Origin of the sequence: Sphingobacterium micropteri, assembly GCF_014692515.1 — a bacterium.
GTDB lineage: Bacteria > Bacteroidota > Bacteroidia > Sphingobacteriales > Sphingobacteriaceae > Sphingobacterium > Sphingobacterium micropteri.
In genome coordinates this window covers 230,686-288,356 of sequence record NZ_JACOIK010000005.1, presented here as the reverse complement: position 1 = coordinate 288,356, position 57,671 = coordinate 230,686, and the positions used below count along the sequence as shown (strand labels likewise).

Annotated in this window: 51 protein-coding genes (1 of these 51 running past the window's edge); 16 read left to right on the top strand and 35 right to left on the bottom strand. The window is 41.6% G+C overall.

Annotated elements, in window-relative coordinates:
• Positions 1 to 66: 66 nt before the first annotated feature.
• Positions 67 to 2,865, top strand: coding sequence for a TonB-dependent receptor (locus tag H8B06_RS08950; RefSeq protein ID WP_190993931.1), 2,799 nt, complete (start codon positions 67 to 69; stop codon positions 2,863 to 2,865).
• 31 nt (positions 2,866 to 2,896) lie between these two features.
• Positions 2,897 to 3,967, top strand: coding sequence for a phytase (locus H8B06_RS08945; protein WP_190993930.1), 1,071 nt, complete (start codon positions 2,897 to 2,899; stop codon positions 3,965 to 3,967).
• A gap of 72 nt (positions 3,968 to 4,039) precedes the next feature.
• Here H8B06_RS08945 and H8B06_RS08940 read toward each other — a convergent pair whose 3' ends face one another.
• Together H8B06_RS08940 and H8B06_RS08935 are read right to left on the bottom strand one after the other, a co-directional pair.
• Positions 4,040 to 5,491, bottom strand: coding sequence for a glycoside hydrolase family 28 protein (locus H8B06_RS08940; protein WP_190993929.1), 1,452 nt, complete (start codon positions 5,489 to 5,491; stop codon positions 4,040 to 4,042).
• 95 nt (positions 5,492 to 5,586) lie between these two features.
• Positions 5,587 to 6,360, bottom strand: a complete 774-nt coding sequence (locus H8B06_RS08935; protein ID WP_190993928.1) for an alpha/beta fold hydrolase — start codon at positions 6,358 to 6,360, stop codon at positions 5,587 to 5,589.
• Between the two features lie 383 nt (positions 6,361 to 6,743).
• Between H8B06_RS08935 and H8B06_RS08930 the strand changes: the two genes are divergently transcribed.
• The 5 genes from H8B06_RS08930 to H8B06_RS08910 all read left to right on the top strand — a co-directional run bounded on the left by H8B06_RS08930 (position 6,744) and on the right by H8B06_RS08910 (position 12,868).
• Positions 6,744 to 7,304, top strand: coding sequence for a helix-turn-helix domain-containing protein (locus tag H8B06_RS08930; RefSeq protein WP_223857560.1), 561 nt, complete (start codon positions 6,744 to 6,746; stop codon positions 7,302 to 7,304).
• A 93-nt stretch (positions 7,305 to 7,397) separates the two neighbouring features.
• Positions 7,398 to 9,812 carry a heavy metal translocating P-type ATPase gene (locus H8B06_RS08925; RefSeq protein ID WP_190993927.1) on the top strand — a complete coding sequence of 805 codons (2,415 nt, stop codon included), beginning with the start codon at positions 7,398 to 7,400 and terminating at the stop codon, positions 9,810 to 9,812.
• Positions 9,813 to 9,868: 56 nt separating this feature from the next.
• Positions 9,869 to 10,090, top strand: coding sequence for a heavy-metal-associated domain-containing protein (locus H8B06_RS08920; protein WP_190993926.1), 222 nt, complete (start codon positions 9,869 to 9,871; stop codon positions 10,088 to 10,090).
• Between the two features lie 21 nt (positions 10,091 to 10,111).
• A complete protein-coding gene (locus tag H8B06_RS08915) occupies positions 10,112 to 10,537 on the top strand; it encodes a heavy-metal-associated domain-containing protein (protein WP_190993925.1) in 426 nt (141 codons plus the stop codon).
• Positions 10,538 to 10,594: 57 nt separating this feature from the next.
• Positions 10,595 to 12,868 (top strand): multicopper oxidase domain-containing protein, encoded by a 2,274-nt coding sequence (locus H8B06_RS08910; protein ID WP_223857559.1) that lies wholly within the window; start codon positions 10,595 to 10,597, stop codon positions 12,866 to 12,868.
• Here the strand turns inward: H8B06_RS08910 and H8B06_RS08905 are convergent.
• The gene (locus H8B06_RS08905; RefSeq protein WP_190993923.1) at positions 12,862 to 13,305 is read right to left on the bottom strand and encodes a hypothetical protein; all 444 of its coding nucleotides are present in this window, start codon (positions 13,303 to 13,305) and stop codon (positions 12,862 to 12,864) included. The genes H8B06_RS08910 and H8B06_RS08905 overlap by 7 nt on opposite strands.
• Before the next feature lie 321 nt (positions 13,306 to 13,626).
• Here H8B06_RS08905 and H8B06_RS08900 point away from each other — a divergent pair, with 321 nt between their 5' ends.
• Positions 13,627 to 14,118 (top strand): MauE/DoxX family redox-associated membrane protein, encoded by a 492-nt coding sequence (locus tag H8B06_RS08900; RefSeq protein ID WP_190993922.1) that lies wholly within the window; start codon positions 13,627 to 13,629, stop codon positions 14,116 to 14,118.
• Positions 14,119 to 14,318: 200 nt separating this feature from the next.
• Complete coding sequence (locus H8B06_RS08895) at positions 14,319 to 14,675, top strand: hypothetical protein (RefSeq protein ID WP_190993921.1); 357 nt, start codon at positions 14,319 to 14,321, stop codon at positions 14,673 to 14,675.
• A 57-nt stretch (positions 14,676 to 14,732) separates the two neighbouring features.
• Here H8B06_RS08895 and H8B06_RS08890 read toward each other — a convergent pair whose 3' ends face one another.
• Genes H8B06_RS08890 through H8B06_RS20810 form a run of 5 tightly spaced genes read right to left on the bottom strand, consistent with a single transcriptional unit; the run spans position 14,733 to position 21,888 of the window.
• Entirely contained in the window at positions 14,733 to 16,094 is a 1,362-nt protein-coding gene (locus H8B06_RS08890) for a RagB/SusD family nutrient uptake outer membrane protein (RefSeq protein WP_190993920.1), read from the bottom strand.
• Between the two features lie 11 nt (positions 16,095 to 16,105).
• Positions 16,106 to 19,312: a SusC/RagA family TonB-linked outer membrane protein gene (locus H8B06_RS08885; RefSeq protein WP_190993919.1), complete on the bottom strand. Its 3,207-nt coding sequence runs from the start codon at positions 19,310 to 19,312 to the stop codon at positions 16,106 to 16,108.
• A 1-nt stretch (position 19,313) separates the two neighbouring features.
• The gene (locus tag H8B06_RS08880) at positions 19,314 to 21,389 is read right to left on the bottom strand and encodes a TlpA family protein disulfide reductase (protein ID WP_190993918.1); all 2,076 of its coding nucleotides are present in this window, start codon (positions 21,387 to 21,389) and stop codon (positions 19,314 to 19,316) included.
• Between the two features lie 3 nt (positions 21,390 to 21,392).
• Complete coding sequence (locus tag H8B06_RS08875; protein ID WP_223857558.1) at positions 21,393 to 21,776, bottom strand: hypothetical protein; 384 nt, start codon at positions 21,774 to 21,776, stop codon at positions 21,393 to 21,395.
• Positions 21,766 to 21,888: a hypothetical protein gene (locus H8B06_RS20810; protein WP_262891597.1), complete on the bottom strand. Its 123-nt coding sequence runs from the start codon at positions 21,886 to 21,888 to the stop codon at positions 21,766 to 21,768. The genes H8B06_RS08875 and H8B06_RS20810 overlap by 11 nt, the downstream gene beginning before the upstream one ends.
• A 592-nt stretch (positions 21,889 to 22,480) precedes the next feature.
• Between H8B06_RS20810 and H8B06_RS08870 the strand changes: the two genes are divergently transcribed.
• Positions 22,481 to 22,711, top strand: coding sequence for a helix-turn-helix domain-containing protein (locus tag H8B06_RS08870; protein ID WP_190993916.1), 231 nt, complete (start codon positions 22,481 to 22,483; stop codon positions 22,709 to 22,711).
• Positions 22,712 to 22,847: 136 nt separating this feature from the next.
• Here the strand turns inward: H8B06_RS08870 and H8B06_RS08865 are convergent, their stop codons facing one another.
• Positions 22,848 to 23,780, bottom strand: coding sequence for an RpnC/YadD family protein (locus tag H8B06_RS08865; protein ID WP_190993915.1), 933 nt, complete (start codon positions 23,778 to 23,780; stop codon positions 22,848 to 22,850).
• A 278-nt stretch (positions 23,781 to 24,058) separates the two neighbouring features.
• Between H8B06_RS08865 and H8B06_RS08860 the strand changes: the two genes are divergently transcribed.
• Entirely contained in the window at positions 24,059 to 25,441 is a 1,383-nt protein-coding gene (locus H8B06_RS08860; RefSeq protein WP_190993914.1) for a Fic family protein, read from the top strand.
• 94 nt (positions 25,442 to 25,535) lie between these two features.
• Here H8B06_RS08860 and H8B06_RS08855 read toward each other — a convergent pair whose 3' ends face one another.
• From H8B06_RS08855 to H8B06_RS08835, 4 genes are all read right to left on the bottom strand, one after another.
• Positions 25,536 to 25,844, bottom strand: a complete 309-nt coding sequence (locus tag H8B06_RS08855; protein WP_190993913.1) for a hypothetical protein — start codon at positions 25,842 to 25,844, stop codon at positions 25,536 to 25,538.
• A 259-nt stretch (positions 25,845 to 26,103) separates the two neighbouring features.
• Positions 26,104 to 26,814 (bottom strand): DUF4468 domain-containing protein, encoded by a 711-nt coding sequence (locus H8B06_RS08850; RefSeq protein WP_190993912.1) that lies wholly within the window; start codon positions 26,812 to 26,814, stop codon positions 26,104 to 26,106.
• Positions 26,815 to 27,055: 241 nt separating this feature from the next.
• On the bottom strand, positions 27,056 to 28,249 hold the full coding sequence (locus H8B06_RS20750) for a hypothetical protein (protein WP_237225554.1): 1,194 nt from the start codon (positions 28,247 to 28,249) through the stop codon (positions 27,056 to 27,058).
• Between the two features lie 122 nt (positions 28,250 to 28,371).
• Complete coding sequence (locus H8B06_RS08835) at positions 28,372 to 31,113, bottom strand: TonB-dependent receptor (protein WP_190993909.1); 2,742 nt, start codon at positions 31,111 to 31,113, stop codon at positions 28,372 to 28,374.
• Positions 31,114 to 31,321: 208 nt separating this feature from the next.
• Here H8B06_RS08835 and H8B06_RS08830 point away from each other — a divergent pair, with 208 nt between their 5' ends.
• From H8B06_RS08830 to H8B06_RS08820, 3 genes are read left to right on the top strand one after another with little or no spacing between them, the layout of a single operon-like run.
• On the top strand, positions 31,322 to 31,960 hold the full coding sequence (locus tag H8B06_RS08830; RefSeq protein WP_190993908.1) for an ABC transporter ATP-binding protein: 639 nt from the start codon (positions 31,322 to 31,324) through the stop codon (positions 31,958 to 31,960).
• 2 nt (positions 31,961 to 31,962) lie between these two features.
• A complete protein-coding gene (locus tag H8B06_RS08825; RefSeq protein WP_190993907.1) occupies positions 31,963 to 33,384 on the top strand; it encodes an ABC transporter permease in 1,422 nt (473 codons plus the stop codon).
• A 36-nt stretch (positions 33,385 to 33,420) separates the two neighbouring features.
• Positions 33,421 to 33,906 carry a hypothetical protein gene (locus tag H8B06_RS08820; RefSeq protein ID WP_190993906.1) on the top strand — a complete coding sequence of 162 codons (486 nt, stop codon included), beginning with the start codon at positions 33,421 to 33,423 and terminating at the stop codon, positions 33,904 to 33,906.
• 490 nt (positions 33,907 to 34,396) lie between these two features.
• Here H8B06_RS08820 and H8B06_RS08815 read toward each other — a convergent pair whose 3' ends face one another.
• From H8B06_RS08815 to H8B06_RS08775, 9 genes are all read right to left on the bottom strand, one after another.
• Complete coding sequence (locus H8B06_RS08815) at positions 34,397 to 35,113, bottom strand: 16S rRNA (uracil(1498)-N(3))-methyltransferase (protein WP_190993905.1); 717 nt, start codon at positions 35,111 to 35,113, stop codon at positions 34,397 to 34,399.
• 7 nt (positions 35,114 to 35,120) lie between these two features.
• Positions 35,121 to 36,437, bottom strand: coding sequence for a hemolysin family protein (locus H8B06_RS08810; protein WP_130141254.1), 1,317 nt, complete (start codon positions 36,435 to 36,437; stop codon positions 35,121 to 35,123).
• Positions 36,438 to 36,445: 8 nt separating this feature from the next.
• Positions 36,446 to 36,988: an inorganic diphosphatase gene (locus H8B06_RS08805; protein WP_130141255.1), complete on the bottom strand. Its 543-nt coding sequence runs from the start codon at positions 36,986 to 36,988 to the stop codon at positions 36,446 to 36,448.
• Between the two features lie 3 nt (positions 36,989 to 36,991).
• Entirely contained in the window at positions 36,992 to 37,666 is a 675-nt protein-coding gene (locus H8B06_RS08800) for a DedA family protein (RefSeq protein WP_130141256.1), read from the bottom strand.
• Positions 37,667 to 37,733: 67 nt separating this feature from the next.
• Complete coding sequence (locus H8B06_RS08795) at positions 37,734 to 38,144, bottom strand: HIT family protein (RefSeq protein WP_130141257.1); 411 nt, start codon at positions 38,142 to 38,144, stop codon at positions 37,734 to 37,736.
• A gap of 228 nt (positions 38,145 to 38,372) precedes the next feature.
• The gene (gene greA / locus H8B06_RS08790; protein WP_190993904.1) at positions 38,373 to 38,846 is read right to left on the bottom strand and encodes a transcription elongation factor GreA; all 474 of its coding nucleotides are present in this window, start codon (positions 38,844 to 38,846) and stop codon (positions 38,373 to 38,375) included.
• A gap of 132 nt (positions 38,847 to 38,978) precedes the next feature.
• A complete protein-coding gene (locus tag H8B06_RS08785; RefSeq protein WP_190993903.1) occupies positions 38,979 to 39,677 on the bottom strand; it encodes a response regulator transcription factor in 699 nt (232 codons plus the stop codon).
• 4 nt (positions 39,678 to 39,681) lie between these two features.
• Positions 39,682 to 41,358: a sensor histidine kinase gene (locus H8B06_RS08780; protein ID WP_190993902.1), complete on the bottom strand. Its 1,677-nt coding sequence runs from the start codon at positions 41,356 to 41,358 to the stop codon at positions 39,682 to 39,684.
• 5 nt (positions 41,359 to 41,363) lie between these two features.
• Complete coding sequence (locus H8B06_RS08775; RefSeq protein ID WP_223857557.1) at positions 41,364 to 43,001, bottom strand: alpha/beta hydrolase family protein; 1,638 nt, start codon at positions 42,999 to 43,001, stop codon at positions 41,364 to 41,366.
• Positions 43,002 to 43,440: 439 nt separating this feature from the next.
• Between H8B06_RS08775 and H8B06_RS08770 the strand changes: the two genes are divergently transcribed.
• Positions 43,441 to 43,731 carry a DUF4286 family protein gene (locus tag H8B06_RS08770; protein ID WP_190993900.1) on the top strand — a complete coding sequence of 97 codons (291 nt, stop codon included), beginning with the start codon at positions 43,441 to 43,443 and terminating at the stop codon, positions 43,729 to 43,731.
• Between the two features lie 16 nt (positions 43,732 to 43,747).
• On the opposite strand, the gene H8B06_RS08765 is transcribed toward H8B06_RS08770, so the two are convergent.
• On the bottom strand, positions 43,748 to 44,149 hold the full coding sequence (locus tag H8B06_RS08765; protein ID WP_190993899.1) for a DUF983 domain-containing protein: 402 nt from the start codon (positions 44,147 to 44,149) through the stop codon (positions 43,748 to 43,750).
• A gap of 4 nt (positions 44,150 to 44,153) precedes the next feature.
• Positions 44,154 to 44,429 carry a hypothetical protein gene (locus H8B06_RS08760; RefSeq protein ID WP_190993999.1) on the bottom strand — a complete coding sequence of 92 codons (276 nt, stop codon included), beginning with the start codon at positions 44,427 to 44,429 and terminating at the stop codon, positions 44,154 to 44,156.
• A 212-nt stretch (positions 44,430 to 44,641) separates the two neighbouring features.
• Between H8B06_RS08760 and H8B06_RS08755 the strand changes: the two genes are divergently transcribed.
• Positions 44,642 to 45,523, top strand: a complete 882-nt coding sequence (locus H8B06_RS08755) for an AraC family transcriptional regulator (RefSeq protein ID WP_190993898.1) — start codon at positions 44,642 to 44,644, stop codon at positions 45,521 to 45,523.
• Here the strand turns inward: H8B06_RS08755 and H8B06_RS08750 are convergent.
• From H8B06_RS08750 to H8B06_RS08700, 11 genes are all read right to left on the bottom strand, one after another.
• A complete protein-coding gene (locus H8B06_RS08750) occupies positions 45,520 to 46,299 on the bottom strand; it encodes an SDR family oxidoreductase (protein ID WP_190993897.1) in 780 nt (259 codons plus the stop codon). The two genes, H8B06_RS08755 and H8B06_RS08750, sit on opposite strands and share 4 nt — an antisense overlap.
• 56 nt (positions 46,300 to 46,355) lie before the next feature.
• Positions 46,356 to 47,273: a Gfo/Idh/MocA family oxidoreductase gene (locus tag H8B06_RS08745; RefSeq protein WP_190993896.1), complete on the bottom strand. Its 918-nt coding sequence runs from the start codon at positions 47,271 to 47,273 to the stop codon at positions 46,356 to 46,358.
• Positions 47,270 to 48,217, bottom strand: a complete 948-nt coding sequence (locus H8B06_RS08740; protein WP_223857556.1) for an aldo/keto reductase — start codon at positions 48,215 to 48,217, stop codon at positions 47,270 to 47,272. Before H8B06_RS08740 ends, H8B06_RS08745 begins: the two co-directional genes overlap by 4 nt.
• A complete protein-coding gene (locus H8B06_RS08735; protein ID WP_190993895.1) occupies positions 48,218 to 49,015 on the bottom strand; it encodes an HpcH/HpaI aldolase family protein in 798 nt (265 codons plus the stop codon). It abuts the gene before it with no gap.
• On the bottom strand, positions 49,015 to 50,259 hold the full coding sequence (locus H8B06_RS08730; RefSeq protein WP_190993894.1) for an MFS transporter: 1,245 nt from the start codon (positions 50,257 to 50,259) through the stop codon (positions 49,015 to 49,017). The genes H8B06_RS08735 and H8B06_RS08730 overlap by 1 nt, the downstream gene beginning before the upstream one ends.
• An 84-nt stretch (positions 50,260 to 50,343) precedes the next feature.
• Positions 50,344 to 51,237: a hypothetical protein gene (locus H8B06_RS08725; RefSeq protein ID WP_223857555.1), complete on the bottom strand. Its 894-nt coding sequence runs from the start codon at positions 51,235 to 51,237 to the stop codon at positions 50,344 to 50,346.
• Between the two features lie 37 nt (positions 51,238 to 51,274).
• Complete coding sequence (locus H8B06_RS08720) at positions 51,275 to 53,098, bottom strand: beta-N-acetylhexosaminidase (protein WP_190993892.1); 1,824 nt, start codon at positions 53,096 to 53,098, stop codon at positions 51,275 to 51,277.
• Positions 53,099 to 53,140: 42 nt separating this feature from the next.
• A complete protein-coding gene (locus H8B06_RS08715; RefSeq protein ID WP_190993891.1) occupies positions 53,141 to 54,262 on the bottom strand; it encodes a family 43 glycosylhydrolase in 1,122 nt (373 codons plus the stop codon).
• Positions 54,263 to 54,301: 39 nt separating this feature from the next.
• Complete coding sequence (locus H8B06_RS08710; protein WP_190993890.1) at positions 54,302 to 55,471, bottom strand: sialidase family protein; 1,170 nt, start codon at positions 55,469 to 55,471, stop codon at positions 54,302 to 54,304.
• 28 nt (positions 55,472 to 55,499) lie between these two features.
• Positions 55,500 to 56,957, bottom strand: a complete 1,458-nt coding sequence (locus H8B06_RS08705) for a RagB/SusD family nutrient uptake outer membrane protein (RefSeq protein ID WP_190993889.1) — start codon at positions 56,955 to 56,957, stop codon at positions 55,500 to 55,502.
• 26 nt (positions 56,958 to 56,983) lie between these two features.
• Positions 56,984 to 57,671 carry the end of a SusC/RagA family TonB-linked outer membrane protein gene (locus tag H8B06_RS08700; RefSeq protein ID WP_223857554.1) on the bottom strand. Its footprint extends 2,567 nt past the window's final position, so the window shows 688 of its 3,255 coding nt (coding positions 2,568-3,255); its start codon lies beyond the right edge, outside the window — the gene reads right to left on this strand; it ends in the stop codon at positions 56,984 to 56,986.

Below are 57,671 nucleotides of genomic sequence, written 5' to 3'. Positions count from 1 at the left end.
GAAAATTGTAAATCCCGGCCGGGTCTATAACCTTTGTCCAAGTATTAATTAACGAAACAATTTTTTATGAGACTTATTTACACGATGCTGCTTTTATTATGCTGTTCAGCATCTTATGCACAAACTAGCATCTTGAAAGGAAAGGTATTGGACGGCAACGATATTTTTTCGTTGCCTGGCGCGACTTTAAAACTCGAACCGAGCAACCGATATACCATATCGGATGTATCGGGGAATTTTGAGTTTCTAAACGTTCCTGCAGGTAACTATACCCTTAGCGTAAACTATATGGGATACGAGGCCTACACACAACAAATTAAGGTGAATGGCAAAAATGAACAAATGGAGGTATTGTTATTCCCGCTCGCCCGGACAATAGGCGAAGTGAGTGTGATGGGCGATATCGCCAGAGGTCAAGCCAGAGCCTTAAATCAACAAAAGAACAACAACAACATTACCAATATTATCTCCAGTGATCAAGTCGGCCGTTTTCCAGATCAGAATATCGGTGACGCGTTGAAACGTGTACCCGGTATCACGATGCAAAACGACCAAGGTGAAGCACGTAATATCATTATACGCGGCTTATCCCCCGAATTGAATTCGGTTACACTGAATGGTGACCGCATCCCCTCTGCCGAAGGCGACAACCGGAATATCCAGATGGACTTGATACCAGCAGATATGATCTCGACTATCGAAGTAAACAAAACATTGACACCCGATATGGATGCCGATGCTATCGGCGGATCCGTTAACTTGATTACCCGTGCGGTGCCTAATAAACAGCGTATTTCGGCGACGTTAGGAGGTGGATATATGCCAATCCGCGAAAAAGGCATCTACAATGGTTCTCTGGTGTATGGTAACCGTTTTGCCGACAACAAATTGGGAATCGTACTAAGCGGTACCATTCAAAGCCAGACCTTCGGTTCCGATAACATCGAGGCTGCCTGGGAACAAGAAGACGATCAACTCTTTGTAGAAGAGATGGAAATCCGTAAGTACGACGTGCAACGTATCCGTCGTAGCTTCTCGTTAACCACCGATTATGAAATCAACACAAGAAATCGTCTGGAATTAAACGCTATTTATAACTGGCGCGATGACCGAGAGAATCGTTATGCCGCAACATATACCGACTTGGAGTGGGATGCCGATCAAAATTCTTACGTAGGCGGTATCCGCAGACAAACAAAGGGGGGAATCGATGACAACACCAACAGAAATGCACGTCTGGAAAGACAAACCGTCATGAATTTCTCTTTAAGAGGAGAACACCTGCTTAGTTCCAAACTAGATTTTGACTGGGCGGCGTCTTACTCCAAAGCATCAGAAGACCGTCCGAACGAGCGCTATATCGAATTTGAGCAGGAAGATGTGGTATTAAATAACGACTTTTCAAATCCGCGAAAACCTTTCATCGGGGGCGATAACCGAGATTATACACCGTTTAGCCTTAGCGAACTAACGGACAACCAAGATTATACTTCCGAAGACGAATTCGGTGCAAAAATCAATTTCCGCTTTCCATTAAGCGTTATCGCCGATCAAAAAGGAAGATTCCGCGTGGGTACCAGATTGCGTATCAAGAACAAGAAAAGAGATAATATTTTTTACGAGTATTCCCCTATCGAAGATTTAGGGGCTATGAGCACGCTACCTATCGAAAATTGGGCCAATAGCAACTTTGCTCCGGGCAGCCAATATGTTCCCGGCGGTTTTGTAGATAAACGCTATTTAGGTGGATTAGACCTGCACAATGGGTCGCTATTCGAGCAAGAGGTCAATGCTTCGGAATACTTGGCCGAAAACTATCATGCGAAAGAACTCATCGGTGCAGGATATATACGTTGGGATCAAAACTTCACCGAAAGAACATCGATGATCGTTGGCGCTAGAGTAGAATACACCAAAATCGATTATACTGGAAATTATGTACAAGACGAGGAGGAGCTGATAGGTGAGGTAAACAACAAAAACGATTACGTCAATATCTTGCCTAGCATTACGTTCCGGCACGATGTTACCAAAGATTTCATCTTGCGCGCTGCTGTGACAACGAGCTTAGCGCGTCCGAATTACTACGCATTGGCCCCTTATGTCAGCGCTCTTCCGGGAGACTACGAGGTTTTTGCCGGCAACCCTGACCTAAAAGCTACTTATGCCACGAATTTCGACTTGATGGCGGAAAACTATTTTGAAAACATCGGCATACTATCAGGCGGTATCTTTTATAAAAACCTGAAAAACTTTATCTATTCGTATCGCGATGCCAACTATTCTCGCGAAAAGTTTGCGGCAGATTTCCCGGATATCACCAATCCTATCCCGGCAGATGCGGATAGACAATGGACATTTGTGCAGTCTCGTAATGGCGATAATGTCGATGTTTATGGTGCAGAAGTTGCCTTTCAACGTCAGTTAGACTTCCTTCCCGGCAAGTTTCTAAAAGGCTTCGGCATTTATGCCAACTACACGTACACGCACTCCGTCGCAAAAGGAATTACCAGTGAGGATGGTGAAGAGCGCACCGGACTGGGTCTTCCCCGTACGGCACCACACATGTTGAACGGATCTCTATCCTGGGAAAACAACAAGTTCTCGGCCCGTGTGTCGGCAAACTATACCGCCGCTTATCTGGATGAAATCGATGAGGCAGACTTCTACGATGCCTACTATGACAAACAGTTTTTCCTAGACGCTAACGCTGCCTATAAAATTACGCCGCAACTACGGATCTTTGGCGAAGCAAATAACCTGACTAATCAGCCGCTACGCTATTACCAAGGCAGCAAAGAACGTACGATGCAATTGGAATACTATCGGCCGCGCTTTAACTTAGGATTGAAATTTGATTTATAACAACAGATTATTATACCATAAACACATAACGATGAACAAATTTTTTATTTCACCTCTATTAGCCCTCTTGGCTATATCTTGTCAAGATCGCATGGCACCCGTTGCCGAAAATGCCATCAAGCCAACCATCATTACCGAACCTACTCCGCATGACACGGACGACCCGGCTATTTGGGTAAACCCCGAAGACCCGACACAAAGCCTGATCATTGGAACGGACAAGGAAGTGGGCGGCGGATTGTATGTCTACGACCTGCAGGGCAAGATCGTAAACAAATACATCGATATGGAACGGCCGAACAATGTGGATGTTGCTTATGGACTTCTGATTAATGGAAAAAAGACCGATATAGCGGTGACTACCGAACGTAAAGCGCATCGTCTCCGCATTTTTTCGCTACCGGATTTAACGCCTATCGATAATGGCGGTATCCCGATTTTTGAAGGGGAAACGGGTGAGGAGGAACGAGACGGCATGGGAATAGCGCTCTATGCGAAACAGATCGACTCCGCCCAAGTAGAAATCCAGGCGATTGTGGGGCGTAAGACCGGGCCTTCGGGCAGCTATCTATGGCAGTATAAGCTGTCTGGAAACGAGGATGGTACGGTATCTGGAGAAGTTATTCGTAAATTCGGCACATATAGCGGGAAGAAAGAAATCGAAGCTATCGCCGTTGACAATGAATTAGGTTACGTCTATTATTCGGATGAAACGACAGGTGTTCGAAAATACTATGCTGATCCCGAAAAAGGGAACGAAGAGCTGGCTTTTTTTGCAAATGAAGATGCACAGCGGGATCATGAAGGTATCGCGATCTATAAGAAAGATGACAAAACAGGATATATCTTAGTTTCCAACCAACAAAACAATACGTTTTTAGTCTATAAAAGAGAAGGTGAAACAGCTAATCCACATCAACATACGTTAATCTCGGAAATTCCCGTATCTACTGTGGAATGTGACGGCGCCGATGCGTTGAATATAAATTTTGGTAGTACATTTCCCAATGGTATATTCGTCGCGATGAGTAACGGCAAAGTATTTCATATATATGATTGGAACATCTTACAAAATTGGATAGATCAACATCCCATTAAGTAAAAAAATAAATGGCGGAACATACGAAATGTCCGCCATTTATTTTTCTGATAACGACTATTAGCTATTCTATTGTTAAAAGGTCTCAAACTCGGCCTCAGAAGACGATTGTACATCTTCTTCACTTACCAATTTTCCATTGATCGTTACATTATCAAATTTCATTCCTCTGGTATAGTTCGCCTGAATAGGTACGTCTACACCTTCGATAGTGGAATTGATAATCCGAAGGTTTTCTGCAGGCGACTCTTCATAAGCATTGATCAAAACGCCGAACTTCCCTCCTTCTTTCACGTTTAAGTTCTCTACGGTAATATTACGTACGGTAGGCATAAAATCGCCCGGGTTTTCATAATACATATCCACCAGGACCGCCGCCTCTTTGTAGGTTCCTACTTCAATATTACGCACATAAATATCTTCTATAACACCTCCTCGTAAAGAGCTTGTCTTAATCCGCAATATGCGGTCTAGTTCGGGGCTGTCCATCTTCAGGTTCTGGGCAAAGATATTCTTGGCTCCGCCAGATATCTCGCTACCCAGCACGATACCACCGTGACCATCTTTCATCTCGCAATTTTCGATGATGTGGTTTTCCGCCGGACGCCCAATCTCCCGACCATCTTCGTTACGGCCGGATTTAATAGCAATGCAATCGTCTCCTGTATCAAAATAACAATCCGCTATCAATACATTTTTGCTGGATTCGGGATTACAGCCGTCGTTGTTTGGCCCATGGGTAACCACACTGACGTTCCGCACCGTGACATTTTCACACAGCACCGGGTTAATATTCCAGAACGGTGCATTGATGATTTTTACATCCGCAATCAAGATATTGGAAGAATTATAGGGCTGGATAAATGGTGGACGCAAGAAATGTCCATCGCCATATACGCGCTCTTCTACAGGCACCCGATCTTTCACATCCTGCGTCAGCTTTTTAACGGCCGCCAACTGATTATCCATCCCTTCAACCCAGCCGTGTTCTTTCTTCGCTTTCCACGGCCACCAGTGCTCATTGTTGGCATTACCATCTAAGATACCGTTTCCGGTGATAGCAATATTTTCTTCGCCATAGGCGTAAATCAAGGGCGAATAGTTCATACATTCCATTCCTTCCCAGCGTGTTTTAACCAAAGGCTTGTAGTCTTCTACATCCCGGCTGAACAACAATTTTGCGCCATCTTCCAGATGTAGGTTGACGTTGCTCTTCAGATGGATTGCACCGGTTAAAAACGTGCCTTTAGGGACGACAACCCGTCCGCCGCCATCTGCATGGCATGCTTCGATTGCGCCGTTGATCGCTTTGGTGCTAAGCACGGTGCTGTCTAAGCCAGCACCATATTCCGTGATGACAAAATCTTTCTTCGCGAAAGTGGGTTCCACAATCAGCGCGCGTATACTATCGGCAGTTTCCCATGCCTTGTCACTTTCATTTGTTTGCTTGTTTTGGGTCTCTCCACAGCTCACCAATACGCTTATAGGTAAAACTGCAGCTAGGATTAAATTACGTACTTGCTTCATATTATAGTTCACTTGGGTAAAGGCCAGAAAGATAGGAATAAATATCTATACGCCATTTTCTATATGGATTTTGTTACATATAAAACGGTGATGTGCTAACCTAAAAATTGAGCAACCAGCTCGTTGAATGCTTTTGGATTCTCGGCTTGTACCCAATGCCCTGCTTTAGGAACGGTTTTAATCTCCGAATTCGGAAACATCTCCTTGATCATCGGATAATCCTCTTCCAGGATATAGTTTGATTTCTCGCCAGACAGGAATAGCGTCTCCCCATCATACACGCCCGGCTCCACACCCACTGTAATAAATTCCGTATATTTTTCGGTTAAGGCTTTTCGATTGAAACGCCAATCTAACGTTCTGTCTTCTTTTATATAAACATTCTTAAGCAAAAACTGGATAACGCCTGCCTCATCCAAATAACGGCGCAGTTGCTCTTCCACTTCTTTACGATTGCTCAATCCGCCGATCTTAACAGCGGCCAATGCGTCCAATATCTTTTGATGGTGAGGTGGATATGCTTTTGGCGCTATATCAACGATCATAAGTTTTCGAATGTTTGTCGATTTCGAAGTAGCATATTGCATTGCGACTTTACCACCAAGCGAATGCCCAAGGATATCGACTTCTTGAAGCTCATGATGTTGTATATACGCTTCCAAGTCCTCTACCATGGCCGACAACGACATATCATCATCATGAAAACTATGTCCGTGGTTTCGCAAATCAATTAAATGTATCGGTATTTTTTCTCCGAACTCCCGGCCGAAACTTCCCCAATTATCGGACATGCCAAATAAGCCATGCATAACTAATAGTGGTGTACCAGGTTTATCTTCTCCGTATATTCGTGAATGTAAAATGTTCATAATGGGTAAAGATAAGATTTTTCATTGTCCTTTTTTTTAGAAAAAAATGGACCAAAAAAATCGCCACTTAAAAATTTTGATACAAAGGGCAGTACAAAAATGGTATTTCTACAGACATCAAAATTTTGTTATGTGGCATTAAAAGATTAAGGACGGGATAGTACAAATCCGTGAACCCATCCTTAACTTCAATTCTCGCATCCGGATTTTTGACAACTGCAGAAACTCATCCTTAGTAGAATCCCTTATCTCAAACATCCGGAGGCGACCTTTTTGTGTTAAGAGGGGATCGTGCAATGGTAAAAAAAGCGATATTACTTTTGAATTACTTTATTATTTGTTCTTTTGCATTATAGCTATAAGTTCGTATAATGTATAAAATCATGACTATTTACATTAAAAATATGGTATGCAACCGCTGCATCCTAGTCGTCCGGCAGGAGATAGAAAAGCTTGACTTTGCTATACAGACGATAAAATTGGGGGAAGTGACGCTGCTCGACGAATTAGATAGCGAAAAGCTCGGGAAAATTGCGGACGTATTAGAGCCACTTGGTTTTGAGCTGATTGACGATAAGAAAAGCCAGCTTATTGAGCGGATAAAAACCATCGTTATAAAATGGGTACGCGAACAAGATGGCGAGCATACGGTTAACCTCTCCGATGTTTTAGCCGGTGAGCTCCATCATGATTACAACTATCTATCCAATCTCTTCTCCGAAGTGGAAGGTGTCACCATTGAGAAATACCATATTGCACAGAAAATTGAGCTTGTTAAGGAATTATTGGTGTATGACGAGTTGTCGCTAAGCGAAATTGCCGATCAGCTCGGCTATTCCAGCGTCGCGTATCTGAGCAATCAGTTTAAGAAAGTCACGGGATTAACACCTAGTCATTTCAAGCAAATAAAAGAAGATAAACGGAAGCCTTTGGACGAAGTTTAAAAAAGTAAATCTTACAACTCTTTCCTGAAATAGTGTAACAGATAACCAACCGTTTATGCCGAATTTTGTTCTTGTAATAACGAGGATAAAGATATGGCAACGAATAGCAAACAAACGATAACTCTTCCATTGGAAGATGTACATAGCGAGCATTGCGCTATGATTGTCGATAAAGGTTTGGCGCAAGTGGAAGGTGTTGAAAGTCACCGTGTGGAATTGAACAACGAACAAGCTAAAATCGTAGTAAACGACATATCTGCTGTGGACAAAGCGATCAAAACCATTAAAGATCTCGGTTATGGCGTGACCACGATGAAGCAATCATTTCCCGTACTCTATATGACCTGCGCCGGATGTGCTGTCAGCTCAGAAAGCACCGTAAAAGCCTTGCCAGGCGTGTTAAATGCTTCCGTAAACTTTGCTAACGCCACGTTAACGGTAGAGTATCTTCCTAATATGATCAATGCCTCGGCAATGCAAAAGGCATTACAAGATGTTGGCTATGATCTCTTCCTGGAAAACGAAAACACCCAACAAGAAACCCTCGAAGCGATCCACGAGAAAAAATATAAAAAGCTAAAAAACAAAACGATCTGGGCGATTATCTTAGCACTGCCTGTGGTTGTTATCGGTATGTTTTTTATGCATATGCCTTATGGCAACGAAATCATGTGGCTTTTTTCAACTCCAGTTGTCTTATGGCTAGGTAAGGACTTTTTTGTCAACGCTTGGAAGCAAGCAAAACACCGTTCTGCGAATATGGATACCCTCGTTGCTTTGAGCACCGGGATAGCTTATATATTCAGTGTATTCAACATGTTGTTTCCCGAATTCTGGCATGCCAGAGAACTGGAGGCACACGTTTATTTCGAAGCGGCATCTGTTATCATCGCTTTTATTTTGTTAGGTAAATTACTAGAAGAAAAAGCGAAAGGCAATACTTCTTCCGCCATTAAAAAGCTGATGGGTTTACAGCCGAAGACAGTCATTCTGGTACAGTCTGATGGCACAGAAAAGCAAGTTGCCATTGAAGATGTAGATGTCGACGACGTCATAGTGGTAAAACCAGGCGATAAGATTGCCGTTGACGGGATAGTCAAATCGGGCAACTCTTATGTAGATGAAAGCATGCTCAGTGGCGAGCCCTTACCGGTACAGAAAAAAGAAAACGAAAAAGTCTTTGCGGGCACCATCAACCAAAGAGGAAGCTTCCAATTTAAAGCGACAAAAGTCGGTAAAGAAACAATGCTCGCCCAGATTATCAAAATGGTACAGGATGCACAAGGTAGCAAAGCTCCGGTGCAAAAACTGGTTGATAAAATCGCCGGTATATTCGTCCCCATTGTGATAGGTATCGCGTTAATCACTTTTATCTTATGGCTCGTATTAGACACAAATGAAGGCCTTATACATGGTCTTTTAGCTGCCGTCACCGTCTTGGTCATTGCCTGTCCTTGTGCATTGGGTCTTGCAACGCCGACCGCCATTATGGTAGGTGTTGGAAGAGGGGCTGAACGGGGTATTTTGATTAAGGACGCAGAGAGCCTAGAACTGGCTAAAAAGATGGATGCGATTATTTTAGATAAAACGGGTACCATCACCGAAGGCAAACCAGAAGTAACTGATGTACGCTGGCTACGCGATAACGATACCGACAAAAATGTGCTGTTCAGTTTAGAAAAACAGTCTGAACATCCTTTGGCCGATGCCGTAGTGAAACACCTAGAAAACGGCTCTATACTTTCGCTATCTTCGTTTGAAAGCATTACCGGCAAAGGTGCAAAAGCAGTTTACGAAGGCAAAGACTACTATGCTGGCAACAAAAAGTTATTAGCAGAAAACAATATCCCAATTGCATCCGAACTTCAACAATATGCTGATACTTGGAGCGCACAATCCAAAACGGTAATCTGGTTTGCTAATAAGACAGAGGCTCTGGCCGTATTGGCGATCTCCGATAAAATAAAAGATACATCGATCGAAGCTATCAGACAGCTACAAGATATGGGTATCGAATTGTATATGCTTACAGGCGATAACGAGACTACGGCCAAGGCAATTGCAGAACAGACAGGAATTGCCCATTATAAAGCTGAAGTATTACCGGAGGATAAGGCGGATTTCGTTAAGAAGTTACATCAGCAAGGTAAAGTCGTTGCCATGGTTGGAGACGGAATCAACGATAGTACCGCCCTAGCAACCGCCGATGTCAGTATTGCGATGGGTAAGGGAAGTGATATTGCCATGGATGTAGCGAAAATGACCATCATTTCCTCCGATTTAAAAAAGATTCCAGAAGCGATCAAATTATCTAAGCAAACCGTGGCTACCATCAAACAAAATCTGTTTTGGGCGTTTATCTACAACTTGATTGGCATCCCAATTGCAGCAGGTATATTATATCCGCTAAATGGATTCCTACTCAATCCGATGATTGCTGGTGCAGCGATGGCGCTCAGTAGTGTTAGCGTGGTAAGCAACAGTTTGCGGCTGAAATGGAAGAAATGATATCGGATAAATCACAAAGAAAAAATAGTATAATTCATTAAATAGAAATCATAAGCATGGAAAATAAAACATTCAAATTCAAAACAAACATCAATTGTGGCGGCTGTGTATCGACCGTAACCCCTTTCTTAAACGGAGTGGACGGGATAACCGGATGGGAAGTCGATACAAACAATAAGGATAAAATACTGACCGTTGTTACGAACACCGCAACGGAACAAGATGTGATGGATTCCGTACAAAAAGCAGGATACACCATAGAACCTATACAAAATTAATAAACGATAAAACAACAGAAAATGAAGAGATTATCTTATATTATCACCACCTGTTTATTGCTGTTATCTACGCTATCCATCGCGCAGATTAAAAATGCAAAAACAGAAACAGCGAAAGTTAACGGCAATTGCGGAATGTGCAAACGGACGATTGAAAAAGCCGGCAATATGAAAAATGAGGCACAGGTTATTTGGGATGCCGATAACCAAAGAGCTTCTATCACATACGATACAGAAAAAACCACGATCGATACCGTCCTCAAACGTATTGCACAAGTGGGTTATGATAACGAAAAGTATCTCGCTCCCGATGATGTTTACGCCAATTTACATGATTGTTGTCAATATGACCGTAAATTGAAGCAGTCGAAGACCGATAAGAAACCTGATGAACATGCAGATCATAAATCCGGTCAAAGTTCATCACATCAAGGAAAGCATCATTAAAAATAATAACGTTGCAAAAAAAGAAATATGTGTAACCGGTATCTGTCCTTTCTGTTTATGTTACTATTATCCGTTTCTGCTGCTCTTGCGCAAAACGTAGTTCAATATGATCTGTATGTTACGGATACGCTTGTTAACTACAGCGGAAAAGAAAAACACGCTATTGCAGTTAATGGACAGATTCCGATGCCGACATTGACCTTTACGGAAGGTGACACTGCCGAAATCGTATTGCACAATCAACTTAAAGAGAGTACGTCTTTGCATTGGCACGGCGTGCAGTTACCTAATCGGGAAGATGGTGTTCCTTTTCTGACACAAATGCCGATCCCTGCAGGCGAAACATATATCTATCGTTTTCCTATCAAGCAAAACGGCACCTATTGGTATCATAGTCATTCTGGTTTTCAGGAGCAAATAGGCATGTATGGCTCCCTCATCTTCCATAAGCAGAAAGGTGATACAACCTTTCGAAAGGGAATCGATGATATACCGACTGTCCCCATCCTATTAAGTGAATGGACAGATCTCCATCCACATAACGTACAACGCATGCTAAGCAGTGGCAACGACTGGTTTGGTATCAAAAAGAACACAGTACAAAGTTATGCGGAAGCTATCAAGGAGGGGCATTTTAAAACGAAAGTAACCAACGAGTGGAAACGTATGGAGGCTATGGACGTCAGCGATGTATACTACGAAAAGTTTTTGATAAACGGAACAAGCGAGCAGCAACTCTCTTCGTTTAAAGCGGGCGATCGTGTACGTTTACGTCTTATCAACGGGGGCGCTTCCTCTTATTTTTGGATTACCTACGCAGGCGGTAAAATAACGGTTGTCGCCAATGATGGCAACGATGTAGAACCAGTAGAAGTCGATAGACTCATTATTGGTGTCTCGGAAACCTATGATATTATCGTCGATATTCCCGATGCGCATACCGCCTATGAGCTGATGGCAACAGCGGAAGACCGCTCCGGTTCTGCATCCATTTATATCGGTGAAGGTATCCGCCAACTCGTTTCACCGTTGCCAAGACTACGTTATTTTGAGGGTATGAAGATGATGAATGACATGATGAAAATGAATGGGGATATGGACGATATGGGCATGGACATGGGACTTCAAAAAATGGATATGAATGCCGTGATGTACCCCGAGATACCTGCGGAAGATGCGCATCAACACCACGATAACGCCACGCATCAGCAGGAACAGAAAAACGCCCACCATCACGTTGAGGAACACACATCTGATCATAGTCACAACCACCACCTTGATCATAAACAACATAACGGACACGGGCCATCATACCAGAAAATGGTGACGTTAAACTATGCAATGCTGAAATCACCTCATAAAACAACATTGCCTAGCGATGCGCCTGTCAAGGAACTTCGCTTTGAATTGACGGGGAACATGAATCGTTATGTATGGAGCATGGACAATCGCGTTTTATCGGAAACGGACAAAATACCGGTGGATAAAGGTGAGGTCTTGCGTATCATTCTGTACAACAACTCTATGATGCGTCATCCGATGCACCTACATGGTTTTGATTTCCGCGTGCTTAACGGACAAGGTGAATATGCTCCCCTAAAGAATGTATTAGATATCATGCCCATGGAAACGGACACCATCGAGTTTATGGCAAACACGGAAGGAGACTGGTTTTTCCATTGCCATATCTTATACCACATGATGGCAGGTATGAACCGTGTGTTTGCTGTCGGTGATTACCAAAATGATTTACTTACCAACAAGGAAAAGGCTTATAAAGTGCTACAACGAGAAAGCAATATGCTCCATTTTATGGCAGAAAATGATTTTGCGACCAACGGCAATGATGGACAGGCCATGTTGCAGAATACGCGCTGGAGTTTAGGTACAGAATGGCGATTGGGTTATCATGATATGCACGGCTATGAAGTGGAAACCCATTTTGGGCGATATATCGGTAAAATGCAATGGCTTATGCCTTTTGTTGGCTTTGATTGGCGCTATCGAAAAATGGGACACAACGAGCAAGAAAGGAACATATTTGGACAGGTAAATAAAAAAGATAACCGAAGTGCTTTTAGTATAGGAGCGATCTACACCTTACCCATGCTCATCAATTTCCAGGCGGAAGTGTATCACGATGGTATTGTGCGGTTATCCTTAATGCGTGAAGATATTCCTGTTTCCAGAAGAGTACGCGCAGGTTTTATGGTTAACACCGATAAGGAATATATGTTTGATCTACGCTATATCCTGACGCGAAATTTTGGTGTCCGCACGCATTATGACAGCGATATGGGTTTTGGTGTAGGATTGGCCGTGAATTACTGATTCTCAAAATGGGATTCGATTAACTTTAACAGTTCTTCATAATCGTTAAGGTCATTAGAAACACCTTCGTCCCTATAATAGTACTCGCTGCCATTAACCTGACCATTCCATACTTCCTTTTCTACGTTGGCTTGTAGTATAAGCAGGATACCCCCTTCTTTTTCTCGCAATAATATATTATAAACTATTCTATCTCCCGTATTTTTACCAAATATGCCCGTCTTCTTTTTCTGAATACGTTTAATTTGAATAAACCCCACATCTTTCTCCATGTTTTGGATAAAATAATCGCTGTCCCCCAAAAGCTCTATCAGCTCCTCGAACGCCGTTGATTTATTGATATCCTTCACTGTCATAGACGGCAGTTTGGTTTGACTAAAGCTAAATAGAGCGACCATCAACAAGCTTAATACGATTCCAATTTTTTTTATCGTCATGGTTGGGGTTTTAGTTCTTCAAAGTCTCGTGCAAGACATCCTTGGTGTTTAAGCGACCAATTTAACCAATTGTTCATCTAACTCCATATTCGTACGCGTAATACCTCCTTTTATACATATGTGAAGATATGGAATTTTATACACATAAGAAATTTGAAACAAAATTTAATTTTTGACTCACAGACGTGTCGGATACCCAGTAAACTTTCTTCTTATCTGCAATGTCAACTTTTGTATCCTACTAATGTCAACTTTTGCCTAACGATCGCTTTAGTTTCCGCTTTACCTTTGAAATATACAAATAACAAATACGTGCAAACAATGAAAACTATAACACCACATATTACCACACATTTCAAACGGCACAGCACAACCTATCTCGACGCCCTTGCCGTATTTTGTGCTGCTGTACTAATTTTTCTCTTTGCACAAACTGCGTTGAATAAAGTATTATACCATCAGGTATTCAGCATACAGATGGGTAAGCAACCGCTGCCCAGCTGGTCGAAACCGATCTTGGTGTATGCCTTACCGGTTGCCGAATGGACGACAGTTTTTCTGCTCTGCTTCCCGAAAACACGTGTCTGGGGATTGCTGATCGCTACCGTACTGATGTTTTCTTATACCGTGTATGCCTATCTGGCTTATATCGAAATATATGGTAAAGTTGTTTGTGCATGTGGTAAAGTGTTTCAGGATATGGGCTGGCAGGAGCATTTTTACTTCAATGCGAAGCATACCTTCGTGGCGCTAGTTGGATTCTATTTCGCCTATAAAAGCAAAACATTAAAATCAAAACAAAAACGAGAATAAAAAAACTATGCATAGTGGTTTTCGACGGAAAGCCAGCAAACGGTCTGACGATCGGAAAGCAAAGGCAGAACCTTTTGGGATTGCGACAATTCAGATATTAAGATCCAACAGGAAAAAACTTTAGATCAGGCAAGTTGCCGAAACGTTCCGCCCAGCTTTACTATCCTGGATCAACCATTTTAACAATTAAATTTAAAACGATGAAAAAACTCATTAAACTCGTGCCGATGATGGCACTACTATTAGGACTCGGTGTTTACACCGTAAACGCAAAAATGAAAGCGCTTGAAGCGGAGAAGGCGCAAACGGAGCAGCAGTGGATTTACTCCCCACCTGGATCAGCAGATGATCCAACAAATCCAGACTATTATCAACATTATTCTATGGGAGACCTCCAAGAAGAATGTGACGACGGACTAGAAGTCTGTGGAGTTAATGCCCCATCGACCAATCCAACCAATCCGGCAGCGGGAAAACCAAATCTGACGGGTTTGGAAACAGATCTAGAGGAGGGTAATCCTAACGCTAACATTTTTCGCGGTAATTTCTCTAGATAAACGAGATGCTTGTCTGAGAACGAAGGGAGCCTTGATGGCTCTCTTTTCTCTCCCAATTTATCTTTCATTCTGCTGTATTCCGGACATTTGAACCACAGAAACCGGGATTAGGAATGCATAACGTTTGTCATTCGGTCCCAACGTATATCTATCGCCCCCTATCTCTCGAACCAATGTTTGCCGGTATCGCTCTTCCCTATTCAGCCTTCTTAAATCGCGCCAGCTCACACCTCCCCGAAAAGCGAGTTGCTTCTTGCGCTCACTAATCGTTTTATCTAAAATTTCCAGTGCGTCGTTACTATCAAATGCTTCAAAAATAGCACTGTCATATCGCATTAGCATAAATTCATTCAGATACTTCAATGCTACTTCATTTTTCTCCAACCTTGCCGCACATTCTGCTTTGATAAGGTACATCTCGTCCGTGGCAATACCGCAGAACGGTAATCCAGAAGTACTACTTCCCGAATAATCTCCTTTAAACGTGAAAGATCCGTCGGCTTGCTCAGAATAGAAAACCGTGCGCCGTAAATCTGTTTCATCATGAGTATCGAATAATTCTTCCGTTATTTTTGCTCTGTTCCTGTAAAACACCTGTGCTGTACCAAACATCGTTGCATGAAAAATTACTTCTTCATTAAAAATAGGAAACGGATTCACCATACTGCCGTCAACGAAATTGTAATCTATCAAATCACTTTGCAACATCAGACAAGAGTCGGCGTATTTTTCTGCCGTTAGAAAGTCGTCCAGGGAGAGATATACGATGGATAGTGCCGCGTATGCCGCAGCTCTGGATGGGCGATTAGGAACAACGGTCTGCTCCGGAAGAGTTTGCGAAGCGTATGTCAGATCCGATACTATTTGATTGAACGTTTCCGATATCGTGCTTCGTTCCGTTACAATATTAATATCGGCTCCTAATCTTAAGGGTATCCCCCATTGACCATCCCCGTCCTCCATATATGGAGGCGTATAAATTTGGGATAATTGAAAAAAGTTCCAACCCCTAAAAAAGAGAGCACTTCCCTTAATCGCTGTCCGATCCTGTTCACGCTCACCTTTCAGCGCCACATCATCTATTTGATCGAGCACCACATTCGCGTAAAAAATACGAGTATATGCATTATGCCAGTCCTGTGAATTATCTGCTTTCTCATTCCACGAATAGATTTCACGGGTAATCTCCGTTCTGGCAGACCAGTCAGCCTCCGTTAAATAAAAATACGGTGATGCAATATCACCAGCCGCAGGATAGTTCTGGTTCATACCAACCTCGTAATCCAGAATCGCCTGTAGCTCTTTTAAGCCATCCGCTAAAGCCAGTGATTTATCTGGCTTTTCTTCCAAAAATGCTGCACAGCCCCATTGTAAAAATAGGATTGCTGCCATCCCATAGTATCTCATTATATTCTTCATAACCAAGTTCATTAAAATTCTGCTTTCAAACCAAAGGTGTAACTTGTAGGTAACGGCATCTCATTAAAATCCGGATCCATATTAAGTGAATTTTTCGCCCAAATGACGCCGATATTTGATATATATCCCGTTACCGTCAAACGCTTAAATGGCGTTCTTCCAATCACACTATTTCCGATGGTGTAATTTATATTAACATCCTGTATCCGGATATGATCTCCCCTTTCCACCAACACATCAGCATCTCGATAGAACTGATCCCTTCTGCTATCCACTGGATAAGCCGCCGATGGAATATATGTATGCATCTCGTCTCCCGGATTTTGCCATCGCTGATAATAATCTGCATGGCCAACGGCTCCACCGTATAATCCGAGATAGCTTATAGAGCGGCGTCGGAAGTAATAATCATACCTATAGCTCACATTGACAGAAAGCGAAACTCCTTTCCACGAAAATGTATTCCGTATCGCCCCAAATTTCTGAGGTGTCGCCGAACCGTGAAAGACAAGATCGCCTTCCTCAGCGTTATCAATTATATCCCTATAATCAGAAGATATTTCTCCTCCCACATATCCTCGAGGGTTCCCATTTTCCGGATCTAGACCAGCCGTCCGGTAACTAACAATGTTATATGCACCACGGCCTACTATCGGTGATATCGTGTATCCACTACCGACCATACTACTCGGTCGTACTGCCTCTACTAGATATTTCTCTACCTTCGTCTTATTGAGACTGAAAAGTACATTCGTATTCCATGAAAATACCCCATGAAGATTTCTACTTGCTATATTAACATCCATTCCCCTATTGCGTAACTGCGCACTGTTTCTCGTCAATCTATTAAATCCAGTGGTGATATCTGCAGGTTCGGCGCTTATCACATCCGTGGATTTCCGATTATAATATTCAATACTACCGCTAATCCTACGATTCCGAATAGCAAAATCAGCACCTATATTCCAGGTGGCGACCTGTTCCCATCGCAATGAGGGGTTTGGCGGGTTAGCAATAATGGCATACGGCAAACGTGTCTTTGAACTCAAAGACCTAAAATTGAGCGTTGTTAGTGCAGACATGCTGTTATTTACGTTGCCCGTATATCCATGTGTAGCCCTTAATTTTAGGTAAGGCAAAGCATCGAGTTTATAAAAAGATTCATTTGATATCTCCCATGCTATACCCAAAGACCACAACGGCTTCCATTTATTATTCGTATCGGTACCAAATAGGTTACTGGCGTCCCGTCTCGCACTTCCGGTCAGTACATATCTATCTTTATAACTATATGTACCGTTGAAATACATAGAGATAGCGCGGTTTAAAAAACCACTTAACCCCGCATTATACGGAATCAATGAATTGGAGGAAAGCCCGCCATATATAGGATACCTATTTATATAGTCAACGGACTGGTGCGTAAGATAGCGTCCGTCGTAACCGTAAACACGGCTGTTACTATTATCATTTACGTGGTTTCTCACTTCTGCACCTATAAACGCATTTATAGCATGGTCTTTATGGGCATGATGGGTAAAATTCAGTTGGGTACGCAAGGAATGACCGCTACGTGTCCCTGTCGATTCATCTAAAATACCTCCATTGGGAACAATATATATCGTATTTCCACCTGCAATCTGGGTAAATCTGTTTATTAAGTTACGGGCGTACCACGAATCAACGCTGTAATGATGCTGTCCGTTATTCCTGGCGCTGTGATACTGGTATCTCACCGAGGCATCAAAAAATGAAAGAAAGCTGTACTTTAGCCCCGCATTCAATAACATATCGTGTATATGATTGGTATTATCCGACGCAGTAATTTCATCCAACGGGCGGTAATGCCAGTCCAATAATTTTCCACCGCCCACCGTATCAACAAACCCCAAACGATAGTTACGTTCCAGTACAGCAGCATTGCCGGATTCATCTATCAAGCGTGCGTACGGATAAAGTGTCCCTCCTACGTCAGCTGTCCGTATCTCGCCAGGATTGTTATTTACCGTTTTGCTACCCGTATAGGCTAGCCCCAGATCCAAATCCAACCCATCCACCAATTTATAGGTATTCGAGGTACGCAATGATAAACGTTCATAGGCATTCCCGACGTCGCTCTTTAAATTACGGTCGTAACCCACGGAAACATTATAATTACTACGTTGTGTCCCCCCGGACAACTGAAGGTTGTATTGTTGGTTTACCGCATTTCTATAGAGGTATCTGCTTAAATCACTGCGCACATCCCTTTGTCGGAGCATATCGATAGCATTTTTTGCTTCCGCTTCTGAAAGACTTCCTGTTGATTCCTTATGTAGGATCTCCACAACAGGACTCACAACCGGCCAAGAAGTCCGGTCATTTAAGGCCCAGTTATATTCCCCTTTCTCAAAAAGAAATTTCTCGATGTCTATGTAATCAGAAGTGGTCATCTGCGGAACGTAAAAGAGATCTGGGCGGGATGTCACGCCCACATTTCCCGTGAAGGATGCCGTTATATTTTCATTGAAACTTCCTTTCTTACTGGTTAGTACAATCACGCCATTTCCCGCTTTTGCTCCCCAGATTGCTGCCGCGGCAGCATCCTTCAGTATGGTTACACTTTCAATATCATTGGGATTGATGTTCTCGATATCGCCTTCGTAGGGGAAATTATCCAAAATGATAAGCGGTCTCGAAATAGATCCGGTTAGCGTACTTAAACCTCTGATCTGTAACGGTGCAGCAGATGACGAGCGCTTGTCGAACAGCAGGCTGTTCGCTATGCCGTCCAACCTATTGAGCACATCTGTACTTAACTGCCTATTAAAAAGCTCTTCATCAATATGTTCAAACGAGCCGGTCAGGTGTCGCTGTTTAGCGGTGCTGTAACCCGTTGATACGACGACTTCTTCAATATCACTTTTTTTCTCCTCCAGATGAACCGTTATCTCCTGTAATCGGGATACGTCCACTTCTATCTTTTCTTCCAGAAAGCTTATATGCGAAACAATCAATTGCAGTGGTTTCCGGTTTCCTATCGTTAGGCTAAACCTCCCTTGCTTATCAGTTACCGTTTCCAAATTTTCCCCATCAACGCGTATACTTGCTCCTTCCACAGGGAGTTCCGTTTCTGCACTTAGCACCCGACCTTTGATGATGTCTTGCTGACCGGCCGCCATCATTGAAGGAATGTACAGAAATAATATACATCCCAGCAGTTTAATTCTTTTTGTCATATTATTTCCGTTTTTGTTCTTCATTTAAATCAACATAATCTTTCGTGACATAGCCGAGTGGCGTAAAAACCAGTTCGTCCAGATTTGCTTCTATGCCATCTTCCGATAGCACAAACATTTCCTGCTGTACTTCTCCCGCTATCAGATCAAACCCTTCTTTCTGCAGTGCTACACGTATATCAGCCAACGAGTTGATCTCCTTGGCAAAATCTACACTATAAAGTCCATTATATCCTGTTTTATCGACAATGGTCGGTATAGGATCAGACGATAGCTTCCTGATAACCGTTGTCAATTCTTTGAATCCAAGGTTTCGAATATAGGTCTGGGCTCCCGATGACGAATTGCCCACATATTTTTCTTGCTCCTTTAGCCTATTAGGCACCCAGCCGTTTATAACGAATAGTTTTTCGTCATCATGATCTAAATTCCGACGGGTGACATTACCCGCCTGTGTAAGTACTAGACAAGGTACCGTTACTGATTTTAGCTGCGCACTCATCCCAAGAAAGCTATCCATGTCATTCCGAAGTCGTGCTCGCCGGCTTTCCTTTGACATGGTTATTGGTAGCACCGATTCATAACTGTATTTATTGGCCCTGTCCCAAGCAAGCTTCATTTGTATATCCGAAGCATCATCCGTATGGTAAACGATATTATGCGGATCTTTAACCAAAATGATTCGGTGTTCTGGTTTAAATTGGAGTCCTTTCAACGGTTTATTTTTTGTCGCTCCCGCCGCATACAGTTGCAACAAGGTCATATTCCCGAAAAACTCGTGCACAACCCCATTTAGTGAATCTGTCTTCGATTCAAAGGAAGTGGTCAGCCCATCAACATATTTAACAAGACCACTATAAAAAGGCCTTACCAGTAATCTGTTGGAAGCCAAAAGAAGCTTATCCTCTAAAGCAAAAAGCTTACCCGAAGTGCTCGGGGCACTGCTGCTCATGAGCTCTTCCAACATATGCACATCGACGTAAGCCGGTTTGGTTACCGCCCTTACAACATAGTTCTCATCCAGAATAACGGTATGGGGAGACGATGTCTTCGGAAACATTGCTGTTAGGACGGAATCTTCGATGACTGTATGAAACCTTTCCTCAAGAGACTTCATAGCCGGAGCCCGCGTATTCCTCAAAAAAGCATTAATTCTTTCTTCACACTCATGCCCTACGGGCATAACACGCACCTTTCCATCTAGTTCTTCTTCTAAGGAAAAGAGGTGTGGCATAGCCGCTATACACGGCCCGCAGACCGTATTCCAAAACTCTAGGATGATCCACTTTTCACCTCCATAATTATGTAATTTATCTTGGACTAGGTTACGATCGCTATTTAAGATTTTGAGCCCAACGTCGGGCACGGTATCCCCAATCTCTAATGGCTTAATTTCGGTTTGCCCTTCGGCAGTCCGCGTCTCCGCAGACTGCGCCCAGGCTGTTGATAGATTAAACAACATGAAACAAAGTAGTCCACAAGAAAGGACTCCTTTGTTCTTCATTTCCTCTACTACTCTCCCACTTTTACTATACCGCTGATCTACGCCAGAGGTACATGCGTTTAGTGGATCTTTAGTAGCTCTCCAGTACCTTTCTAGTACTTCTTTAGTACCTTTTCGGTACACTCCCCGTACACTAACCGTACACTCGCGGTACATGAACGGTGCCTCAGCTATTTTACGCAAACGTTGCGTTAATAGTACTATATCCTTACTTGATCTATACTTGATCCTCGCTTTAAGTCTACCGAAAAAGCGAGCAAAAAAACTATCTTTTTCTTCGGGTGCTGTTCGGAGAACCTTCGGGAGTGCTTCGACTCCGGTTCGGGACTGGTTCGGAACACCTTCGGTATTCCTTCGGATGTTGCTTGGGTGGCCTTCGGGTACGACCCGAACAACACTCGAACAGCATCCGAACAATTGTCGAATACCATTCGAACAATGCTCGGACAAATCTCGGGGATTTCTCGAAGAAACATCAACAGCCTGCCGAGCGGTTGCCGAAGGTGATTTCCTCTCACGCCCGCCTAAACCGATAGTCTTTGTTATTGTATTTTGGTTATATCTGTGATTCATAAATTATGGTTCTAATTTTTGTTCGAAATGGCGCAAACCGAGCATCGTATAAAGGATGTCGGAGAAAAACTTCTCCTCCGGACTCTTTTTCGGTGCTTCTTCGATAGGAATTTTAATATCTTCAAGATTTAGCTTTTCATGATGAGCTACATGATAAGCCATCAGAAGTGTCATGAGTTCATATGAAAATATCTCCATATCCTCTTTGCTGAGTCCCTCCTGGACATTCTGCTCCCCGCCGTAAATGAGGCACATGTTAAGGACGTGCAGACGACTGTGATTAACACCGTATTTTTCCCAGAAAGCTTGGATTTTCTCTTTGGGATCATAATCGTCATCGGTTATCTCTCGCACGTTTTTAAGTAGCGATATATACCTAATATCCATTGACGTCCTCCTTTACTTTTGTAGCAGCTATTAGGCTGTCATTCCATCTTATACAAGCTTTCTTATAGCTTTGTGTTAGGGCATAGGCATCCCCTTTGCATAATTTCTGCATTCTTTTAAGTGTTTTGCGGAACGCCGAAACTGTAAGAGCAAGATTCTGCAGCTATCTCGTAGACCTAGTTTCTTCCGTATCGCAGGTTAGTAAATAAGATAAAGCTAGAATGCGAGAAGTCCGGCTTTTCATAATTGTCAGTTGTCGGTTTTGTATATCGCATTCATTTAGAAAGCCAAAGAATGGCTAGACACACCGAGCTAGTCGGGCGGAGAAATGAGATTTTTTAGACGTTGTTTTCTTTGGTTTTTCATTTCTTCTTGAGTTTTAGTAAAACAAGAAGGTATATAGAAAGAGTCATATATAGTATGCAGGCTCCCTCCGTGCGCTCAACACCCCCTAGGAAGGGCGGAAGCCGAAACCTCCAAGCACGCGACACGGAGAGAGCCCACACTTTGCAATGTCAAATATACAAATTGCGGGCATTTTCTCACCGCTGCTTCGCGTGCTTTAAGATTTCCTAGGTCTTGTTGAGCAAAGCTTCTTAGTTTAAAAACGCCTCTTTTTATAGAGTCTATACAAAGATAGATAAATTAATTAATAGGACAAATAAGTCCTAACAATTTTTATATTTTATGATGATTTTCGATTCATGGCCGAAAAGCAATATCGAGATCAAGAATATCTAGAAAAATTGGGGAAGCATCTAAAAGATGTTCGTGAGGATCGAGGGATGTCTCAAGAAGAATTTGCTGATTTTTGTGATCTTGATACACGTCAAATTGGTCGAATAGAAAGGGCGGAAACTAATTCTACTATTTCAATATTAAAGAAGATAGCCGACAAACTAAATATGCCTGTTTCCAAGTTATTAGATCTTTAGCCGTGTCCCTATTATAATCAGACGCCCTTTAATCTAACAACCAACGGACTTGCAACGTTAATAATAGCAAGGTTTTTTTAAGCAAAAAAGGTGCTTCCTTTATCGGAAACACCTTCAAGATTATGCCGTTTTAAAGCTATTTCAGCTTTTCTATTTCCTCTATGGAGAGTTTTGTGAATTTGGCAATTTGCTCTATCGGCAGACGGTCCTTTTTCATTTCACGGGCAGTTTCCCTTCTTTCAGCTAATTTTTCAGCTTCAGCTTTGGCACGTTCTTCCTGCTTGCCTTTTTCCAACCCCTGCTTCGTAGCTTTGTCCAATAAATATTCTCTTGTTCCCATAATATTACTCCTACCTAATTTCGTTTCAACCTCTTTCTCAAAGTTATAGAAATTTTCTGAATTTTGAAAACTAACATAATACGCTAAAAAGTCGTATATCCCCTGACGCGTCTTTTTATCCATCTTCCTCTTCATCATCTCGTCATAAAGATCATGCTTCATTTCCTTCAATTCCTCATCTGTGACATTCCTGTGGAGGATGGCCAACAATGCCGTAAGCACGACGACGGCGAACGGATTGGCATTGCTCCGCAACGTCGATTCATCCTGGTCGATGACCTTGTAGCTGTTGAAACTATAACGGAGACTCGTACCCATAAACTCCTGAACATACAGTTTAGGGCGGTAGTTTTTGTTGCTATCTGCAAGAATAGCAATAGCCGTAATAGGTACTTTGTAACGGTCAGAAATTTTGTAAAAATAACGGAACATCCGTTCGGCAAGATCGCCTTTCCCTTTACTGGACTGTACCTCCACATGGCAAAGCACAAACTGCTCCGCTCCGTTTTTGAGAAATACCTTCACCAGCTTATCTACATAGCGTAGCCCCTTACCATTCGGCTTAGGGGGAAAAAGGCTTTCAAATTCCTTGTCGAGATAATCAAACGGCTTACTGAGATCAAAAACATCTTCTGCATCTGGAAAGATGAACTTCAAAAAATGGGAGAAGGTCTGCTCCAAAATAGATTTCCATAACGGATCATCGATACGTCTTGCTGAATTTGCCATAATTCTGTTATCTTCTGATTAGAGAAGCAAAGATAATGAAAAAAGGGATAAGAAAGCTAATATTTTTAGCAAAATAATGTCAATTTTATCAATCCTCTCTAATATAGGACTTACAAAGAGCTCCACAAAATGATCATGACCATAAAAAATAACCCCTGTTATGTTGAAAAGCTGCGAAGAATCTAGTTACTTTGAATGTTCGAAATATGTCCAATAACAGTACGTACGATCCTCCTAGTCGTTGAACATACAATATATCGTCAAGATAACAAACTTATATGCAGCCGATTGGAAAAACCTTAGCATTAAAAGAAGAGTTGGATACTCTTCTTCCCCTCTCAATGGAGATGGAAGACAGTCTTATGCAACAATTTAGGTTTGACTGGAATTACCACTCCAATAGCCTTGAAGGAAACAGCTTAACTTATATCGAAACAAAGGCACTTTTATTACACGGAATCACTACACAGGGAAAGCCATTAAAAGATCATCTTGAGATTACCGGTCACGACGAGGCCATTAAATGGATCGAGGAATTAGTCAAGGGAGATTATCCGCTTACTGAAAACTTTATACGTGAGCTGCATACTTTACTCCTTAAGTCTCCATACGAAGTAAAAGCGATTACACCTGATGGCCAACCAACAACGCGTAGGATTGCAGTAGGGCAATATAAAACTGCTCCCAATCATGTCAAAACTAGAACCGGTGAAATATTTAGATTTGCAGCACCAGAAGAAACGCCTGCTCAAATGCACGATCTTATTTCATGGTATAGATCAGAAAGCGAGGTTCCAGAAGTAAACCCAATTATACTCGCCGCAGAATTTCACTATCGATTCATCAGAATTCACCCGTTTGACGATGGTAACGGACGTACCGCCCGAATAATCATGAATTTTATTTTGATGAAATTTTGTTACCCTCCAGCTATTATCAAAACAGAAGATAAACAGAGTTATTTTTCCACACTAAGACAAGCTGATGGAGGAAAAATCGACCCATTCATTGATTATATTGCACAAAATCTTATCAGATCTTTGAAAATAATGATTTTGGGAGCTAAAGGGCAAGACATCGAAGACGAAGACGATGCTATAAAAGAGCTTACTCTCTTGAAAGCCAGACTTAAGAAAGAAAAAAGAACGAAATCTCCTAAACTGGCACATAATACAGTTAAAAATTTCATGGAGAACATAAAACCCTATTTGGAAGAAACGCTAGCCGAAATTTCTGATCTCTTCGCAGAGTCAAAGTCGACTATTTTTGTAAATGGAAAACAGTTCAATCCAACAGTAGGCGATCTTCTAGCCAATAATTCTGCGCTTATGAACATCGCCCAAACCGATTCATTAAGAAAGCTTGTAGAAAAAAGAAGTTTAAGCATTTTTGGAATAGACCTATATAAAGAAGATCTTAAAGATATTACATGGAGAACTGAGAATCTCGGACTCAAAGGCGGAAATAACAAAACGACGCTTGTAATTGATGTAAATTTGGTGTTGGAAAACACTTATCCCCTAATAAAAATTAATGTAAAGGGTCAAAAACCAATCCAACATATATTTGATTATGAGGATTCGATTGACAGACAGGTAATATCACAATTACAAAAGCAATTGCTAAGAAATATGACAAGTGAAATCAAATTGATGATCTAATAAGAGTGGTTCTGGTTTGATCGCCGAACAACTATTTCAGCTTTTCTATTTCCTCTATGGACAGCCCCAAGATATCAGAAATCATATCTACGCGCTAAAATGTGCCTTTTTCGGGAACACTTTTTGGCTTTTCGCGAACCCTTTTTAAGCATTCTATATCCCTTTTTTGCCAAACGGTGGTACGTTTTGCTGATATGGAAACACAAATCACGAAATAGGGGGCACGTTTTACCAATAGTGGATCCCAGGCAACAAAATATCGTTCACTTGTTCTAAAGGTGTGATTACCTCCTCCTAAATGGGCATCACGTTTTACCAATAAGGGATCACAAGTAGCAAAATACCGTTCACTTGTCACAAAAGCGTAATCACGTTTTCCTAAAAAGGGATCACGTTTTTTCAATAAGGGAATACATTTTCCCAAAATGTAATCACATCTTCCGAAAAAGGCAACACGTTTTACCTATAAGGGATCACGAAAAGATAAAAGGGGAACACCTATTTGTGTGTTGTAACACCTATTTAACAAAAGGGTAACACACCTTCTGAAAAAGGCAACACATCTTTCCATTAAGGGACTACGTTTTTCCAATAAGGGATCACAAGTTCGAAATAGGTGGCGCCCTATATTCAACTTGTGAATCCATTTTCTGGAAAAGGGTTCACAGAACGCTAAAAACCGTTCCCATATTTGGGGCTTTTCGGCGGGAACTGCTATGAGTTTCCGAACCACTTGCCACAGCCTTTCTTGCGGATTCGAATATTCCCCTCACTTCGCTATCAACCGTATAAACGACCCGTCCGTTATATTTCCTGCGCTTACCTTTCAAGTAATCGAAATAAGATTTGGTGAGGTCGACATTGAACATCTCGACAGAATTGTGCTGATCGAAGTTAATATTCTCGTTGAGCATCGCGTTGGTCGCTTCCAAATACATTTGCAGGTTATTTCGGCGTTTGTCGCTGCCGTAGATATTGTAAATCGACATATCTACCGTGTTGGCATTGATATTTACCGAGACCGTAAAATACATAGAGAAGTCAGATTTATTGACCCCCGATTTAAAATTGTATTTCCTAACCGACTTGCCAACCAATGTTCCGGTTTCCCGATCATCGATCTGAATCACATTTTGTATGTCTGGAAAATTGTCTACAAACCACCGTTTTAAAGCAATATAAGCTTTGTCCTTATCTCCTTGATATGTTATAAATTCACGGTATACGACTTTTCCATCTTTTAATGGGATGTAGGAGGCTACACTGTCTATCTGGTGGTAACTTGGCTTATACACTTTATTGAAAATACCCGCGTCCTGAGAAAAAGACCATAAAGGTAAAGACCAAAGTAACAAAGGATATACTAATTTCATTTTTGATATATTTTAGAATAAACTAGGCGATTTTTATCGATCGTAAAATAAGAGAAACGTATTACCTGTAAATCAACAAATCATTAATTTAATAATTCAAAACATTCCGCTGACAGTTTTGATCTTAATCGACACCCTTAAAAAGGTTGCAATAAAAAAAACCGGCTCCTTTATCAGAAGCCGGTCTTTGAGAGGTATTTATTTATTCTTATTGTTCTGAAGCGTATCTACGCTATTTTGCTTAGAAACCAACAGTCCAACCTTGTGCCCATGTTGGTTGATCCACACCATTACCAGCACCAGTAGCGTTATCATTTACTGTGTAAAGAGCTGAAACATCAACAATATCGCCCGGAATATCTTTGTTTTCGCTGTCTTTCCCTGGACTTGTTTTTTGACCTTTTGATCTCGTTACAACATTATCAAATTTTACGTTTGTCGCTTTCAACGTACCTGCCGTAACAAATGCCACGCTCTCATTGTGTTGGATATCAAAACCAGTACCCCAGTTGCTTAATACCACATTATCAAAGCTACCATTCGTACCAACACGCATTTTGATCGCATGGTTTTCACCGCCACCATTATTTCCAACTAACGTCAAGTTTTTAATGGTAGGGTTAGAGATAGGATTAGCATTATGATTATTAGAGTTATTATCTGCCTCGATACCTCTGTTACCATCGTTTGTTCTTTTACCGTACCAGTATTCGCCTGTACCGCTCCAGCCCTCTGTCCAGTCAAAGATATCATCACCAACTGATGAATGCGTATTGATAGACACTAGGTATTTTGCATTTACCGTTCCACCAAACCATTCAAACGCATCATCCGAACCTTGGTAAGATTGCACATACTCGATCGTTGTTCCATTACCTACACCGAATAAAGAAAGTCCGTTAAATTCTTTTTCGCTATTGTATGAATACCCAGAGTACTCAATTCTCAAATATCTAAGGGATCCCGAATTATCGCTAGCATCGGTACCGCCGTACGCCAAATCTGAAACCTCTGCCGATGCAGTCGTTCCTACATTAATTGGAGCACGTCCACAGATTACCAGACCACCCCACGCAGCCGGTTCTTTCGTTGTAGCTGTCATGACAACTGGACTTTGTTGTGTACCTTCCACATTGATTGTTCCACCTTGCGCTACTGCGATGTAGCGAATATCCTTACGATTGCTAGCAGGATCAAGATCAGTTGCCTCGATAGTCACACCTGGTTTAATTGTTAACGTAGCTCCATCCTTCACCACGATTTTTCCTGTCAGCTTATATGTACCTGAAGCTAAAACAACTTCGCCATCCGAAATTTCACCTTGAAAATCATCGCGCACTAACTCAAATGAAGAGTCTCCATCTGGTTCTGGATTATCGTCATCACTACATGAAGTGAATGCTAACGAAGTAGACAAAAGTCCTAAACAGAACATCTTAGCCAATTGAATAGTAGATTTTTTCATCATCTCTCTAATTATTAAAATTTAGTAATACAAATATCTATCGTTTAAATTTCTATTACATTAACGTAATATTACCTTTTTATTAAGTTGTATTATAGTGTGTATTTTACACCTAACGAAAAGCGAACACCTCTCTTGTAAGAAAGTACCGTAAGCGGTCCGTTAGCGCTTTCCTGAAACCTTTCGTAGGTTGGATCCAATAAATTTCTAGCTCCTAGATCGACACCAAGATGTCGGTTGATTCTATACTTCAATATGAAATCCAATGTTCCTACGCCTTTATCAAGCTGGTTACCTCTTCCTTGTGACCCTAAAGAATACAGCCGATCGGAGAAGTGATTATACAAAACCGTCGCCATGATATCCGAATCATTATTCCATTTTTTGATAAAAGAAAGATCGGCGTTCATCAGAAAATCCGAAGCACCTGTAAAACTTGCCTGATCATGTGTTAAACTAATATTATAAGCCGATCCATTCTCTTTTCTTACTTTGTCGGCATCCAATTCCTGATCGGTTTTCATATAAGCCGCGTTCCCTCCTACCGACAGTTTGCTATCGCCATTATCAAAAGAGAACAAGTCTTTCTTCACCTCTACTTCCACACCGTAAACGGTTCCATAATCGCCCGTATTTAGATAAGAAACATCATTGCTTGATGAAGCTAAAGTTACTTGGTTCATCGGATCTTTGATATACTTCCCAAATGCGGTGACTGATAGTAGCTCCGACGAACGTGGGAACATTTCCCACTTAATGTCCAGGTTATAATCTTCCGACGCATATAGATCTGGATTTCCCACGCGAGTTTCCGTTACATCCATATATTCAAAGCGGGCACGTTCTTTAAATTGTGGCATGGTGTAAGTTTTACTGGCACCTAAGCGTAGATTTTGCTTTTCATCCAGCTCATATTTTAAGATTAGATTAGGCAGGATGCTGTTCCGTCTGAATGTATTGGGTGTTCCGATATCCGCTAAAACGGTAGAATATTGAATGGATTGCATGATATTTTCATAGCGTAAGCCCAACAACCCCGTCAGTTTATCCGTCAGTTTGTATTCTCCATTGATAAAAAAGGCATGAATATTTTGCTTCCCTTCGTAAGTTTGTGGAAGGGTACTCCTAAAGCCACGTATTTCAAAAATATCTGGATGAAAATTAGAGGCATTAAAAAAAGCATCGAGGTTATTTGGATCGATTTCCCTCTGCCGTCCCGCTTCTTTAATATTAAAGTTAAACTGAATATCCTCGAAATCCCGCTCTTTTATTTTACCATTATATCCCAACGATATACGACCTTGAGCCTCGTCTCCTAGTTTATAATGTGTCGCAACGTTAAATGCAATTTCATTTTCGGTCAGATCTTGAAAATAATGGTGATTATCCGCTTGCTGATTCTGCACGAGTACCCGATACCCTAGCTGATCATCCATACGCGTAATATTTTGTGTACGATCGGGCATTCTACTGACCACATTATTATAGGATACCCCCCAGTCTACATCTATTTTCTCCGTTAATACATGGTTACCTAAAAGCTGATTAACAAATAATTTCGTTTGTCGAAAGGTGTTACGTTGCACCATTCCACTTCCGTTTTCCGCCATATCCCGGATAAAGCCGTAATAATGATCAGCAGATTGATCGGATGAATTGACAAACAAGAAGTTGTAGGAAAATCGATGACTTGGATTTAGTACATATTCTGCATTGAACATTCCCGTGGAGTTCGTCGTGTATTCATAACGTGTCTGATCAAAATCTTTCAGCTGCTCTCCTCCCGAACTCAATTGTCTATTTACACCCTCTCTATAATTATAATCACCCGTAAAATTTGCTACAGCAAACAGGTTCAGACGACTTCCATCAAAAAAACTAAAGGACTTCCCGCCTCGTAAACCAATATTCCCGAAAATCGGCGTTTGCTTTTTCGGATTCAAACTATTCTGGAAATTATATCCACCCAATGGATCGTTAGGAACACCATAATTCACAAACCCACTGTGTGTCGGTCCTTGCTGCAGATAAAAATTATCCCATTGGTCAAGGACATTCGTATTGATATTACTTCCGAGAGTCACTTCCAACATCCCGTCGCCAGAATATCTTTTTGATGCGATATCTACATTTCCTCCGGCAAAATCACCCGACATATAGTTACTATATACTTTGTCTATCGCTACATACTCTACAATATCTGTTGTAAAGAGATCCAAATCAATATTCTTACGCTCCGGGTCATTCGATGGAATCGGCAGGCCATTAAACGAAGTCGTATTATAGCGGTCACCCAGTCCACGTACATAAACCTGATTCGTTCCTTCTACACGGGAAACCCCGCTCATTTTTGCTAACGCAGATGCAGCATCGCCAACGCCTTTCCTCGACAACTCCTGCGCACCGATCTTCTCCACCATCAAATTCGACAAACGTCGTTCTTCCAATAGTACGATTTCGCTCGCACGTTCCCTTCTTCTGGTAATAACGACTTCATCTAACGTAGAGTTCGCATTTACCAAAGCCACGGGAACAAATTCCCATTCGCTCTGTTCAAGGTTGAACGTTGTTGAATCTGTATTATATCCGACGAACGTACTCACAAGAACATATTCCGTTTGTTTCTCGGGTAAAGTAATCGAAAACTCCCCCGCATTGTCCGTAGATGTCGCATACTGGGTGTTCGCAATTTTGATACTAACTCCGGAAATAGGTTGATAAGTTTCGATATCCAAAACTTTTCCCTTTACTCCAAATTGTTGTGCTTTAATAGTCGAGACTGAAATAATCAGTGCAAAAATGACAAAAGCAACATAATAACTAAACTTAATCATGATGTGTTAATATTATGTTGCAATATTATGAGCATAATATTAGCTAACTGTTAACAACCGATTATTAAAACATCACTTGTTTGTTAATAAATTATTAACTCCTGTTCGAACGGATTGTATTTTTTTCGTTAAATCCTAGCATCACTCATTTGTTTATTCGGAGTTGTGTATAATAGTTAGTAATTTGGTCCCTTAAAAACAGAACACTATGGCAGATACGATACTATCGTCCGTCCGGTTAAGTTACCAATATCCACAGGGTGTTAAATTAGAATTTCCGGATATCCATATAGCAAAAAACCAACATAGCTTGCTCTTAGGCGATTCCGGAACAGGTAAGACTACGCTTTTGCATCTACTAAGTGGTCTATCTAAACCTACTACTGGTGAGGTTCACCTTATGAACGATTCGCTGTATACCATGAGCGGAGCGACACTAGACGCTTTCCGGGCAAAGAACCTCGGCTTTATATTTCAAGAGGCGCATCTTTTGCGAAACCTCACCGTAACAGAAAATATCAAGCTAGCACAACGCTTAGCCAAAAATCCGGTGAACGAGCAGACTATTGCCGAGCTATTGGATTATCTACAATTAAAAGATAAAGCACATGTATTGCCGAACCAACTGAGCCGAGGCCAAAAACAACGTGTTGCTATCGCTAGAGCAATCATTAATCGGCCGGGGCTATTATTGGCCGACGAACCTACAGCATCATTAGATGATAAAAACACAGATTTGGTGTTACAATTGCTGTTCAACATCGCCAGCAACTTCGGCTCGACCCTGCTCATCGCCACCCACGATAAGCGCATAAAAGATCATTTCACGAACTCCTATCAGCTGTAGCCATGAATAATTTACAACTCGTCTGGAAAAATATAACACAGGAACTTGGCTCGACCCTACTCAGCATATTACTCACCGCTTTTGGTGTAGCTATCCTATGCGTTATTTATATCACAAGCGACACCTTTGAAAAGCAATTGACAAACAATACAAAAAATATAGATCTTGTCGTTGGGGCAAAGGGAAGCCCTTTACAGCTCATCCTGAGTTCACTTTATCATGTGGATAACCCTACCGGTAATATTGCGTTGACACAAGCCAGGCAACTTGGCGAAAATCCTTTCATCGAAATGGCAGTTCCCATCTCGTTAGGAGACAACTTCAAAGGACACCGTGTCATTGGTACAGAACCATCTTATCTGGAACTATATGGTTTAACTATACAAAACGGAGCGCTATGGAAAAATTCCTTTGAAGCGGTGATAGGGAGCGAAGTAGCGCGCAAAAGAGGTTTGGGAATAGGTGATGAATTTTTCACCGCGCATGGTCTTTCAGAAGATGGACACGTACACGATGACCATCCTTTTAAAATAGTAGGCATTTTAGAAAAATCGGGATCCATTGTAGACAACCTTATCCTATGTAATTTAGAAAGCGTATGGGATGTGCATGGACTCCACCATGGCGACCACGACCACGCTCATGAACAAGGGGAACCGCATGCCGATGAGCACAGCCATGAAGACGGACACGATCACGGCCACAGTCATCGAGATGAGCACCAACATGACCACGACCACCATACACATGATCACAAAACACACGAACATCTCGATCATGTGCATCATGAAGACGACCTCCACAACCATGAAGAAATGGTTTCCGAAAAACCGAACGATATGTTTGTCAAGAGTATTGGAGCGGATATGCTCGAAGACCGTGGTGAGGAAGTGACCGCATTATTGATTAAATATAGCTCGCCAGCGGCTTTAGGCGTTATCCCAAGATTGGTTAACGAATCTACGGATATGCAGGCTGCATCGCCGGCTATCGAAAGTACCCGCTTGTTTTCTTTATTGGGCGTAGGGCTGGATTCCTTCGCGATATTAGCCTATATTATCATGATCATCGCTGGTCTAAGTGTATTTATTAGCCTTTATAATGCCTTAAAAGAACGAAAATATGACCTTGCCGTCATGCGCTCCTTGGGTGCATCTAAAACTAAACTTTTCGGTCTGGTATTAGTCGAAGGGTTGGTGATTACATTAATGGGCGGAATAGTAGGCTTACTGCTTGGACATGCGGCGTTATATGCTATCGGTCGACATACTACAGAAAGTGCCGATTTTATTGAGGCTTTTAACATTCACGGACAAGAGTTTATTTTAGTACTTGCTGCTTGTCTTCTGGGCATTTTAGCGGCGATCATTCCAGCTATTAAAGCCTACAAAACATCCATTTCAACGATTTTAGCAGATAAATAATAGTACCCTTGTCACCATATAACAACAAATAAAAAAATGAAGCAAACAACAATATTAACATTCATTATTACATTATTCACCTTCGGTATAGCAAAAGCCCAAATTGGGCAGTTTCCGGAGATGAACACGCCCGACCATACGCCGATGATGAACAGCACGTGGGAGGCGATCGACAAGATGATGTATAAAGTGACAACGGAGAACAACAAAAAAGTGTACACGCCCCATTACCCTCCTGCTTTAAAAACATTAGAGAATAAAGTAGTGGAACTTCCGGGTTATCTGGTACCCTTAAACAGCGGCCGTAATCACAAAACATTTATGCTTTCTGTACTTCCTGTTATGCAATGTGCTTTCTGCGGAAGCAATGGTATCCCACCCATGGTCGAAATCTTCATGAAAAGCGAATCGGTAAGATTTACCGAGGAACCTATTAAGATAAAAGGAAAAATGGTATTCAATCCGGAGCCTTTAAAAGGGAATGCAGAGATTCAGATTGTTGATGCTGTTATTGTGAAATAAAACAAAGGTTTTCTTTATATAAACTCTTTCATCTTCTTTTTCCCCGTGAAAAAGAAGCAAACCGACCAACGGGAGCTCATGAACACCAAAATAAACATTTGTTCATAAAACCTCGTCTCTTCGGATGTTTGACAGGACGGGAAAGTGCAAGGAGAGGATTTCTACAGTTGTCAAAAATCCGGATGCGACAATTAAGGTTAAGGAAGGGATAGTACATTACGTATATGAACGCGATCGATAATTGATGGTCGTGTCGCGAATTAACACGACCTAGCATTGTTCCACGGCCAGCTTTACGAAGGCTATTCCGTTAAAAACAGAATGCTGTTTGACCGAACGGAGTTCCATTCTGTTTAGGAATAGACCAGTAAAGGTAGTGGAACCTTGCAAGTCTTGACCTTTTTATGGATTCGTGTTTATTTTGGTATCCATGAGCTCTCTTCGATCGGTTTTGCTTCGTTTTTTTGTGTCAAGACAAAAAAATGAAGAATTAGCGGTTTAAAACCGCAATCTCTAAACAACTTGCTACCGCAGCTGTTTCGGTACGGAGACGACTGTTTCCTAATGAAACAGGTTGATATCCTAAAGATAGCGCTTGCGCAATTTCATTCTCGGAAAAATCACCTTCTGGACCAATCAAGATCAAGTATTTCTCCCCCGGGGAGCAAATATTAGCTAGATATTGTCTTTCTCCATCGGCACAGTGCGCAATCGCCTTAGTCTTATATTCTTCTGATTTTATCTGATCGAAAAACTGCTGAAGGGAAACAGCAGGATTGACTTTGGGGAGATAGGCTTTGAGAGATTGTTTCATAGCAGGAATCACCACTTTATGCAAACGTTCGTTTTTCACTTCCTTCCGCTCTGAATGGGACGAGACAATAGGTGTAATTTCCTGTATCCCAACTTCTGTAGCTTTTTCCAAAAACCATTCCATCCTATCCATATTTTTTGTAGGCGCGACGGCCACATGCAAATAATAAGCTGGCTTTTCATAATCCTGCTCTACGTGCAATATAGACAATGTAGTCCGCTTAGGATGTGGATCCAGGATTTTGGCCGTATACCATCCTCCGACGCCATCAACTAAGTATATTTCATCCCCAGCCGTTAAGCGCAACACGCGAATAGCATGCTTACTTTCATCTTCCGTGAGCATAAACTCCGTATAATGCGGCTCAATAGTAGGTGTATAAAATAGATGCATACTTTATTTAATCTTCATCAATATCATCGTATGGCGTCTCCATCAATTCCAATTTCACAAATTCAATGTTTTGTTGCGTTTTCTTGATAATAGTGAATGAATATCCTGCTGCTTCCCGCACCTCACCAACATCAGGGATTTTCTCAAAATAATGGCTTACTAAACCCGCCATGGTATCATAGTCAGAACTTTCGGGTAACTCTAACGGTAAGTATCCGTTAACATCATGTACGCTTGCACCGGCATCCACCATATACTCTGTTTCCGAAATCTTTTCCACAACCGGTGTTTCTTCATCATACTCATCTTGAATCTCGCCAACTAATTCCTCTACGATGTCCTCTAATGTCACCATTCCTGCCGTACCCCCAAATTCATCCAAAACGATAGCAATTTGAATTCGTTTTTGCTGGAATTCAGCCATCAAATCGTTTATTTTCTTCGTCTCCGGGATAAAATAGGGTTTACGTATAATATTTTTTAAGATAACTTCCTTACCCTGTACAATAATGGGTAATAAATCCTTCGTGTGGACAATGCCGACAATCTGATCTATATTGTCATCATAGATTGGGATACGGGAATAGCCTTCCTCGGTAGCTGTAGTAATGAGTTCTTCGGCCGTATCTGTAATCTCTACCGCAACAATCTTGGTACGTGGAACCATGATATTCTTCACAATACGTTCATTAAAATCAAAAACGTTCTTAATGAGTTCATGTTCCGCATTATTCAGCGCACCACTTTCTTTCCCTTTTTCTAACAGATATTGTAACTCTTCGGAAGAGTGATGGGCTTCGTGGGCGTTAACTTCTATGCCAATTAAGCGTAATAAGAAATTAGCAAACCCATTGAGTAACCAAATAATTGGTCTGAAAATATAATAAAAAAACTGAAGTGGTGCCGCAATCCTCATGGTTGTCGCTACGGGACGTTGTATGGCAATGGATTTCGGTGCCAGTTCACCAAAGACGATATGCAAAAAGGTAATAATACTAAAAGCAAGAACATGTCCCAAGTTTTTCGCTATTGTTCCGGTCAGTTCGACATTGAACAGCCCAAAAAATTCATGGACAATACGTGTCATCACCGCCTCTCCCACCCATCCGAGTGCAAGAGAGGCCAGTGTAATACCTAGCTGTGTAGCGGCTAAATAACCATCTAAGTGTTCGGTGATATTCTTGGCAATTTTGGCGACTTTACTTCCCGACTTTGCTTGTAGCTCAATCTGTGAAGCCCGAACTTTGACAATTGCAAATTCCGCAGCTACGAAAAAACCATTAGCCAAAACCAAAAATACCGTCCAAAAAACATCGATAGCCATGCTAAAAATTATTTGTTACCGAATTCTTTTTTATACAATTCGATACTTTCCAATAAGATTTCCTGTGCACGCTCGCGACCGTGGATACCGTCTACACTCACTTTTTTCTTTTCAAGCGCTTTGTAGCTTTCAAAAAACTGAACGATTTCCTTCATGATATGCGGTGCTAAATCTTCCATATGATTCAGATAGCTATACTTAGGGTCGTGCTTCGCTACAGCAATAATTTTATCATCCTGTTCTCCGCCGTCAACCATATTCATCACACCGATTACCTTAGCCTCTACCAATGTCATTGGTAAAATATCTACCGAGCATATCACCAAGATATCCAACGGGTCCTTATCGTCACAATAAGTTTGTGGGATAAAACCATAATTAGCAGGATATATAACAGACGAACTTAAAACACGGTCCAATAAAAGAAGACCTGTTTCTTTATCTAATTCATACTTCCCCTTTGAGCCGTTTGTAATTTCAATGATGGCATTGACCGAATTTGGCACGTCGCTCCCAGGAGCTATCTGATGCCAAGGATGTTGTTTGTTCATTAATTAATTAACGTTACTGTTATTACTGTTTGTTTTATTTGTTTCTTTTTTCCTATTCTTTAGCCACCTTTTAAGCAATGCGATAACAATGGGTAAAAAGGCGATAACTATCAATCCAACAATGATATATTCTACATAATTGATAATGGCGGGAAACTTAACCCCCAGAAAATATCCGGTCAAGGTCAACAAGCTAACCCATAAAAGTGCACCCGCGACGTTATAGAAAATAAATTTTCGAAAATTCAATTTCACGACACCCGCAAATATGGGTGCAAAAGTACGAACGATCGGCACAAAGCGCCCTATAATTAACGCGGTCCCCCCATATTTTTGATAAAATTCTTCCGCCATAATGACGTATTTACGTTTGAAAAGAAGAGAATCTTTTCGTTTGAAGAGTACGGGCCCCGTTCGATAGCCAAACCAATAACCCGTAAAGTTCCCTAAAATTCCGGCTCCGAGAATCCCGAAATACATGGTTACGATATCAACATCAATTTTTCCTAACGCACAAAATAAGCCCGCTAAAAATAACAAGTAATCCCCGGGCAAAAAGAAGCCAAAGAATAGGCCTGTTTCAGCAAAGACAATCAGCACTACGATATAGAATCCGCCATGGCTTAATAAATATTCCGGATCCATCAATTGCTGAAAGGACAGCCACAAATCTTGCATAATTTCTATTTAGTCTATCAGCAAAAGCCGATCTAAAATCTTTCGTTTCTCGTTTAGATACTATTAATCACGAATTCGTCACTTCCGAAATGGCTTCCCTAATATCTTCAGCTATTTTCGTCATTTCATCATTTGACAAGCTCAATTTAGGACGGGCAAAGTTCATGTCGTCCACTTCATTTAAAGGGATTAAATGAATATGAGCATGTGCTACCTCCAAACCGACTACAGCAATTCCTACTTTTCGGCAAGGAAAAACGTTTTTTACACCTTGAGCTACAATCTTCGCAAACACCCACATACCCATGTATTCGTCGTCATTAATATCAAAGATATAATCTGTTTCTTTTTTAGGGATAACCAATACATGGCCTTTAGCTAAAGGACTGATATCCAAAAAAGCTAAATAATCGATACTTTCTGCTACTTTATAAGCAGGGATCTCACCCGACACTATCTTTGAAAAAATTGTTGACATCTTTTATCTTTTTTAAAGAAAAAACAAACAAACTTACATAAATTCACTTTTATGTGCAATATAATGCGTCACATATAAAATGAATTTATGTAATTCTCCTCTGCCATCAAAGACTTTATTCTTAGAGGAAATATAAAAAAACGGTTGCAAGATTTAGCAACCGTTTCAAATTATCTTCTTTAAACGATGTGCGGTTATGGCAGAAACCGCACATAACCGTTCATCTTTTTATCTTGAAATTTCCAAGATTTCAAACTCCATGACACCCGCCGGCGCTTCTACTTGAGCAACCTCTCCTACAGATTTACCAAGAAGCCCTTGTGCAATGGGTGATTTCACCGAAATCTTCCCGGCCTTCAAGTCAGCTTCCGTCTCCGAAACCAGCTGATACGTCATTACGGCATTGTTTTTCTTGTTTTTAATTTTGACATAGGATAAAGCCAATACCTTTGACGTGTCTAGATTAGATTCGTCAATTAGGCGAGCACTAGCTAAGACACCTTCTAACTTAGCGATCTTTGCTTCATGCAACCCCTGTGCTTCTTTTGCAGCATCATATTCTGCATTTTCGGATAAATCTCCCTTATCCCTTGCCTCTGCTATCGCTTTTGCGATATTTGCGCGGCCTTCCGTTTTTAGATACTGTAACTCTTGCTTCAGCTTATCTAATCCCTCTTGTGTGTAATAAGTTACTTCTGCCATATTTTTACATTATTTGTTCCAAAAAAAAATTAAAAAAAAGACAAGACCATACCGCCCTTTGTCAGGACAACATGGTCTTGCTCACTGTTTGCTAAGATAGCAAGCAACTTCTAAAAAAGCAAATTTCTTTTGTTATTCTTGCTCGTCTGTATCGACAAATTTATACCCCAATCCGCGGACAGTCTGTAAATAATGTGGCTTATCTGGATTCGTTTCGATTTTTTTGCGAAGACGTACCACATGCATATCTAGGGTTCGCGTGTTTACGTTGGAACTATAGCCCCAAACAACCTCCATAAGTTCCTCGCGTGTAATTTCCTTTCCGACATTTTGAAGAAAATACAGCAATATCCGATTTTCCAATATCGTCAATTCTATTTTCCGTCCGTCTCTTACCAAAGAATGTATGGTGGGGTGGTGCTCTGTTTTACCAAACGTATAAACATCGTTGTTTTTCGGCAAAAAGAACCGTACTTTGTTTTCAATCATGGCCACCAACACATCCATATTAAAGGGTTTCGTAATGTAATCGGTTACACCATAGCTATAAGCATCAATCTTGTCCACATCCTGCGACTTAGCCGTCATCATGATAATGATATTCTCAAAACCAGCTTTGCGGACAGATTCACATACATCAATACCTTCTTTTCCCGGAAGCATCCAATCAAGGAGAACCACATCAGGCTTCTCTTGTAGTATTTGCTCTTCAGCTTCCAAGCCATTAGCTGCCTGAAGAACCTTATATCCTTCTGTTTGCAAGCGGTGTGCTACCAAAAAACGCAAATTTTCGTCGTCTTCTATTACAGCAATCGTGATATCTTTACTCATAATATTATTTAGTTCTTTTTGGTCCTAGCGGCAAGAGTAATGTAAAAGTAGTACCTTGACCCGGCATACTATCTACTTTAATCTCTCCCCCCATGAAATCTACAATTTCCTTGCAGAACGCTAAACCTAAACCAATGCTTCCTTGTTGGTTGAATTGGTTCTTTACTCTATAAAATTTTTTAAAAATACTATTAAATTCCTTTTTATTTATGCCTATCCCTTTATCTTTAAATTTTATAACAAAATTTTTCTTGTTTTGTTGTACATCGATATGTAGGAACTTACGCTGTGGCTCCGAATATTTATAGGCATTATCAATCAAATTTTGAAACACACTCAACAAAAGCGTTGTATCCACGACCATATTGTTTTGGACATCGATAGCATAGGAAAAGTTTAAATCAGCATATTTTAATCTCACTGCTTCAAAAATTGGTTCGCAAAACTCCTCTACTCCCACCTCTTCTTTATTAGGTTTGATAGATTTATTTTCAATTTGTGCAAATGATAATAACTTATTCATCAAACTGTTTAATTTATCCGCTTCCTGGTCCAAAATCTTCCCATACATACGTTGCTCCTCTGCCGACAACTTCTCGCTGCTCTGAATGTTGTTTCCCGCAATCTTGATCACACTGACTGGTGTTTTAAACTCATGTGTTAGATTATTGATAAAATCATATTGTAATTGAAACAATCTACTGTTAATAGTTACATTCCGATAAATCAGATAGGCAATCAAAATCAATATAAGGTATACCGCTGATATGCCCAGGCTAACCGGCAAAAACCGCCTGTTAATTTCTTTGTTAAAAAACTCCTCGGAACTTGTATACTGCAATTTATAATCGGACAATGCCCCTGGAAGGGGAAGTTCTGTCTGGAGATAGAAATGCTGATCGCTCACACTACCCGATACAATAGGTAAAATCTCTATTTTTTCATATAAATTTAAAGCGACGTTTTTAATCTGGATCTTGCTTGGATCAATTAAGAACATAAACATATCCTGATCATAGGCGACAACGGTCGTGTCCGGAGCAGACATCATACGCTTATAAACCAACAAATCGGAAATACGCGGAATATTCATGTAGGTCACCTTTCCGGGATTCAACGTATAAAAAACCCGATAGATATCGTTGTCCGACATACTGGTCGATTCATTTACCCGATCCAAGAAACCAACAAACTTTAACACCATCGTATTAAAGTCATCTATATAAGCCCGTGTCAGTGTATTTTCAGGACGTTGGGCAATAAGTCTATTGTCTTTATCTAAATGAAAGGACGTTATACTTTTTGGATAAACCAGTAAATGATTATATTTAATCCCAGTCTCTATAGAATCAGAGTTGGTAATAGTGATATCGTAAAACAGCACACGATCGACGAAAGCATATTTCCGAATCACATCACTGACGTAAGATGCTGCTTTTACAGAATCCAAATACCCCTGATAATACGATATCTCTGGAATTTTGTCATTAAAGAACTCATGAAAGGGTTGTACCGAACGATCGAACACCTCTACTTTTCTATTATTGAATTCTGTTTCAATAAAATTTGCTATCATGGATCGTGCAGCGAACATAGCGACACCAAATAACATCGTCACCAATATTACAAAGGCAATCAGCAACCCAAAGTTCTTTCGGTATTTAAGCTGGTTATACGCCATGCTGCTTATAGATACTTGTTCAAGAAGTCCTCTACTTCCTGATAATAGTTTATAATGTTTTCTTCACTTTTAAAGCGCCTTCCCTCCTCTTCTCTATATATATACTTAATCGGCACGTTATTGTTTTTTAATTTTTGCACAAACTGGTTCGCGTCCGTCAACGAACTAAATCTATCTTTTCCGCCTTGTGCAAAAAGCACAGGAATCTTTACTTTATCCGCATGAAAAACCGGTGAGATCGCCTTAAACATCTCATATTCGCTACTCGGATTACCGATTATTTTATAAAATAGGCGAACATACTGTTGATGATGAGGCGGAATTTCCCGGAAATAGGTAAAAAGGTTTGTATATCCCGACATCGAGATAGCGCACTTATAAAAGGAAGAGTTGTAGGTAGCCGCATGTAGCGCTGAATATCCTCCAAAACCACTCCCCATGATGGCGACTCTATTTTTGTCAACGATTCCTTGATGTATCAACCAGGTAACACCATCGATCATGTCGGCTTGTATTTTCCCTCCCCATTCTTTAAAACCAGCTGCCCAAAAATTCTTCCCGTAACCAGCCGAACCTCTATAATTTAATTGAAAAACCAGATAACCTCTATTGGCCAAAAACTGTACCTCCGCATCAAAATTACTGGTTTCACGACGATATGGCCCATCATGTACCAACACCACTACCGGTAACTTTTCCCGCTTTCCAATTAACGGATAAGTAAGATACCCATGCAATGTCAGTCCATCCCGGCTTTGAAAACTAACAGCTTCTTTCGGAGACAAAGTTGCCTTTGATAATTTTGGGTTCATTTCTTCCAGCAACTCCGCTGTATCATTTAAAACATTATAATGATAAATTCCACCGGCATGCACATCGGTATAAATTTTAACAATCCAATGATGCATACTCGTATCGGTATCCAAAATATCCATAGATTGGTTATCAAATTTAGCAGATAACTTATCAAAATATTGTTGAAAGGTCGGATCGAAGAAATGCCTTTTTACCTTGTTAATCGTATATTGACTATAAATAAGCTCCTGCAAATGGTCGGAATACCCAGCCGATTCCAGATCTACTTCCTCGTTTTCAAATATTAATTGCTCTTCTTCTCCGGTAGATACATTATATTCCACCAACGAAAGTCGATCTCTGTTGTGGTTAGATAAAGCATAAATATGGGTATGGGAATCCTTTACAAACCCCAAAGGCCTTATTGATGTTTGGTAATCTGTATTAGCGACCTCTTGAAAAGGCATATTTTCATCAGCTCTGTACAAAATGCTTTCCTGTACACTATCATTGGTCATTGCCAACCTCACTTTTCCGTCCGGCGAAGCAAACCATTTAGAAATGTTACCGGGGTTACGCGTTAACAGCTGTGGGGCGGAACCATCTACAAAAATTTTATACAGGTCGAATGTCGTCGAATCTCGATCGTTTAAGGTCGCAAGCAAATAATTAAGATGGGTTGTGTGTGGGGCTAGCCAGCGTAGTTTGGCTTTCTTCACGGGCAATAACAGCGTATTTTTTTCGGAATCGACCAAGATACTATATATGCGTAAACTATCTTGCGGTGAATGACTATTGGAATATACAATCAAGGAATCGGAAGCCCAGAAAAAATACTGAACATTCATATCTGATTGATAGGTAAGTTGCTTTGATTTATTTTTGTCCTGCAAATCCAAAACAAAAATATTCTTACAATGGTCGTCTATACCCAAATAAGCAATCCTATGACCATCAGGTGATATTTTGAAACTACTTTTTTCGGGCTTGACAAAAAAATCTTCAATGGGGATTAATTTGTTCGTACTTTGTTTATTTCCACATGAAACTGAAACAACAAACAAACACACAGCAAATATCCAAAGCAAACATCTAAACATATTCCAATCCTATTGCAATTTCAAATATTGTTATTTTTTTATAATAATAAGCTATGTGCAACCTTATTTTTACACGAAAAGCACTTCTATTTCCTAACCGGTTAATCCTTATTTTTCATCTACTTACGGCAGGCAGGCTCATCACGAGTACGCATCACGCATTACGCATAATTTGTTATCTTTACGGATGATTTTATATAACATCTCTATTATTATTGAGGATCGTAGTCACGATCAAGTTGTTAATTGGCTGAAGTCCCACTTACGCACAAGCACCTACGAAATAAATTTTTTGAAAATGTTGGATTCTCCACACGAAGGGACTACCTATTGTGTACAACTTTTGGCTGCGGACGATACTGTAATCCTTAAGTTCCAAGAAGATGTAGTAGCCGAAGTACAGACGTATTTGACGACCCATCACCCCGAGAAAGCTTTCATTTTTGAAAGCAAGATGCAATATCTATCGTTAGAATAACGAATTAAACAAAGCATTAATCTATCCCTTTATCCAGTGCCTCTTGGTAAGCTGGGTTATATACGATTTTGGGTGAAAGGTAATGCAATAACACCAAGCGAGAATATCGAAGGTTAAAAGGTGCAAAGATCAATATGGCCGCAAAAAGAACAGAAACATATACCCAAGGCGATTCACTGTGCGTCAACATAGCGGTTGTTAAACCCAACGTAACCACCTCTCCTACGGAAAAAGCATAGCTCACATACATAGCCGCATAAAAGTAACCCGGTTCTACCTCAAACTTTAATCCGCAATGAGGACAATGCTCATGCATTTTCTGCTTTTTAAAGCCGTATACAGGCCCCTCAAATACCTTTCCAACTCTACACTTCGGGCATTTAGACTGCACCATTGCTGTAAACCTAGATGTCGCCATGTAATTAGATTTGTTCTCCGAACGGTGAAACCTTTTTCGAATTGTTCTTACGATATTTTTTATACCATAATATACCGATTCCTATGGCAATCAAATAGGGAATAGCCAACAGGAAGAGGATGCCGTCATTCAGGCCTTTTCCCTGTGTGTTACCGTTAGCTGCACTGTTTTCCGCGTTCAAGGAACACATAGCACATTGCGCGGATACCTCTGTATAACAGAAGATACTCAACATGGCTACAGCCAGTATAACCAAAAAAGGAGTCCATTTTGAAATCATATACAAAAATACCAAAATTTTATGGTTTAGTACATTTTTGAAAAGAATGAACAAACAAACTCCAACATTACACCGTAAACCACGTTAGCAAGAATAATCTATAATAGAATTTTTTACATGTATAATCTTATTTTTCAAAAACAACATCTGATTGTTGTTTCGTTAACTCAAAACATGTAAATTAGTATCATACACCCACATAAACAAACGTTATGAAAGCCGTAGAATATAGACTACCGAAAGAGTTTGATAAATCATTCATCGTATTTAAAGAGCAAGGTCTGTATTTTCCTTGTCCGTGGCATTATCATCCGGAATATGAGTTTGTTCTGGTTAACAAAAGTAGCGGCCGCCGTATGGTTGGAGATCATATAGGCACATTTTTAGAGGGAGATCTTGTATTAATGGGTCCCTCCCTCCCTCACGTATGGGTAAACGATCAAAAATACTTCGAAAAAGAAAATACAGAAACTGCTGACGCTGTGGTCGTACACTTTCTCGAAGATTTCTTAGGCGAAACCTTTTTCAACTTACCGGAGGCTGAATCCTTAAAAAAAACACTTAATCTTTCCAACAGAGGACTGGTTATCTTAGGACACACGCGTTATCGGATTACAAAAATCATGAATGACATGCCCCGCCAAAATGGGTTGAAACGACTTTCCTCGCTTTTCGAAATATTTGACATTCTAGCGAACAGTTCGGAATATGAACTTCTTGCCAGCCCATCCTATATGGAAAACACCAGAGATATGTATTCCGATAGGTTCAGTAAAATAACCGAGTACATTTTACGTAATTTCCATCGGGATATCACCCTCAAAGAAGTCGCTGACCAAGCCAATATGGCAACGACGACGTTCTGCAATTTCTTCAAAGAACACTTTAGGATGACATTTGTAGAATACCTTAACGCCATACGTATTGGTCATGTATGCAAGCTTTTGGCAGATAGGGATAAAACGATTATATCGGTAGCCTATGAATGTGGTTTCAACAACTTAGCAAATTTCAACCGGCAGTTTAAAAGGCTTAAAGATATGACACCAAAAGAATATAGGAAGGCGTTGGAAACAGAGCCGATGATTGCTTAAGCATTCAATCCACCATCCAGTAGGATATTTTCACCGTTGATATATTCACCAGCTTTCGACATTAACAAGACAATTAATCCTTTAATATCATCTGTATTGGCCATTCTGCCTAATGGTACTTTTTTACAATAGTTCGTCACAAACTGTTCCGGCTGGTTATTGAATAATCCGCCCGGACTAATACAGTTAAACCGTATATTTCTACCCGTCAACATCTTGCCCATATAACGTGTTAGGTTAATCAATCCCGCATTATGAAAGAAGTAGTCCGCAGGCAAATCTCCCATTCCGGTTGTTCCTTCATAATTGCTCAAGTCCGGTCCCTTCATTCCCATCATGGATGCAATACTTACCACACTTCCTCCGCCCGATTGAATGATCAAATCGCTTAATTCACGCAGCAAAAAAAACATACCAGTAGCATTAGAGCGCATAGACGCTTCAAACTGTTCGATAGGTGCACGGTATCCTTTAACAGGGCGGGAAACCGCATTGTTCACAAAACCATCCAATCTGCCGTAACGCGCCAAAATATTGTTCTTTAATGCCAACATCGATTCGTAATCGTCCTGATCGACTGCCATAGCATGAACGTCCAAACCCTGTTCTCTGAATCCTGCCGCCGTAGCCTCTGCCCGTTGTAAATCACGGGAGGTGGTAATAACTGTCGCATCAGCTTCCGCTAAGCCTTCTACAATACACTTCCCGTAGTTTCCCGATCCACCGGTAACCACAATAACCTTATCCTTTAAACTTAATAATTCTTTTACGTTCATCTTTTTATTTTAAAAAAGTTTACCCCTACCACGCCAATGGCGCACAATCATTTACGCTATAATAAAACAACTCTTCCTCCTTGGTCGTAGCTCTCCTTCGCGCCGATCAGTATCGCCATCAACTGCTGTGTCTTTTTAAAATCCAACCGAGGTTTTCCTTCCTGAACTGAACGCACAAACTCGATCATATTGTCCCGAAACATGGAATAGGAATTACGAATATCCACGAGCTTCCATCCCTGTTGCCCGAAAAATGTCGCTTGGAAAGTTCCGGAAACATGTTGGTATAGATGTAGCACTACATCCGTTCCATCCTCCAAGCGGACATGCACAATTTCTTTATCCGGTTTGCCGATATGTTGTACACTGCTAGGGTGCGGATCATCCAGCACACTAAAAACAGCTTCCAACAGATGAATACCATATTTCTTCCAATCCTTCTTTCCTACAGCCGTAACCAGTTCGATTTTCCCCAATGCGCCCAATTCCTGTTTTGCAATACGACATTCATTCGCATAGCGCATGGACGAACAGGACATGATAAAGTTTCCCTGTTCCACTTGTGCAGCAAACCAATCTAAATCATCTTGTGAATAAGCCAATGGTTTGTCTATAAAAATCGGAACACCAGCTTCCACAAACGGCGTTGACATGGCTACATGATTTTCCGGATCATCACGCCCTAAAATAACTGCATCGATCTTCCCGATCATATCCACCATATTATCGACGACTTCGGCAATACCGGATGAGCAGGCAATACTTTCCGCGATCTCCCTTTCCTGGCACCACACATGGGTCACCATCGCCTCTGGAATACCTAATGTATCTTTATTGGCCTCCAAATAGGCCGCAACCGCCGGATAACCAACACGCGCAATTTCTTGTCCATCAAAACAACCATTGATAATAGCCGACCAAGAATATGGATGTGCATTTCCCTCGCTCATTCCCAAAACGCCTAATCTTATCATAACCAACCCTTTCTATCCCATTCTGCGAGATTTAAAAATGAGGGATCGGGGTATTTCATTTGCTGTGATTCTTTAAAAAGTTCGTTTGAAAGTGCATTCCCTTCCAGATTACGAATACTGGCATGCAAATATTCCTCTTTATCAATCCCGACCAATACGCTAGATACTTGCGGATGTTTCAAGGCAAACTTAGTGGCATACGCCGGAAAGTTATCAAAATGTACTTCCGCAACCGCACGATATGCTTCCAAATGGTTTTCTACCTCTTTCAATGCTTTATGCATCTTAAACTTACGTTCTGTCAACATGCCCCGCATTAATACAGAACGAACAATAATGCCTACACCTTTCTCATCCGCATATTGAAAACAGTCACCGTGCGATTGATCCATGAGATTGAATGGTAGTTGGATGGCATCCCAAATACCTGATTGTATCGCTTTAGCCGTCTCTTCCACTTTGTAAACCGAAACTCCGATATTTTTAACATGGCCTTCGCCCTGTATTTCCGAAAAGACACGAGCCACATCTTCATTTTGAAGGATATCCATGTCCGCGTAATGCACCATGAATACATCCACATAATCCGTTTTCAAGTTTTTTAAACTCTCTTCCAAGGATTCGCGAACAATGGCCTTCAATTCCGGATAAGCAGGAATATTCCCTTCTTCATCTTTAAAATGTACACATTTGGTTGCCAAAATGACCCGATCACGAATATCTTGAAATGCCAATCCCATCAATCGTTCGCTTTCACCATAATGTCTTGCAGTATCAAAGAAATTAATGCCAGATTCCACCGCCTTCTGCAACAACTGGATAGCAGATGCTTCATCTGGCATCTCGTGTGCTCCCAAACCATAGGGCATTCCTATTTCTACCCCACCAAAAGCAATTTCGGAGACAGAAAGACCGGTTCGTCCTAGAATTCTTGTTTTCATCATTTATTGTTCCAAATAAGACTTCCCTTTATCGTCTACGGATGCCCCAAAGGTTTTTACCATATCCCGACAGTAATTGGTCAACCCCACGACGTCAGCTCCTACACTTACAAAATCATATCCCATATCCAACAACTCCTGTAAATTAGCCGAAGAACCTACCGTACCTGCGAACTTGCCATTTTTGCGAGCTACCTCCGCCACACGTTTGCGTGTTTCGAGCAAAAGCGGATGATCCCATTGGCCAGGCGCACCTATCCCTTGACTGAAATCACCGGGCCCGAAGAAAAGCATATCAAAACCTTCGAGTTGCGCAATTTCTTCCAACTCATCCAAAGGTTCAGGGTCTTCAATCTGTAATACGACAAAACGTTCGCGATTTGCTGTTTCCAAATACGTATTGAAATCCATTGCCGTATACGTACCATCCGCATTTCCACCATCAATTGGTCGCTTTCCTTGCGGATAAAACCGTACCGTATGGATGACTTTTTTTGCATCTTCTACGCCCATGATATGCGGAACCATAATACCCGTCGCATCCAATTCCAACGGTTTAATATAATCGCTATAGGCACCTCTCGGCACTCTCACCATTAGATCAGTGTCATGTGCTTTTGTTGCCCACACGTGGGAAGCGATAACCGACCAATCTTGGCCGATATGCTCCAAATCCACCCAGATACAGTCGAATCCACTGATAGCAGCTATTTCCACAGATTGTGTGTCTTTTAAATTAATCTTAAAGCAACTTGCTGTTTCGCCTGTTCGCAATTTTTGTAATACCTTACTTCTTCTCATTATGTTATTTTTTCAATTTCATCACCCTCGTTTTTCGGTTTCAAACGGAACAACAGGAATGCACAAACAATCATGCTCAATGCGGCCACTTGAAAAATGACATTCAGGTTTACCTGTCCGTCCCGTAGTGCACCTGCAGCATATATCCCCACACCTCCTATGATACAACTACAGAGGTTCAAAAAACCGTAGCCGGTAGCAAGATACCGCTTATCAGCAATCATTCCCAAAATAGGCATCATATTCGCGTCAATGAAAGGCCGTGTCAGTGCGTATATCAGAAAACCACCTACCGTCGCCCATAAGAGGGTTGTATAACTTGCGATAAATACAGCCGGAACAGCCATTATAAAGCCGATCGCCGGCAACCATATCCGGGCTTTACTATTTGTCTTCGACCACCAATCCGCTATAGCTCCGCCTAAAATCACACCGACAAGCATAACCGGAAAAAAATACGCTGTGGAATACAAACCAGCTTCTGTCTGTGAGAGATTGAACTGTTCTTTATAATAGGTCGGTAGCCATCCGTTTATCATCCAGCTGATCGCCCCTGCCAATCCCCATATCACGACAACCATTACAAAAGCTCGATTGCGGAATAGGCTCTGTATCGCCAATTTAAAATCTATTTTTTCGGGTATTTCATCCGTGGAAACGGCGGCTTTAACGGATGATTTCTTGCGGTCTTTCAATAAGAAAATCAACGCCACCGCGTAGACTACGCCTATAACGCCAAAAATATGAAAAGCATAATGCCACGTATGTGTTTCGGCAATCCAACCACCGATAAACCCCAAACTTTGTCCGATCATAATCCCGCCTACATGCAATCCAACAGCGGTAGATTTTGTCCTGTCCGAATGCCAGTCCATAATCAGTGCCATTGCCGCCGGTATGTAAAAAGCTTCACTAATGCCCATCAATGCCCTCGCAGCTAACAAATATTCAAATGAAGTTGCGAGGGAGGTCAACCAGGTAACCAATGACCACACGAATAAACTACCAATAATGACGATGCTTCGATTAAAACGATCGGCAATGTAACCTGCCACAGGGCTGGAGAAACCATAAACCCATAGGAAGACGGACGTCAACAGCCCAAACTGTGCATCCGTCATCGGTATCTCCTCGATAATGCTGCTGCGCATCGTGACGATCATCATCCGATCCAGATAGTTAAGGCAGCCTATAACACATAGGAGTCCGACAAGCAACCAAGGATAGTATTTTCGATTAGTCATGTATATCACATTAAAAGTGCGTGCTGAACAAATATAAGGGAATAGCCCTGCTTCTGTGATATGCGATTTAACGAATTACTGGTACTATTTTACAATTCTCAACACGTTCAATACCATATACGCTGCTGTAGCATGAAGATCAGTATTATAATCCTTGCTACCAATATCCCGCATATTCGTATACATATCCACCACAATTTTTCGGTCGTTAGCATCGCCTTTCTGTGCCAATGCCGTCATGATGTGCGGTATCGCTTCACTTTCATTTCGTATGGCGTATAATTCTTCTTTTAACGACCGCATCACATTGGCAGACTGGCTTTCTGGCCCCGAGATCAACAACGTTGCCAATAGATTACTCCGCAAATCAGGTTTCAAATCATCCTTCCTCATCCAAGCTTCTACCTGCCTATATTCATCTTCTGCTAATGGACCAATATACCGAAGAATATAAGACGTTACGTGCCTTTCCAGTTCTGTTAGCTTATTACTTACCAAATCTTGGAGAAGCATATTCTTTACTGTTTGCTTTTTTTCCGCTGATCCTATCGTATAGTTCCAAAGCGAATACAACCGGAAGGAACTTTCTAGTCCGGTTGGCAAATCCTGAACCACACCGACCTGTAGCTTTGCTAGTGTTTCGATGGCATGAAGCCTATCCTCGCCCTCGGGATTACGATAGGCCGTCATAATCTTATCTATCCAATATTGTTTATTTTTCTCATCTGTAGCTGCCTGAACCAACACACGCCAAATACCTATACGATACTTGGGAATATGGCCAAACTGCTCCTCTTCTTTTAAAAATTCAACCCGTACTTCATCCACATAACAATTCTCCCATAATAGAAATTCAGCTACATGAACCTTTACCCATTCCTTTTCGGAATATAAAAGTGATTTTAAGTCTGCTAAAGCCATTTCTTTTGTTTGTCCTATGCTGCATAAAGGAATACTAATCAATAAAAGTAAACCCATTCGGAAGCCTGTCATATCCTTTAAATAGTCTGTTTCTTTAAAAATGCACTATTGACCGGAGACTTACCGGGCTGATCCGTTGACCATCTTTAAATGTAGCTGCACGAACCGTTTTATGTATAGGCACCTCAAATGGACCTTCGAACCGGCTCGACTGAAGGGTAGGTTCACTGCCATCCAATGTATAATATATCTCCGGCTGATAACTATCTGTTAATAGGTTAACGGTTGACGTATTACGGCCTACATCATCCGTAACTTCAAAATAAACCTGGTATGCACTGCGAGAATAATTGATCCCTTTCTGTTCATAACGGTTATATTGCTCTTCCAGGCGTCTTTTAAAATCTTCCCAGTCCTTCCGTTCCGCATTGCTCCATGCGATCTCCGCCAGTGCGGCCCCTCTGGGGTAGGTCATATATTCGTTCATTTCTGGTGAATGAATAAATTCGCTCCATAAATTTCCCTGCACGCCCAAGATGTACTTCTGTTCTTCAATGGTAAGCTCTTCCGGTACGGGTTCATAACCATATACTTTCCGCAGTGGGACATGCCCCCATATGGCGTAAGGCTCCAGATAGGGCTCACCTTGAAAATAATCAAAATACATGTGTGAGGTCGGCGTCATCACCACCGGATGCCCCATCTTCGCTGCGGCTATCCCACCTTTCGTACCACGCCACGACATCACCGCTGCATTAGGCGCTAGCCCACCCTCCAGTATCTCGTCCCACCCGATTATTTTTCTTCCCTTACTATTCAAGAATCTTTCCACTCGGGTTATAAAGTAACTCTGCAGTTCGTGTTCGTCTTTAAGGCCTTCTTCCTTTATGCGCTTTTGACAGTGCGGACAGGCCGACCAGCGTTTTTTGGGTGCTTCATCGCCTCCAATATGGATAATTTCACTTGGAAAAAGTTCAAACACTTCCGCGAGTACGTTTTCAAGAAACACAAACACTTCTTCTTTTCCCGCACAGTAAATATCTTCCTGTATCCCCCATTTTTCCGGTATCTGAAAGGGACCACCCGTGCATGACAGATCCGGATAAGCCGCCAAGGCTGCAAGCGAGTGACCGGGAAGCTCAATTTCAGGGACTACCGTTACATAACGGTCCTTGGCGTAGGCTACCACTTCCTTAATCTCTTCCTGTGTATAAAAACCACCATGGGGATTATGGTCAATGTTGTTCCCCGGTTGGAAGTTTGTTCCCGACCGCCAGGCACCGACTTCAGTCAATCTGGGATATTTCTTTATCGCTATACGCCAACCGTGATCCTCGGTCAGGTGCCAATGGAACACGTTCAGCTTGTGCATCGAGAGGTAGTCGATAAATTTCTTGACATATTCCACCGAATAGAAATATCTTCCCACATCCAGCATCAATCCCCTCCAACCAAAACGCGGTTTATCGACGATAGACAAGGACGGCAGTAGGATTGATTTCCGTTGATCTGTGGGGAGGAGTTGGTAGATGGTCTGGATACCATAGAATATACCGTTAGCTTTAGCGGCTTGGACAACGAGTTCTTTATCGGTAACAGATAGTCTGTAGCCTTCATTGCCCAACGTATCGGGTACCATTTCGAAAAGGATGGATTTCCCTTTTTCATCTGATTTTCCTTTCTTTAGGGATAATCCCGTACGATCGTATACTCCCTGAAGAAAAAGATCAGCCAGTTTATCAAGCTCGGCGTCTGTCCCATCGGCTTTAACCGTTACGTTCCGATCCAACTTGAAATAGCCAGCATGCTGCTCCATTTGCAAAGGCTGCGGAATCAGTGATAGTTGCTGATCGGATTCCTGCGCACCCACTTTAAAACAGAAAAAAATAAATACGAGGAAATAAAAAATCTTTGCCATATTTTCGGTTTATCTTACGCTACCGTATCCTTGTGAATCTGTTTATTTCTTCTTAAATACCGGTGCTGGTTTTTCAGCCACACTGGGTGAGTTCCCTTCAATCACAGGCCATCCATCCGTCCAGGTTACCTTATCCAGCATCAGTACCCTTCGGGTCGCCCCGCTAGAAACTTTTGCCTTTTCTTTATCTATTGCATGGTATATAAACCAGTCCGTACCCTCATCATCGGCGATCAAACGTGCATTGTGACCGGGACCGGCATACACCTCGTTGCCCTGTAGAAATAATGTCCCATTTCCACGTTCCCGGATATCCTTTCCGTTTTTGTCCAGATAGGGTCCTGCGAGCGTTGTGGACCGGGCAATCCGGACATGGTATGTACTGGCTGCACCGTCACAGCAGTGCCCTCTTGACCCAAAGAAATAGTAATATCCATCCCGTTTGTGCAGCACGACCGCTTCGAAATCTCCTGCGGCAATCTTAAACTTTTTGCTCAGGTCAGGAACCGATCTGCCGTCTGCCGACAGTTCTATGCCGTACGTACCCTGATTAGCCGCATTACTATAGCTCCCCCAAAACAGATATTTTTTCTCTCCTTCTTCCCAATACAGCGGATCGATGGAATTGGGCACACCAACCTCACTGGTGAAAAACAGTTTGCCCTGATCCGCAAACGGTACAGACGGACTGGGGGAGGTGGCCAGGCCTATTGCGGGATTGGCGTCTGCCCATGCAGAATAGGAATAATAAAGGTAGTACATGCCATTGACCCTGGTGAGGTCCCCTGCCCATAGAGAACTTTCGTTTTCCCTTTCTTTTTTCCACGTCGGTTTGGATATAAAGGCATCGCCCAGGATCGTCCAGTTCACCAGATCCGTTGACTTCAGTACTGGCATCAGCCGGTGGCCTTTGCCGTCACCCCAATCGTCTGACGTACCAATGGCGTAAAAAATGCCGGTACTGGGATCCCGCGTAACCGTCGGATCAGCTAATATCGGCTCAAAAACCGGATTCGTATAGTTACCGGAAACCTCTTCCTTTGGTTCCTCTTCCGGCTGCGGGGGCGTTTCCTCCTTGTTATCCGGACTGCTGCCTTTTCCACATCCTATAAGGCAGACGGTTATGGCAAGCAATATGCCATATTTCAAATGTCTATTTCTCATGGTATTTATTCAAATTAGTATAACACTTCTGGAATGCGTTTACTTACCTTTTTGAGGTTCCACTTCCAAAATACTACCTGCAATGTATCGTGGGCCATCGTCTTGATTATAATAATAAACGACCAAAACCCTGTTCTTGTCCAATTGTACAGACCAAGGATAACCGATATCCCAACTGCCACCGTCCTCCCGGATTACAAATTCCTCAGCCGTAGCAAAATCGGTACACTCCGCATTTAAAATCCGGGCACGAATGCCAAAGGGTTGGTGTCTGTATCCATAAACTACGAAAACTCTATCGTCTGGTAATCGCATCGCCTGCAAAGGATGTCCTTTAAATCCCATGCTTTCCCATTTGAATGTCTTTCCCCCATCTGTTGAACGTGCTATACAGGCCTGATCATCATACCTAGCCGTGCGCATAAATGCCACAATATCCCCTTTTGGTGTTTCATAAACCGATGTTTCATTGAACGATATCTTGTCATCCTTTGCCACCACGCCCGAATACGTCCAAGTTAATCCCTTATCATGTGAGATCAACAAGTAATTGGATGTTTTGCCCGGGCGATCATGCGCAGCCACTACCCACAACACACGACCATCTTTTGTTTCGTACAACGCTCCGCGATTATAGGCCGACATCGGCTGTCCGAAGGGGTCATAATGTATCTCATCTGGCACGTTCGGTGGATAATAAGGCCCTTGCCAACTCTTTCCTTTATCTGTTGACCGCAAGAGATATCCACCCAGAAACGTAAAACCACCTGAATTAAAAAAGGGTTTTTCCGGATTTTCTATACGTTTATCAACGGTTGTCCAGCCATAGCTGGCCGAGAGCAATGTACCGTCTTTCAGTTGTATCAGGCAGGGATCCTGCGATCCACCAAATGCATGCGCATAGAGTAATTCCGGAGATGTAGACCACTGCTCGCCATCTTTGGATTTCAACGTGACGAGATAGCTATTATGATCTACATGCGAAATCTTCTCTGTACCGAATATACGCCGATTGGGGGCTTGCCGGAACGCGACAAGGAATTCGCCATCTTTCTTTTTTATGACCGAAGGAAACGCATTATAAAACAATGTATCTTGATAGACAATGATATCCTTAACTTTCTTTATCGTACTCGATTGTCCAAAACCTAATTGCGAAGAAAGCAACATGGCTAGGGCTAATCCGACTATTTTATTTTTTTTCATCATGTTCAATAGTTATGCTATTCCATAGATATTAATACCCATCAGTTTGTTCAACCAACGGTTCCAAACTTAATACTTGTTCCGAGATCGGGAAATATTCCAAGTGTTTCTGATTAGCCTTTCCTTCTAAGGTAGGCACGAGTTCAAATGCTTTATTAAAACGAACCAAATCCCACCAACGTTTACCCTCAAACATCAATTCCAATAAGCGTTCTTGCAGTATAGCTTGATCATTCTGTACGGTACTGCCATTTACAAATCTATTGGCTTCATAAGCGGCTCCATAAGCTCTTTGTCTCACCAGGTTCATTTCTGTGGAAGGGTCTTGACCTAATCCATTTTTGGCTTCCGCTTTCATCAACAGCACATCCGCATAACGGTAGATCACAAAATCACTCGTGAAATAACGCACGCCAGAAATTAATGTTCCCCTACCTTTTAAGATTAAGGTCGGATAGAATCCAGGCGCCGGCATATCCAATACCGAAGCTGCTTTTCGTAAATCTCCATCTTTGAATTGGTTCTTAGCCAAATCCGTTACCGTCCAAACCATACCTCCTGAAGTCTGGCCAATGATCTCATTGGTCGTTGGGTCTACCTCATTTGGCAAGCGGGAAGAATATAGATTTGCAAAATAATTATTCCCAACTTCAAATTCCTTATTCCCAATAGCCATAATTACTTCTTTGTTGTTCTTATTTCCATATTTGAATAGATCAGCATAATTAGGCAATAAAGAAACATCTGCTTTCGCTACTTCATCACAAGCGGTTAGCGCTGTTTGGAAATCCGCATTTCCACCATTTAATCTCTTGGCCGTCCATAAGTATACATCAGCCTTCAATGCCTGGACACCAGCCTTAGACCAGTAGTTTCTACTTTTGATAAAACCATAGCTGGAAAACAGCGAATTCGCTTTTTCCAAATCATCTTTGATAAGCGTGAAAACTTGTTCTTGAGATGATCTTGCTTTTTGGATTACGTCCGGTTCTGCACCTTCTACCGGTTCTGTACGGATAGGCACTTCTCCCCAAGTTTTTACCAGTACAAAGTAAAGGAATGCACGGGAAACATAGGCTTGTGCTAAAAGGTTATTTTTGTTCGCCTCGTTAGCAAACGAAATATTCGGAACGTACTTTAAGACCAAATTTGCATCATTGATAGCCGAGTAAACGTTTTGCCAGGAAGGACCAGCAGAAACGCTGTTCAACGTATTCAGGTAATAACGATCGTAATCCAGGGTACCACTTACTTTCCCCCATTCCATCACCTCACTGCGCGCCTCTCCCCAGATGAATAAATTTAAACTTGCTAAACTACGTTGTTTGACATATAAACTTGTTATTCCTCCTTGTGCATCATCTTCCGTTTTCCAGAAGGATTCATTGGTGATCACACTCGTAGGATCTAATTCTAAAGATGTATTACAGCCTGTTTGAAAAGAAAGTACAGCTGCTAGTAGACTTAATTTTATGATTGATTTTTTCATAACCCTGTTTGATTTACGTGTACGAATTAAAATGCTGCTTTCAGTCCAACAGAGAAATTACGAGGGATAGGATAACGACCTTGATCCGTACCGCCATCCTCTGGATTCATACCTGTATATTTTGTGAAATAATAGAGATTACTACCGGTCACATTCACACGCACGTTTTTTAGTTTAACACGTTCGGTCCATGCAGAAGGCACTTGATAAGCGATGGTCACTTCACGTAGGGTCAGGAAATCCCCTTTCTCGTAGAACGCAGAGTTGGTGGAAGATAAGTGATAAGCACTACCTCTCCAATAACTATAATTCGCTGTTCCCGGTATATATTGCGGGCGCTCCGCAATATCTCCATCTTGCTTCCATCCCCGATCAATCATTTCCTGCGGAATATTTAAGTTTGGAGCCCACAGGCCGCTTAGGAAGATTTTCGCATAGTTATAGATCGTATGTCCTTTCGTGTAGTCCATACGCGCATAAAGCGAGAAACCTTTATAGTTTACAGCAGTAGAAAAACCGCCCGTTACGGTTGGATAGGGGTTTCCCAGATAGGTTAAATCACGTGTATCTAGGGTATCATTACGATCTAAATCCGCATAATTCACATCGCCTCCATATTTAGTCTTATCTGCAAAAGGCATGGTTAGATCCACAGGCGCATTAGCAGCTTCAGCATCGGTTCTATAGATACCATCTTGTTGCCAACCGTAGAAG

What these genes read in the sequence shown, in the direction of transcription:
- H8B06_RS08950 (WP_190993931.1), top strand. Translation starts at nt 67, where the DNA reads ATGAGACTTATTTACACGATGCTGCTTTTATTATGCTGTTCAGCATCT.
- H8B06_RS08945 (WP_190993930.1), top strand. Translation starts at nt 2,897, where the DNA reads ATGAACAAATTTTTTATTTCACCTCTATTAGCCCTCTTGGCTATATCT.
- H8B06_RS08940 (WP_190993929.1), bottom strand. Translation starts at nt 5,491, where the DNA reads ATGAAGCAAGTACGTAATTTAATCCTAGCTGCAGTTTTACCTATAAGC.
- H8B06_RS08935 (WP_190993928.1), bottom strand. Translation starts at nt 6,360, where the DNA reads ATGAACATTTTACATTCACGAATATACGGAGAAGATAAACCTGGTACA.
- H8B06_RS08930 (WP_223857560.1), top strand. Translation starts at nt 6,744, where the DNA reads ATGACTATTTACATTAAAAATATGGTATGCAACCGCTGCATCCTAGTC.
- H8B06_RS08925 (WP_190993927.1), top strand. Translation starts at nt 7,398, where the DNA reads ATGGCAACGAATAGCAAACAAACGATAACTCTTCCATTGGAAGATGTA.
- H8B06_RS08920 (WP_190993926.1), top strand. Translation starts at nt 9,869, where the DNA reads ATGGAAAATAAAACATTCAAATTCAAAACAAACATCAATTGTGGCGGC.
- H8B06_RS08915 (WP_190993925.1), top strand. Translation starts at nt 10,112, where the DNA reads ATGAAGAGATTATCTTATATTATCACCACCTGTTTATTGCTGTTATCT.
- H8B06_RS08910 (WP_223857559.1), top strand. Translation starts at nt 10,595, where the DNA reads ATGTTACTATTATCCGTTTCTGCTGCTCTTGCGCAAAACGTAGTTCAA.
- H8B06_RS08905 (WP_190993923.1), bottom strand. Translation starts at nt 13,305, where the DNA reads ATGACGATAAAAAAAATTGGAATCGTATTAAGCTTGTTGATGGTCGCT.
- H8B06_RS08900 (WP_190993922.1), top strand. Translation starts at nt 13,627, where the DNA reads ATGAAAACTATAACACCACATATTACCACACATTTCAAACGGCACAGC.
- H8B06_RS08895 (WP_190993921.1), top strand. Translation starts at nt 14,319, where the DNA reads ATGAAAAAACTCATTAAACTCGTGCCGATGATGGCACTACTATTAGGA.
- H8B06_RS08890 (WP_190993920.1), bottom strand. Translation starts at nt 16,094, where the DNA reads ATGAAGAATATAATGAGATACTATGGGATGGCAGCAATCCTATTTTTA.
- H8B06_RS08885 (WP_190993919.1), bottom strand. Translation starts at nt 19,312, where the DNA reads ATGACAAAAAGAATTAAACTGCTGGGATGTATATTATTTCTGTACATT.
- H8B06_RS08880 (WP_190993918.1), bottom strand. Translation starts at nt 21,389, where the DNA reads ATGAATCACAGATATAACCAAAATACAATAACAAAGACTATCGGTTTA.
- H8B06_RS08875 (WP_223857558.1), bottom strand. Translation starts at nt 21,776, where the DNA reads ATGGATATTAGGTATATATCGCTACTTAAAAACGTGCGAGAGATAACC.
- H8B06_RS20810 (WP_262891597.1), bottom strand. Translation starts at nt 21,888, where the DNA reads ATGCAGAAATTATGCAAAGGGGATGCCTATGCCCTAACACAAAGCTAT.
- H8B06_RS08870 (WP_190993916.1), top strand. Translation starts at nt 22,481, where the DNA reads ATGGCCGAAAAGCAATATCGAGATCAAGAATATCTAGAAAAATTGGGG.
- H8B06_RS08865 (WP_190993915.1), bottom strand. Translation starts at nt 23,780, where the DNA reads ATGGCAAATTCAGCAAGACGTATCGATGATCCGTTATGGAAATCTATT.
- H8B06_RS08860 (WP_190993914.1), top strand. Translation starts at nt 24,059, where the DNA reads ATGCAGCCGATTGGAAAAACCTTAGCATTAAAAGAAGAGTTGGATACT.
- H8B06_RS08850 (WP_190993912.1), bottom strand. Translation starts at nt 26,814, where the DNA reads ATGAAATTAGTATATCCTTTGTTACTTTGGTCTTTACCTTTATGGTCT.
- H8B06_RS20750 (WP_237225554.1), bottom strand. Translation starts at nt 28,249, where the DNA reads ATGTTCTGTTTAGGACTTTTGTCTACTTCGTTAGCATTCACTTCATGT.
- H8B06_RS08835 (WP_190993909.1), bottom strand. Translation starts at nt 31,113, where the DNA reads ATGATTAAGTTTAGTTATTATGTTGCTTTTGTCATTTTTGCACTGATT.
- H8B06_RS08830 (WP_190993908.1), top strand. Translation starts at nt 31,322, where the DNA reads ATGGCAGATACGATACTATCGTCCGTCCGGTTAAGTTACCAATATCCA.
- H8B06_RS08825 (WP_190993907.1), top strand. Translation starts at nt 31,963, where the DNA reads ATGAATAATTTACAACTCGTCTGGAAAAATATAACACAGGAACTTGGC.
- H8B06_RS08820 (WP_190993906.1), top strand. Translation starts at nt 33,421, where the DNA reads ATGAAGCAAACAACAATATTAACATTCATTATTACATTATTCACCTTC.
- H8B06_RS08815 (WP_190993905.1), bottom strand. Translation starts at nt 35,113, where the DNA reads ATGCATCTATTTTATACACCTACTATTGAGCCGCATTATACGGAGTTT.
- H8B06_RS08810 (WP_130141254.1), bottom strand. Translation starts at nt 36,437, where the DNA reads ATGGCTATCGATGTTTTTTGGACGGTATTTTTGGTTTTGGCTAATGGT.
- H8B06_RS08805 (WP_130141255.1), bottom strand. Translation starts at nt 36,988, where the DNA reads ATGAACAAACAACATCCTTGGCATCAGATAGCTCCTGGGAGCGACGTG.
- H8B06_RS08800 (WP_130141256.1), bottom strand. Translation starts at nt 37,666, where the DNA reads ATGCAAGATTTGTGGCTGTCCTTTCAGCAATTGATGGATCCGGAATAT.
- H8B06_RS08795 (WP_130141257.1), bottom strand. Translation starts at nt 38,144, where the DNA reads ATGTCAACAATTTTTTCAAAGATAGTGTCGGGTGAGATCCCTGCTTAT.
- greA (WP_190993904.1), bottom strand. Translation starts at nt 38,846, where the DNA reads ATGGCAGAAGTAACTTATTACACACAAGAGGGATTAGATAAGCTGAAG.
- H8B06_RS08785 (WP_190993903.1), bottom strand. Translation starts at nt 39,677, where the DNA reads ATGAGTAAAGATATCACGATTGCTGTAATAGAAGACGACGAAAATTTG.
- H8B06_RS08780 (WP_190993902.1), bottom strand. Translation starts at nt 41,358, where the DNA reads ATGGCGTATAACCAGCTTAAATACCGAAAGAACTTTGGGTTGCTGATT.
- H8B06_RS08775 (WP_223857557.1), bottom strand. Translation starts at nt 43,001, where the DNA reads ATGAATGTTCAGTATTTTTTCTGGGCTTCCGATTCCTTGATTGTATAT.
- H8B06_RS08770 (WP_190993900.1), top strand. Translation starts at nt 43,441, where the DNA reads ATGATTTTATATAACATCTCTATTATTATTGAGGATCGTAGTCACGAT.
- H8B06_RS08765 (WP_190993899.1), bottom strand. Translation starts at nt 44,149, where the DNA reads ATGGCGACATCTAGGTTTACAGCAATGGTGCAGTCTAAATGCCCGAAG.
- H8B06_RS08760 (WP_190993999.1), bottom strand. Translation starts at nt 44,429, where the DNA reads ATGATTTCAAAATGGACTCCTTTTTTGGTTATACTGGCTGTAGCCATG.
- H8B06_RS08755 (WP_190993898.1), top strand. Translation starts at nt 44,642, where the DNA reads ATGAAAGCCGTAGAATATAGACTACCGAAAGAGTTTGATAAATCATTC.
- H8B06_RS08750 (WP_190993897.1), bottom strand. Translation starts at nt 46,299, where the DNA reads ATGAACGTAAAAGAATTATTAAGTTTAAAGGATAAGGTTATTGTGGTT.
- H8B06_RS08745 (WP_190993896.1), bottom strand. Translation starts at nt 47,273, where the DNA reads ATGATAAGATTAGGCGTTTTGGGAATGAGCGAGGGAAATGCACATCCA.
- H8B06_RS08740 (WP_223857556.1), bottom strand. Translation starts at nt 48,217, where the DNA reads ATGATGAAAACAAGAATTCTAGGACGAACCGGTCTTTCTGTCTCCGAA.
- H8B06_RS08735 (WP_190993895.1), bottom strand. Translation starts at nt 49,015, where the DNA reads ATGAGAAGAAGTAAGGTATTACAAAAATTGCGAACAGGCGAAACAGCA.
- H8B06_RS08730 (WP_190993894.1), bottom strand. Translation starts at nt 50,259, where the DNA reads ATGACTAATCGAAAATACTATCCTTGGTTGCTTGTCGGACTCCTATGT.
- H8B06_RS08725 (WP_223857555.1), bottom strand. Translation starts at nt 51,237, where the DNA reads ATGGGTTTACTTTTATTGATTAGTATTCCTTTATGCAGCATAGGACAA.
- H8B06_RS08720 (WP_190993892.1), bottom strand. Translation starts at nt 53,098, where the DNA reads ATGGCAAAGATTTTTTATTTCCTCGTATTTATTTTTTTCTGTTTTAAA.
- H8B06_RS08715 (WP_190993891.1), bottom strand. Translation starts at nt 54,262, where the DNA reads ATGAGAAATAGACATTTGAAATATGGCATATTGCTTGCCATAACCGTC.
- H8B06_RS08710 (WP_190993890.1), bottom strand. Translation starts at nt 55,471, where the DNA reads ATGATGAAAAAAAATAAAATAGTCGGATTAGCCCTAGCCATGTTGCTT.
- H8B06_RS08705 (WP_190993889.1), bottom strand. Translation starts at nt 56,957, where the DNA reads ATGAAAAAATCAATCATAAAATTAAGTCTACTAGCAGCTGTACTTTCT.